The 46,400-nt window shown below is 73.2% G+C and carries 41 protein-coding genes and 1 rRNA gene; 12 read left to right on the forward strand and 30 right to left on the reverse strand.

The features are described from left to right. The first annotated feature begins 380 nt into the window (after window positions 1–380). The gene (locus tag ACZ3ZD_RS35465; RefSeq protein WP_467407040.1) at window positions 381–818 is read left to right on the forward strand and encodes a cell division protein SepF; all 438 of its coding nucleotides are present in this window, start codon (window positions 381–383) and stop codon (window positions 816–818) included. A gap of 37 nt (window positions 819–855) precedes the next feature. On the opposite strand, the gene ACZ3ZD_RS35470 is transcribed toward ACZ3ZD_RS35465, so the two are convergent. Together ACZ3ZD_RS35470 and ACZ3ZD_RS35475 are read right to left on the reverse strand one after the other, a co-directional pair. Further along, a complete protein-coding gene (locus tag ACZ3ZD_RS35470) occupies window positions 856–2,046 on the reverse strand; it encodes an acyl-CoA dehydrogenase family protein (protein ID WP_467407042.1) in 1,191 nt (396 codons plus the stop codon). A 114-nt stretch (window positions 2,047–2,160) separates the two neighbouring features. After that, window positions 2,161–3,783, reverse strand: coding sequence for an MFS transporter (locus tag ACZ3ZD_RS35475; protein ID WP_467407044.1), 1,623 nt, complete (start codon window positions 3,781–3,783; stop codon window positions 2,161–2,163). 260 nt (window positions 3,784–4,043) lie between these two features. Here ACZ3ZD_RS35475 and ACZ3ZD_RS35480 point away from each other — a divergent pair, with 260 nt between their 5' ends. Next, a complete protein-coding gene (locus ACZ3ZD_RS35480; protein ID WP_467407046.1) occupies window positions 4,044–5,228 on the forward strand; it encodes a glycosyltransferase family 39 protein in 1,185 nt (394 codons plus the stop codon). A 237-nt stretch (window positions 5,229–5,465) separates the two neighbouring features. Further along, window positions 5,466–6,509: a phosphatase PAP2 family protein gene (locus ACZ3ZD_RS35485; RefSeq protein ID WP_467407049.1), complete on the forward strand. Its 1,044-nt coding sequence runs from the start codon at window positions 5,466–5,468 to the stop codon at window positions 6,507–6,509. A 128-nt stretch (window positions 6,510–6,637) separates the two neighbouring features. Here ACZ3ZD_RS35485 and ACZ3ZD_RS35490 read toward each other — a convergent pair whose 3' ends face one another. Beyond that, entirely contained in the window at window positions 6,638–6,853 is a 216-nt protein-coding gene (locus ACZ3ZD_RS35490; RefSeq protein ID WP_358642409.1) for an I78 family peptidase inhibitor, read from the reverse strand. Window positions 6,854–7,235: 382 nt separating this feature from the next. After that, the gene (locus tag ACZ3ZD_RS35495) at window positions 7,236–7,913 is read right to left on the reverse strand and encodes a LysM peptidoglycan-binding domain-containing protein (RefSeq protein WP_467407053.1); all 678 of its coding nucleotides are present in this window, start codon (window positions 7,911–7,913) and stop codon (window positions 7,236–7,238) included. 544 nt (window positions 7,914–8,457) lie between these two features. On the opposite strand from ACZ3ZD_RS35495, the gene ACZ3ZD_RS35500 reads away from it, so the two are divergent. Both ACZ3ZD_RS35500 and ACZ3ZD_RS35505 read left to right on the forward strand, forming a co-directional pair. After that, window positions 8,458–9,249: a hypothetical protein gene (locus ACZ3ZD_RS35500; RefSeq protein ID WP_467407056.1), complete on the forward strand. Its 792-nt coding sequence runs from the start codon at window positions 8,458–8,460 to the stop codon at window positions 9,247–9,249. Window positions 9,250–9,339: 90 nt separating this feature from the next. Further along, window positions 9,340–9,735: a hypothetical protein gene (locus ACZ3ZD_RS35505; RefSeq protein ID WP_467407059.1), complete on the forward strand. Its 396-nt coding sequence runs from the start codon at window positions 9,340–9,342 to the stop codon at window positions 9,733–9,735. A gap of 65 nt (window positions 9,736–9,800) precedes the next feature. Here the strand turns inward: ACZ3ZD_RS35505 and der are convergent, their stop codons facing one another. The 5 genes from der to aroH all read right to left on the reverse strand — a co-directional run bounded on the left by der (window position 9,801) and on the right by aroH (window position 14,255). Next, window positions 9,801–11,282 carry a ribosome biogenesis GTPase Der gene (der, locus tag ACZ3ZD_RS35510; protein WP_467407062.1) on the reverse strand — a complete coding sequence of 494 codons (1,482 nt, stop codon included), beginning with the start codon at window positions 11,280–11,282 and terminating at the stop codon, window positions 9,801–9,803. A 63-nt stretch (window positions 11,283–11,345) separates the two neighbouring features. After that, window positions 11,346–11,948, reverse strand: coding sequence for a lysophospholipid acyltransferase family protein (locus ACZ3ZD_RS35515; RefSeq protein WP_467407142.1), 603 nt, complete (start codon window positions 11,946–11,948; stop codon window positions 11,346–11,348). 62 nt (window positions 11,949–12,010) lie between these two features. Further along, window positions 12,011–12,706 carry a (d)CMP kinase gene (gene cmk, locus ACZ3ZD_RS35520; protein ID WP_467407064.1) on the reverse strand — a complete coding sequence of 232 codons (696 nt, stop codon included), beginning with the start codon at window positions 12,704–12,706 and terminating at the stop codon, window positions 12,011–12,013. Window positions 12,707–12,810: 104 nt separating this feature from the next. Further along, a complete protein-coding gene (locus ACZ3ZD_RS35525; RefSeq protein ID WP_467407066.1) occupies window positions 12,811–13,896 on the reverse strand; it encodes a prephenate dehydrogenase in 1,086 nt (361 codons plus the stop codon). Further along, a complete protein-coding gene (gene aroH / locus ACZ3ZD_RS35530) occupies window positions 13,893–14,255 on the reverse strand; it encodes a chorismate mutase (RefSeq protein ID WP_467407069.1) in 363 nt (120 codons plus the stop codon). The genes ACZ3ZD_RS35525 and aroH overlap by 4 nt, the downstream gene beginning before the upstream one ends. Before the next feature lie 147 nt (window positions 14,256–14,402). Here aroH and ACZ3ZD_RS35535 point away from each other — a divergent pair, with 147 nt between their 5' ends. Together ACZ3ZD_RS35535 and ACZ3ZD_RS35540 are read left to right on the forward strand one after the other, a co-directional pair. Continuing rightward, complete coding sequence (locus ACZ3ZD_RS35535) at window positions 14,403–14,933, forward strand: Rieske (2Fe-2S) protein (RefSeq protein WP_467407071.1); 531 nt, start codon at window positions 14,403–14,405, stop codon at window positions 14,931–14,933. Window positions 14,934–14,955: 22 nt separating this feature from the next. Further along, a complete protein-coding gene (locus ACZ3ZD_RS35540) occupies window positions 14,956–15,699 on the forward strand; it encodes a nucleotidyltransferase domain-containing protein (RefSeq protein WP_467407075.1) in 744 nt (247 codons plus the stop codon). Here ACZ3ZD_RS35540 and ACZ3ZD_RS35545 read toward each other — a convergent pair. The 10 genes from ACZ3ZD_RS35545 to ACZ3ZD_RS35590 all read right to left on the reverse strand — a co-directional run bounded on the left by ACZ3ZD_RS35545 (window position 15,625) and on the right by ACZ3ZD_RS35590 (window position 27,247). Next, a complete protein-coding gene (locus ACZ3ZD_RS35545) occupies window positions 15,625–16,374 on the reverse strand; it encodes a nucleotidyltransferase domain-containing protein (protein WP_467407078.1) in 750 nt (249 codons plus the stop codon). The two genes, ACZ3ZD_RS35540 and ACZ3ZD_RS35545, sit on opposite strands and share 75 nt — an antisense overlap. Before the next feature lie 115 nt (window positions 16,375–16,489). After that, window positions 16,490–17,551 carry a pseudouridine synthase gene (locus ACZ3ZD_RS35550; protein ID WP_467407081.1) on the reverse strand — a complete coding sequence of 354 codons (1,062 nt, stop codon included), beginning with the start codon at window positions 17,549–17,551 and terminating at the stop codon, window positions 16,490–16,492. A gap of 13 nt (window positions 17,552–17,564) precedes the next feature. Next, entirely contained in the window at window positions 17,565–18,182 is a 618-nt protein-coding gene (gene scpB / locus ACZ3ZD_RS35555) for an SMC-Scp complex subunit ScpB (protein WP_467407083.1), read from the reverse strand. Further along, entirely contained in the window at window positions 18,179–19,300 is a 1,122-nt protein-coding gene (locus tag ACZ3ZD_RS35560) for a segregation and condensation protein A (RefSeq protein ID WP_467407086.1), read from the reverse strand. The genes scpB and ACZ3ZD_RS35560 overlap by 4 nt, the downstream gene beginning before the upstream one ends. 18 nt (window positions 19,301–19,318) lie before the next feature. Beyond that, a complete protein-coding gene (locus ACZ3ZD_RS35565; protein ID WP_467407090.1) occupies window positions 19,319–19,864 on the reverse strand; it encodes a hypothetical protein in 546 nt (181 codons plus the stop codon). Beyond that, the gene (locus ACZ3ZD_RS35570; protein ID WP_467407092.1) at window positions 19,849–21,024 is read right to left on the reverse strand and encodes a ParA family protein; all 1,176 of its coding nucleotides are present in this window, start codon (window positions 21,022–21,024) and stop codon (window positions 19,849–19,851) included. Before ACZ3ZD_RS35570 ends, ACZ3ZD_RS35565 begins: the two co-directional genes overlap by 16 nt. Before the next feature lie 337 nt (window positions 21,025–21,361). After that, window positions 21,362–22,477 carry an alanine dehydrogenase gene (gene ald / locus ACZ3ZD_RS35575; protein ID WP_467407145.1) on the reverse strand — a complete coding sequence of 372 codons (1,116 nt, stop codon included), beginning with the start codon at window positions 22,475–22,477 and terminating at the stop codon, window positions 21,362–21,364. 146 nt (window positions 22,478–22,623) lie between these two features. Continuing rightward, a complete protein-coding gene (locus tag ACZ3ZD_RS35580; protein ID WP_467407095.1) occupies window positions 22,624–24,690 on the reverse strand; it encodes a tetratricopeptide repeat protein in 2,067 nt (688 codons plus the stop codon). 183 nt (window positions 24,691–24,873) lie between these two features. Next, on the reverse strand, window positions 24,874–25,500 hold the full coding sequence (locus tag ACZ3ZD_RS35585; RefSeq protein WP_467407097.1) for an NUDIX domain-containing protein: 627 nt from the start codon (window positions 25,498–25,500) through the stop codon (window positions 24,874–24,876). Window positions 25,501–25,597: 97 nt separating this feature from the next. Next, entirely contained in the window at window positions 25,598–27,247 is a 1,650-nt protein-coding gene (locus ACZ3ZD_RS35590; RefSeq protein WP_467407100.1) for a CTP synthase, read from the reverse strand. A 541-nt stretch (window positions 27,248–27,788) separates the two neighbouring features. On the opposite strand from ACZ3ZD_RS35590, the gene ACZ3ZD_RS35595 reads away from it, so the two are divergent. From ACZ3ZD_RS35595 to ACZ3ZD_RS35605, 3 genes are all read left to right on the forward strand, one after another. Beyond that, the gene (locus tag ACZ3ZD_RS35595) at window positions 27,789–29,594 is read left to right on the forward strand and encodes a glycoside hydrolase family 15 protein (RefSeq protein WP_467407148.1); all 1,806 of its coding nucleotides are present in this window, start codon (window positions 27,789–27,791) and stop codon (window positions 29,592–29,594) included. Window positions 29,595–29,658: 64 nt separating this feature from the next. Beyond that, window positions 29,659–30,987: an FAD-binding oxidoreductase gene (locus tag ACZ3ZD_RS35600; protein WP_467407103.1), complete on the forward strand. Its 1,329-nt coding sequence runs from the start codon at window positions 29,659–29,661 to the stop codon at window positions 30,985–30,987. 43 nt (window positions 30,988–31,030) lie between these two features. Continuing rightward, on the forward strand, window positions 31,031–32,677 hold the full coding sequence (locus ACZ3ZD_RS35605) for a PucR family transcriptional regulator (RefSeq protein ID WP_467407108.1): 1,647 nt from the start codon (window positions 31,031–31,033) through the stop codon (window positions 32,675–32,677). On the opposite strand, the gene ACZ3ZD_RS35610 is transcribed toward ACZ3ZD_RS35605, so the two are convergent. The 5 genes from ACZ3ZD_RS35610 to ACZ3ZD_RS35630 form a co-directional block, all read right to left on the reverse strand. Continuing rightward, window positions 32,678–33,859 (reverse strand): glycosyltransferase family 4 protein, encoded by a 1,182-nt coding sequence (locus ACZ3ZD_RS35610; protein WP_467407112.1) that lies wholly within the window; start codon window positions 33,857–33,859, stop codon window positions 32,678–32,680. A gap of 466 nt (window positions 33,860–34,325) precedes the next feature. Next, window positions 34,326–36,068 (reverse strand): DNA repair protein RecN, encoded by a 1,743-nt coding sequence (recN, locus tag ACZ3ZD_RS35615; protein ID WP_467407114.1) that lies wholly within the window; start codon window positions 36,066–36,068, stop codon window positions 34,326–34,328. A gap of 39 nt (window positions 36,069–36,107) precedes the next feature. After that, window positions 36,108–37,025 carry an NAD kinase gene (locus tag ACZ3ZD_RS35620; RefSeq protein WP_467407117.1) on the reverse strand — a complete coding sequence of 306 codons (918 nt, stop codon included), beginning with the start codon at window positions 37,023–37,025 and terminating at the stop codon, window positions 36,108–36,110. Further along, on the reverse strand, window positions 37,022–37,837 hold the full coding sequence (locus ACZ3ZD_RS35625; protein WP_467407119.1) for a TlyA family RNA methyltransferase: 816 nt from the start codon (window positions 37,835–37,837) through the stop codon (window positions 37,022–37,024). Before ACZ3ZD_RS35625 ends, ACZ3ZD_RS35620 begins: the two co-directional genes overlap by 4 nt. A 7-nt stretch (window positions 37,838–37,844) precedes the next feature. Next, window positions 37,845–38,141 (reverse strand): hypothetical protein, encoded by a 297-nt coding sequence (locus tag ACZ3ZD_RS35630; protein ID WP_467407121.1) that lies wholly within the window; start codon window positions 38,139–38,141, stop codon window positions 37,845–37,847. A gap of 41 nt (window positions 38,142–38,182) precedes the next feature. On the opposite strand from ACZ3ZD_RS35630, the gene ACZ3ZD_RS35635 reads away from it, so the two are divergent. After that, on the forward strand, window positions 38,183–38,530 hold the full coding sequence (locus ACZ3ZD_RS35635; RefSeq protein WP_467407124.1) for a sterol-binding protein: 348 nt from the start codon (window positions 38,183–38,185) through the stop codon (window positions 38,528–38,530). On the opposite strand, the gene ACZ3ZD_RS35640 is transcribed toward ACZ3ZD_RS35635, so the two are convergent. The 4 genes from ACZ3ZD_RS35640 to ACZ3ZD_RS35655 all read right to left on the reverse strand — a co-directional run bounded on the left by ACZ3ZD_RS35640 (window position 38,514) and on the right by ACZ3ZD_RS35655 (window position 42,567). Continuing rightward, entirely contained in the window at window positions 38,514–39,377 is an 864-nt protein-coding gene (locus tag ACZ3ZD_RS35640) for an ABC transporter ATP-binding protein (protein WP_467407126.1), read from the reverse strand. The two genes, ACZ3ZD_RS35635 and ACZ3ZD_RS35640, sit on opposite strands and share 17 nt — an antisense overlap. Continuing rightward, on the reverse strand, window positions 39,374–40,420 hold the full coding sequence (locus ACZ3ZD_RS35645; RefSeq protein WP_467407130.1) for a FecCD family ABC transporter permease: 1,047 nt from the start codon (window positions 40,418–40,420) through the stop codon (window positions 39,374–39,376). Before ACZ3ZD_RS35645 ends, ACZ3ZD_RS35640 begins: the two co-directional genes overlap by 4 nt. Further along, window positions 40,417–41,460 (reverse strand): FecCD family ABC transporter permease, encoded by a 1,044-nt coding sequence (locus ACZ3ZD_RS35650; protein WP_467407133.1) that lies wholly within the window; start codon window positions 41,458–41,460, stop codon window positions 40,417–40,419. Before ACZ3ZD_RS35650 ends, ACZ3ZD_RS35645 begins: the two co-directional genes overlap by 4 nt. A 78-nt stretch (window positions 41,461–41,538) precedes the next feature. Next, the gene (locus tag ACZ3ZD_RS35655; RefSeq protein ID WP_467407136.1) at window positions 41,539–42,567 is read right to left on the reverse strand and encodes an HAD hydrolase-like protein; all 1,029 of its coding nucleotides are present in this window, start codon (window positions 42,565–42,567) and stop codon (window positions 41,539–41,541) included. 74 nt (window positions 42,568–42,641) lie between these two features. On the opposite strand from ACZ3ZD_RS35655, the gene ACZ3ZD_RS35660 reads away from it, so the two are divergent. Next, window positions 42,642–43,925, forward strand: coding sequence for a DUF1015 domain-containing protein (locus ACZ3ZD_RS35660; protein ID WP_467407140.1), 1,284 nt, complete (start codon window positions 42,642–42,644; stop codon window positions 43,923–43,925). Between the two features lie 83 nt (window positions 43,926–44,008). Here ACZ3ZD_RS35660 and ACZ3ZD_RS35665 read toward each other — a convergent pair whose 3' ends face one another. Further along, window positions 44,009–44,824 carry a tetratricopeptide repeat protein gene (locus tag ACZ3ZD_RS35665; protein WP_467407150.1) on the reverse strand — a complete coding sequence of 272 codons (816 nt, stop codon included), beginning with the start codon at window positions 44,822–44,824 and terminating at the stop codon, window positions 44,009–44,011. A 1,283-nt stretch (window positions 44,825–46,107) separates the two neighbouring features. Beyond that, window positions 46,108–46,223 (reverse strand): 5S ribosomal RNA (gene rrf, locus ACZ3ZD_RS35670). Window positions 46,224–46,400 lie beyond the last annotated feature (177 nt).

The following is a 46,400-nucleotide window of genomic DNA, read 5'->3' on the forward strand; positions in this document are numbered from 1 at the left end:
CCCGCCCCCGCGCTCCCCACCCCCCCCCCCCCCCCCCCGCCCCCCCCCCCCCCCCCGCCCCCCCCCCCCCCCCCCCCCCCCCCGGCCGGCCTTCGTCTGATCCCCCGTCAGGGGCGGTACCGCCGTACTCTGATACGACGTTGGCGTTCACCCGTACGCACCGTGCATCACCCGACTGCCGCATACGATCATATTTCACTCTCAGTCAGCAGCCGTATGGTTCGCGTCCCTTGGGGCACAAGGACTCTCGACGGATCGGCTGTGCACCAGTACCGTCACAAACCCCCCGCGCGGCGTCTATCCACTTGGCGAGGCGTCCGCATCATGGATGACCATAGGGATGCGGAAAGCAAGAAAGACCGCTGTGAGAGGAGGCGTCCATGGGATCGGTACGCAAGGCGAGTGCGTGGCTCGGCCTCGTCGACGACAACGATGACGAGCGCTACTACGACGACGACTACTCCGAGGGCCCCGAGTCCGGGGACGCCTGGGTCACCGACCCGCGGGTCAAGGTGGCCACGGACACCGCCGAGGACAAGGGCCGCCGGATCGGCACGGTCACCCCGGACAGCTTCCGGGACGCCCGCGCCATCGGCGAACTGTTCCGGGACGGCGTCCCGGTCATCATGAACCTCACCAACATGGAGCCCGGCGACGCCAAGCGGGTCGTGGACTTCGCGGCGGGGCTCATCTTCGGCCTGCGCGGCTCCATCGACCGGGTGTCGAACCGGGTGTTCCTGCTCACCCCGGCCGACACGGAGATCATCAGCGGTGAGGCGTCCGCCCACCGCTCGGACGGGTTCTTCAACCAGAGCTGAGGCAGGGCCGCGCACCGGCCCCGCCGCGCGCCGGGCCTCACCGGAAGGCGTCGAGCCCGGTGAGCGCCTTGCCCAGCACGAGCTGGTGCATCTCGACGGTGCCCTCGTAGGTGAGCACCGATTCCAGGTTGGTCGCGTGCCGCATCACCGGGTACTCCAGGGAGATCCCGTTGGCACCGAGGATCGTCCGCGCCGTACGGCAGATCTCGATGGCCTCGCGGACGTTGTTGAGCTTGCCGAAGCTGACCTGCTCGGGGCGCAGGCGGCCGGCGTCCATCCGCCGCCCCAGATGGTGGGCGAGCAGAATCCCCTTGTGCAGTTCCACCGCCATGTCGGCGAGCTTGGCCTGGGTGAGCTGGAAGCCGCCGATGGGCCGCCCGAACTGCTCCCGTGACCGGGCGTAGTCGAGGGCCGCCTCGAAGCTGCTGCGCGCCGCGCCCATCGCGCCCCAGACGATGCCGTAGCGGGCGTGCGAGAGGCAGCTGAGCGGCCCGCGCAGCCCGGTGACCTCCGGGAGCACGGCGTCCGCGGGCAGCCGTACGTCGTCCAGGACGAGTTCGCTGGTGACGGAGGCGCGCAGGGACCACTTGTGCCTGATCTCCGGCGCGGAGAAGCCGGGCGCGTCGGTGGGGACGACGAAGCCGCGGATGCCCTCCTCGGTCCGCGCCCAGACGACGGCCACCCCGGCGACCGAGCCGTTGGTGATCCACATCTTGCGGCCGTTCAGCACCCAGTCGCCGCCGTCGCGCTTGGCGTGGGTGCGCATGGCGGCGGGGTCGGAGCCGTGGTCGGGCTCGGTCAGCCCGAAGCAGCCGATCACCTCGCCGGCGGCCATCCGGGGCAGCCACCGCGCCTTCTGCTCCTCGCTGCCGAACCGGTGGATGGCGTACATGGCGAGGGAGCCCTGTACGGAGACCAGCGAGCGGATGCCGGAGTCGGCCGCCTCCAGTTCCAGGCAGGCCAGGCCGTACTGCACGGCGCTCGCCCCCGCGCAGCCGTACCCGGTGAGCGACATGCCGAGCGCGCCGAGCGCGCCCAGCTCGCGGGCGAGGTCCCGGATGCCGGGAAGCTCGCCCTTCTCGTACCAGTCGGCGATGTGGGGCAGCACCCGGTCGGCGGCCCAGGCGCGGACGGTGTCCCGGACGGCCAGGTCCTCCGGCTCCAGCAGGTCGTCGATCCCGAGCGGGTCGGCGGCATCGAACGGGGGCAGCTTCGCGGACGCGGACATGGAACACCCTCCGGGCACGGGATCGGCAACACCAGCGGCGCTCAAAACTAGCAGCGCTAGTTACGGCTCTCCGGCCCGACGTTACGGTGCGGGGTCCCGCACGTCCAGAGGAGGTCAGGCGGAGACCCGCGGCTTGCCGGCCGCCTCCGCCTCGCGCGGCGCCGGCAGCTCCACCTCGGGCCCGGCCGGCTCCTGTCCGCACTGCATGGTCCGCGGCAGCCGCAGCGCCATCACCGCGCCCAGCAGCAACAGCCCCGCGCTGACCAGCAGCGTCACGTGCAGCCCGTGCACGAAGGAGTCCCGGGCCGCCCGGCGCAGCGCGGCCCCGGCGGTCCCGCCGAGCCGGCCGGCGACCTCGTAGGCCTCGCCGAGCGAGTGGCCCGCCGCCTCGGAGGTGTCCCGCGGCACGCCCGGCACCGCGCGCAGCCCCGGCGTGTAGGCCGCGTTCATCACGCTGCCCAGCAGCGCGATGCCGATACCGGCGCCGAGCTGGTACGACGTCTCCCCGATCGCCGCCGCGCCGCCCGCCCGGCCGGCCGGGGCCTCGCTCAGCATCGACTCGTACGCGCCGAACAGCGTGGTCTCCAGGCCGAAGCCCAGCAGCACGAAGCCGGACAGCAGCAGCGTCGGCTTGTCGGTGCCGCCCATCGCCGTCAGCGTCAGCACCGCGACGGCCGTCAGGCAGAACCCGAAGCACACCATCCGGCGCGGCCCGAAACGGCGCAGCATGCGCGCACCCGCCAGGCCCGCCGCCATCGCCGCCAGGGTCAGGGGCAGCAGCCGCAGGCCGGTCGCCAGCGGGGACAGGCCGAGCACCAGTTGCAGGTACTGGGCGGCGATCAGCTCCAGGCCGACCAGCGCCAGCATGGCCAGCACGATGCAGCCCACCGAGGTGCTGAACGCCGCCCGCCGGAACAGCCGCAGGTCGACCAGGGGATGCGGGTGCCGGCGCTGGCGCCGGACGAAGAGGAGGAGGAGGGCGACGCCGGTCAGCAGCGGCAGCACGGTGAAGGGGCTCGCCACCGCCTCGCCGCCGCCGAGCCGCTTCACCCCGAGGACCGTTCCGAACAGCCCGGCCGCCGCCGTCAGCGCGCCGGTCACGTCCCAGGGGCCGTCGCCGTCGCCCCGGGACTCGGGCAGCAGGGCCCGGCCCACCGGCAGGCTGACCAGCATCAGCGGGATGTTGACCAGGAACACCGCGCCCCACCAGAAGTGCTCCAGCAGGAAGCCGCCGAGCAGCGGTCCGACCGCCGCGCCGACCGCGGCGACCGCGCTCCAGATGCCTATGGCCAGGGCGCGCTCGCGCCGGTCGGGGAAGACCTGGCGGAGGATCGACAGGGTCGCGGGCATGATCATCGCGCCGCCGACGCCGAGCAGCGCGCGGGCCAGGATGAGCGTCTCGGCGGTCTGCGCGAACGCGGCCAGGGCGGAGGCGACGCCGAAGAGGCCGTAGCCGAGCAGCAGGACGCGTCTGCGGCCGACCCGGTCGCCGAGGGTGCCGAAGAGGATCAGCAGCGAGGCGCAGACCAGCGGGTAGACGTCGACGATCCAGAGCAGTTCCACGGCGCCGGGCCTGAGGTCCTCGGTGACGGCGGGGACCGCCACGTGCAGCACGGTCGCGTCGAGGGCGACGAGCAGCAGGCTGGCGCACAGGACGACGAGGACGACCCACCGGTTGGCGCCGGCCCCGGCCGCCCGACGGTGCTGCCGGACGGCAGCCGTGGTCGTCCCGGACATGTACCTACCTCCCAGATGATCCCTCGCGTGGGGCGGACCGACGGGGTGGGGACTCCCTGTCGTACGGCCGGAGCGGCGCGGTGTCTCCGGCCCGCGCGAACCCACGCGGGTGACTCGTCAGCGTACGCGAGTTCACCTCGGCGTCACGTGGCGGACCTCTCACACACGCGACGGAACCCGTGTGGCGTACGCCACGGCATCCCCTCCTGCCCCCGCCCCGGCGTCCGGTCGGCCGTCGCGCGCGGTCGATAATCGAGCCCGTGACCGATCCAGCGACGCGCGTGGCCGCTCCCCGCGCCCCTCTTCCGCGCCGGGCCGCGCCGGCCCTGCTGGGCTACGCGGCGGTCCGCGCCCTCGGGCTGCTCGTGCTGGCGGCGTGGAGCGCGGCGCGGGGAAAGAGCGCGTACACCGTGCTGACCGCCCGCTGGGACTCCCTCTGGTACACGCGGGTCGCCGAGCTGGGCTACGGCTACGAGGTGCGGCTGCCGAACGGGGACGTCCACTCCAATCTGGCGTTCTTTCCGCTGCTGCCGTGGCTGGAGCGGCTGGGGCACGCGCTCACCCCGCTGTCGTACGCGGACGCCGGGTTCGTGGTGAGCCTGCTCGCCTCGCTCGCCGCCGCGGCCGGGATCTTCGCGGTCGCGGAGCGGGTGTACGGCCCCCGGGTCGCCCTGTGCGCGGTGCTGCTGTGGGCGGTGCTGCCGGTCGGGATCGTGCAGTCGATGGCGTACAGCGAGTCGTTGTTCACGGCGCTGGCCGCCTGGTCGCTGTACGCGGTGCTGACCGGGCGGTGGGTGAGCGCGGGCGCGCTGGCGGCACTGGCGGGGCTGACCCGGCCGGTGGGGGTGGCGGTGGTCGCCGCGGTGTGGACGGCCGCCGTGGTCTCGTTCGTGCGAGAGCGCGGCACGCGGCACGCGCCGGGCGCGCACCACCCCGCACGCACCCCCGTCCTGCGCCGTGCGCTCGGCATGCTGCTCGCTCCGCTCGGTGCCGCCGGGTACGTCCTCTGGGTCGGCCACCGCACCGGCCGGGGACCCCTCGGCTATCTGGACGTCCAGGCCGGCTGGCGCAACGGGTTCGACGGCGGCTACGCCTTCGCCCGCTTCGTGGCCGACAAGTTCACGTCATTTCCGTCCGCCCTCGCCGGCCTCGGCCTGATCACCGGGGTGGCCCTGGTGATCTGGCTGTACGTCACGGGCGTCCGTCAGCGCCAGCCGGTCACCCTGCTGGTGTACACGGGGGTCGTGCTCGCCCTCGCCCTGTGCGCGTCGAGCTACTTCGGCTCCAAACCCCGGCTGCTGATGCCCGCCTTCCCGGTGCTGCTGCCGCTCGCCGGTGCCCTGGCCCGGCTGCGGGCCTCCCGATCGGCCATGGTCATCGCCGGGTTGGCGGTCGCGGCGGCGGTCTACGGGGCGTTCTGGCTGAACGGCTCGGGCCCGCCGTGATCGACCCGGCCGGCCGATGACACGCCGGAAAACTCCGCACCAGGGTCCCGTTAACACATTCATAAGCGCCATATAAACAACACCCGGCATGATCAAAGGAATTGACCCGATCGGTCTCCCCGGATTGCGGAAACCCGGGAATTCGGGCCGCCCTTGAGACGTTTCCCACATCACATCGTCATCACAAAGCCCCTGTTTCGACCGGGAACACCACTCACTCGCTGTAACGTCGATTGGGTGCGTACCGAACGAAACCTCACCCGGCGTCTGGACCGGGTGTTCGCCAGGCTGGACCGTGAGCCGGAACGACCGGCCCACATCGATGTGCCGACGATGAGCCGGCACCGGGTCGTCCTGTTCTCGGCGACCCTGGCCTTCTACCTGGCGATCGTGTGGGCCGTGGTGACCACCTCCTGGCTGGTCCGGCTGGACTGGCAGGTCATGTTCTTCCGGCCGTACCAGCAGTGGCCCCAGATCCACGCGTTCCTCGACTACTACGTGGTGCTGGGCCAGCGCGGCCCGACCGCGGTGATGGTCGCGGCCTGGCTCGGCTGGCGCTCCTGGCGGCAGCACACGCTCCGCCCGCTGCTCACCCTGGCCGCCTCGCTGCTGCTGCTGAACGTCACGGTCGGCGCCGCCAAGATCGGCATGGGCCGGCTCGGTCCGCACTACGCCACCGTGATCGGCGCGAACGAGATGGGCCTGGGCGGCGATATATTCCCCAGCGGCCACACCGCCAACGCGGTGGTGACCTGGGGAATCCTGGCGTATCTGGCCTCCACCCCGAGAGCGCGCCGCTGGCTGTCGGCCCTCTCCGCCGTCACCTCGCTCGGCGTCGGCCTCACCACCGTCTACCTCGGTACGCACTGGCTGAGCGACGTGCTGCTGGGCTGGGCCGCGGGCCTGCTGATCCTGCTCGCGCTGCCCTGGTTCGAGCCGCTGATCGCCAAGGCCGAGCTGTGGCTCTTCGACCTGCGCGACCGCTGGCGCGCCCGCCGTGGCCTGCCCGCACCCGAACCGGCCGTCCCGGTCCGGCCGGTGCTGCTCAAGACCCGCGGAACACCGGTCGGGCAGCCGGTGCCGGTCCGCGAGCCGGTCTCCTCGACCCGGGCCTCCCGGGGCGTGGCGCACCTGGCGCCGGGACCGCACACGACGCGTTCGGAGCGCACCCCGGTCACCCCGGCCGGCAGCCGCCGCCCGCCGGGCGCCGACCGGCTGGTACACGCCGAGCGCCTGCCGCGCGGCACGTCCCCGTCGGCCCGCCCCCTGACCGGCGGCTGACAGCGGGAACGGCGGCGGGTCCCGGTACGCACCACCGCCCCACGCCACGGCGAAGGCCCCGCTCCCCATCCGGGGGCGGGGCCTTCGCCGTACGCGCGACCGGGCCGCCGGCCTGCCGCGGGGAGGGGTCAGCCCTTCCAGGCGCGGGCCACCCGGCCGTCCCGCACCTCGAAGTTCAGCCGTCCGGCCCGGTACTCCATGGTGATGATCGCGCCCGGCGGCAGGGACCGTACCGTCGACCAGCCGCGCTGCCGAGCGAGCCGCTGGGCGTGCGCGGCGTCGAGGCCGACGTAGCCGTCCGGACTGTCCTGGGGCTCCGCTGGCGGAGTGGGAATCGGTGCCATGCGGCCACGCTAGTCCGGCAGGTCCGGGTAAGAGAAGGGTCAGACCCCCGTCACGCTTCTGTCACAGCCCGCGGGCCGCGTTTTGCTCGAACTCCGTCACCCGTACGGGGGTTTCCGTTCGGCTCACCGGGGTAATCGAGCAGAATTCACGCGCGCCGGAGAGCGCCGTCGAATTTCCCGGAGTAATGCACCGTGACCGGCCACAGGGGTGGCCCAGGAGGCGATTCCCCGCGCAATCCCCGCTCTCCTCACGCCTGCTGACGGCGCATGGGAATTTCACACATTCGCCACACGATCGCCCGGACGCCCCGGCGGTCGGGGACAGCGGACAGCCGCCGTCCCGGGACGGGACGGCGGCTGTCCGGCGGGCCGGGTCCGGCGCTCAGAGCGCGAGGCGCTGGCCGGGCACGATCAGATCGGGGTCGTCGCCGATGACGGCCTTGTTGGCGGCGTAGAGCCGCTGCCAGGTGGTGCCGTGCCGGGCGGCGATGATGCTCAGGGTGTCGCCCTCGCGGACGGTGTAGCCGCCGTGCGGGGCCGCGCGCCCGGTGCCGGCCGCCCGGCCCGGTGCCTTCGCCGGGGCGGACCTGACGGGGGCGGACCGCGTCGTCGCGCCGCCGCGGGAGGCCGCCGTACCGGAGGAATCGGCGTGGGCGTCCGCCGGGGCGGCGCCGGACGCCCCGGCCCGGGCCGAGCAGACCGGCCAGGCGCCCCAACCCTGGGCGCCCTGGACCTTGGTGGCGACGGCGATCTGCGCGCTTCTGGAGGCCTGGTCGGCCGTCGGGGCGTAGGCGGCGCCGCCGTAGGCGCGCCAGGTCGAGGCGGAGAACTGGAGTCCGCCGTAGTAGCCGTTGCCGGTGTTGATGTGCCAGTCGCCGCCGCTCTCGCACCGGGCGATGCGGTCCCACACCCCGTTGTCCGCCGCGGCGGCGTTGCCGGTCGCGGCCAGCAGTCCCAGCGGGGCCAGCAGCGCGGCTCCGGCGAGGGCGGCCGTCGTACGGCCCTTGCGGGCGCTGTCCGGACGGGCGGTGTTACGGGTGGTATCGGCACACTCGGACATGTAGATCCCTCTCCACGAACCCGGGCTCCCCCAGGGCGGGGCGCGCGGCGCCGCGTATGGCCGCGGTCTCGCGCGTCCGCCCCGCCCGCCGTGACCGGTGTCGGCGATGCTGCTCTGCCTGGTGCCGGCCGGCGGACGTACCCGAGCGGTGCTCGTTGCACACGGCGGAGGAATGTAAGGAGGACGAGCCGCCCGGATCAACCAACTCGTCTTCGCTCCAGGCCAGTTGGGCATTACCACGGGTAGCGGCGATTTCCGGCCACCCACTACATCCGCTGATTTCCCGATTTGTCGATCACCGTCCGGAGCAAACCGTGACTCACATCACCCTTTCAAGTTCCTTGACCGCGCACCGAGTTGACGGTCCGAACGCGTACAGTCACCTACAGTGACGCTGTGCGGTGGATGGTGCGAACCGGTCCCCCTCGGAGCGTGACCCCCACCACAGGACGTCCGTTGTCTTCTTCATGAGCCCTGAGCCCCGGGGCTCATCGGGCGGGAGCCACCCGGCCGACCCCAGCACCGCATCCCGAGGGAGCCACCCGTGCCGCGCATGCTCGACGTCAGCGACGCCGTACGCGCCGAGATCGGCGACGAAGAAGCCGACCGGCTGCTCGCCGGAGAGAACGCCCCGGGCAGTTACGACTGCACGTCCTGTCGCACCCCGGGCGACTCCGAGCAGGAGCGCACCAGCACCGTTCTGTTCGTCGGCGACGAGACCGCCGTCCTCGCCTTCGCCCACGCCGGCTGCCTGCCCTCGCAGGTCGTCCAGGTGACCGAGGAGCAGCTGCAGGGCGCCGTCCGGTCCATCGGCGCCGTCGGCGGCGACCTGGCCGACGGTGCCCCGCACAAGGCCGTGCCCGAGCAGGCCGTGCTCGGCGTGACCAGCGGACTCGTCCTGATCGACGGCGAGTTGCACCCGGCGCTCGTCGTCGAGCCGACCTCGCCCATCGCCCGTCCGGGCACCACCACGGCCGGCGACGACTTCCTTCCGCTCCTCATCGAGCAGGGCTTCATGCCCGTGACCGAGCTGTCGTCCGTCCCCCCGGTGCTGCACGGCTGGTCGGTCCTGCTGGCCATGGGCCAGCTGCACGCGGTGCTGCAGCCCTCGGGGAACGGGGGGCAGCCGGTGGCCTGGTGGCAGGCGCACCAGCCGCTCCAGGTGACCGACAGCTGGCGGGCCGCCGCCAACAAGCACCAGCAGGTGCTGATGTTCGCGGCACCGGTGGGGTCGATCGGCCGCCAGCCCCGCGAGGACCTGCTGCGCGACGCGCTGGACAAGGCCGCCGCCAACGGGAAGCTGGTCGCCGTGGCGCTCCCCCTCGCCGGCACCTGACAGCCGCCTTCCCCGGGCGGCGGCCGCGGTGCGTGACCCTCACGGGTTGCGGGGCCGCATCCCTTTGACGTTCCCGTCGTTGGGACATACGTGCACGCATACGACACTCCTCCCCGCCGGTCCTTTTCGTCCGTGCCGTCCGCCCGGGCGGCGCACGAGCCCGCCAGTGGATCGTCGGCCACGCCGATCTACGACTCGCTCTACGCGGAGTGGGTCAAGGCCTTCCGGACCCTGCCGGGCGACCGCAGCGGCGAGGAGGGGCTGAGGTTCAGCGCCTTCGGGGACCTCCCGGACGGCTCGGGCACGTACGGCGGCCACCGGCCGGGGTCGTTCAGCAGCTCGTACAGCGCCTACAGCGCGGGGGCCTACAGCGCCCGGCAGCAGTCGCAGTGGCAGCGGGTCGGCACGCTCGGCCGGCAGCACGAGACCGGGATGCACTACGTCCCGGCCGCTGCCCTGCCGCCGGGGCAGCGCCGGGGCGCGTGAGCGGCACCCGGACGTGAAGGGCGGCCCCCGGAGAACCGGGGGCCGCCCTTCACGTCGTACCGCCGTTACTTCTTCTTCGTGCCGCGCTTCTCGCGCACCCGCACCGAGATGTGGATCGGGGTGCCCTCGAAGCCGAACTCCTCGCGCAGCCGGCGCTCGATGAACCGCCGGTAGCCCGCCTCGATGAAGCCGGAGGCGAAGAGCACGAACCGCGGGGGCCTGGTGCCGGCCTGGGTGCCGAACAGGATGCGCGGCTGCTTGCCGCCCCGGACGGGGTGCGGGTGGGCCGAGACCAGCTCGCCGAGGAAGGCGTTCAGACGGCCCGTGGGGACGCGGGTCTCCCAGCCGGCCAGCGCGGTCTCGATCGCCGGGACCAGCTTCTCCATGTGCCGGCCGGTGCGCGCCGAGACGTTGACCCGGGGCGCCCAGGCCACCTGGCCCAGCTCGGTCTCGATCTCCCGCTCCAGGTAGTAGCGGCGCTCCTCGTCCAGCGTGTCCCACTTGTTGAAGGCGATGACCATCGCGCGGCCCGCGTCGACCGCCATGCTGATGATCCGCTGGTCCTGCACGGAGATGGACTCGGCGGCGTCGATCAGGACGACGGCGACCTCGGCCTTCTCCACGGCGGCGGCCGTGCGCAGCGAGGCGTAGTAGTCGGCGCCCTGCTGCAGGTGGACCCGCTTGCGGATGCCCGCGGTGTCCACGAACTTCCAGGTCTTGCCGCCGAGTTCGATGATCTCGTCCACCGGGTCGCGGGTGGTGCCCGCCAGCTCGTTGACGACGACCCGCTCCTCGCCGGCCACCTTGTTCAGCAGGGAGGACTTGCCGACGTTCGGGCGGCCGATCAGGGCGATGCGGCGGGGGCCGCCGATCGCGGTGCCGAAGGACTGCTCGGGCGCGTCCGGCAGGACCTCCAGGACGGCGTCGAGCATGTCGCCGGTGCCGCGGCCGTGCAGGGCCGACACCGGGTGGGGCTCGCCGAGGCCCAGGTTCCACAGGTAGGACGCGTCGGCCTCGCCGCTCGGGCCGTCGACCTTGTTGGCGCACAGCACGACCGGCTTGCCGGCCTTGCGCAGCAGCCGGACGACCGCCTCGTCGGTGTCGGTGGCGCCGACCTTGGCGTCCACCACGAAGACGACCGCGTCGGCCGCCTCGATCGCGTACTCGGCCTGCGCCGCCACGGAGGCGTCGATGCCGAGGACGTCCTGCTCCCAGCCGCCGGTGTCGACGACCTTGAAACGGCGGCCGGCCCATTCGGCCTCGTAGGTGACGCGGTCGCGGGTGACGCCCGGCCGGTCCTCCACGACCGCCTCACGGCGGCCGATCATCCGGTTCACCAGGGTCGACTTGCCGACATTGGGGCGGCCGACGATGGCGAGCACGGGCAGCGGACCGTGGCCCGCCGCCTCGATGGCGCCCTCGACGTCCTCGATGTCGAAGCCCTCGACCGCGGCGAGCTCCATGAACTCCGCGTACTCGGCGTCGCCGAGAGCCCCGTGGTCGTACTCGTGCTCAGCCGAGTCGCCGGGCTGGATGTCGTCGTTCATGAAGTCCGTACCTCGTTGTTCATTCGTGGTGATCGGTGGAAAAGCCCCGCATGGGCTGATCCACTACTCAAGTGTCGCCCGGCGCCCGGTCAGGCGCCTGGCGTTTTCCAGATGGCTGGTGAGCTGCTTCCGGATGCGCTCGGTCGCCTCGTCCAGCGCCTGGCGCGTACGCCGCCCCGTACCGTCGCCCGCATCGAACGGGTCGCCGAAGACGACGTCGATCCGGGAGCGCAGCGGGGGCAGCGCCCTGCTCAACCGTCCGGGCCGCTCGGAGCTTCCCAGGACGGCCACGGGCACGATCGGTGCCCCGCCGCGCACCGCGAAGTAGGCGAGCCCGGCGCGCAGCGAGGCGAAGTCGCCCTCGCCCCGGGTGCCCTCCGGGAAGATGCCCAGCACTCCCCCGGCCGCCAGCACGCCGAGGGCCTGGCCGATGGCGGCGCGGTCGGCGGCCGTGCGGTCCACCTTCAGCTGGCCGATGCCGGTCAGGAAGGCGTCCAGCGGGCCGACGAAGGCTTCCTTCTTGATCAGGAAGTGGGTGGGCCGGGGCGCCACGCCCATCACCATCGGCCCGTCGATGTTGTGGGAGTGGTTCACGGCGAGGATCAGCGGGCCGGTGGCCGGCACCCGCCAGGCGCCGAGCACCCGCGGCTTCCACAGGCCGTACATCAGGCCGACGCCGATGCGCCGCCCGACCTCGGCCCCCCGCGGCGAGGGCGGGGACGGCTCGGTCACTTCCCGGCTCGCTTCTCCTCGACCAGGGTGACGACGCACTCGATGACCTGGGCGAGAGTCAGCTCGGTGGTGTCCACCTCGACCGCGTCGTCGGCCTTGGCGAGCGGCGAGGTGCTGCGGCTGGAGTCGGCCGCGTCCCGCTTGATCAGGGCCTCGCGCGTGGCGTGCAGGTCGGCGCCCTTCAGCTCGCCGCTGCGACGGGCCGCGCGGGCCTCCGGGGAGGCGGTGAGGAAGATCTTCAGGTCGGCGTCCGGGAGGACGGTCGTACCGATGTCCCGGCCCTCGACCACGATGCCGCCCTCGGCGCCGGCGGCCAGCGAGCGCTGCAGTTCGGTGATCCGGGCGCGCACCTCGGGCACCGCGCTGACCGCGCTGACCTTCGAGGTGACCTCCTGGGTGCGGATCGGGCCGGAGACGTCGACGCCGTCGACCGTGATGGCCGGGGCGGCCGGGTCGGTGCCGGAGACGATCTCCGGCTTGCCCGCGACGGCGGCGATCGCGGTCGGGTCGTCCAGGTCGATGCCGTTGGCCACCATCCACCACGTGATCGCCCGGTACTGGGCACCGGTGTCCAGGTAGCTGAGGCCGAGCTGCGCGGCGACGGCCTTCGACGTGCTCGACTTGCCCGTGCCGGAGGGACCGTCGATCGCGACGATCACGGGCTTGGCGGTCGGGGCGGCGCCGTTTTCCACGGGGGGACACCTTCCTGGTGCGGTGCGGTCGGGAGGCGGGGAGCGAGAGCGCCCCGCACAAGGTTACTGGGTGCGGGTCACTCGTCCGGACGCGTGCGGCCGCGCTACTGCCGCAGCGCCCAGCCGCGCTCCCGCAGCGCGGCGGTCAGCACCCCCGCCGCCTTCGGCTCCACGCTCAGCTGGACCAGACCGGCCTGCTGCCCGGTGGCGTGCTCGATCCGGACGTCCTCGATGTTGACCCCGGCCCGGCCCGCGTCCGCGAAGATCCGGGCGAGCTGGCCGGGCTGGTCGTCGATGAGGACGGCGACGGTCTCGTACACCCGCGGGGCGCTGCCGTGCTTGCCGGGTACCCGCACCTGGCCCGCGTTCCCGCGGCGCAGCACGTCCTCGACGCCGGCGGCGCCCTCTCCGCGCTTGTCCTCGTCGGAGGACTGCAGGGCGCGCAGCGAGCGGACCGTCTCGTCCAGGTCGGCGGCGACGTCGGAGAGCAGGTCGGCGACCGGCCCCGGGTTCGCCGACAGGATGTCGATCCACATGCGCGGGTCGGAGGCGGCGATCCGGGTCACGTCCCGGATGCCCTGCCCGCACAGCCGTACGGCGGACTCGTCGGCGTGCTCCAGGCGCGCGGCGACCATGCTGGACACCAGGTGGGGCATGTGGGAGACGAGGGCCACGGCGCGGTCGTGGGCGTCGGCGTCCATGACGACCGGGACGGCCCGGCAGTGCGAGACCAGCTCCAGGGCGAGGTTCAGCACCTCGGTGTCGGTGTCCCGGGTGGGGGTGAGCACCCAGGGGCGGCCCTCGAAGAGGTCGGCGGTGGCGGCCAGCGGGCCGGACTTCTCCCGGCCGGACATGGGGTGGCTGCCGATGTAGGCGGTGAGGTCCAGGCCGAGCGCCTCCAGCTCCCGGCGGGGGCCGCCCTTGACGCTGGCGACGTCCAGGTAGCCGCGGGCCACGCCCCGGCGCATGGCGTCGGCGAGCACCTGGGCCACATGGGCGGGCGGGGCGGCCACGATGGCCAGGTCGACCGGGCCCTCGGGGGCCTCGTCGGTGCCGGCGCCCAGCGCGGCGGCGGTGCGGGCCTGCCCGGGGTCGTGGTCGGCGAGGTGGACTGTCACCCCGCGCGCGCCGAGGGCCAGGGCGGCGGAGGTGCCGATCAGGCCGGTTCCGATGACGAGTGCGGTTCTCACTGGGCGATGTCCTTGCGCAGGGCCGCGGCGGCGCCGCAGTAGACGTGGGCGATGTCGGCGCGGGGCCGGTCCGACTCGATGTGCGCGAGGATCCGTACGACCCGGGGCATGGCGCCCTCGATGTCCAGTTCCTGGGCGCAGATGAGGGGGACGTCCACGATGCCGAGCTTGCGGGCGGCGGCGGCCGGGAAGTCGCTGTGCAGGTCGGGGGTGGCCGTGAACCAGATGCTGATCAGGTCGTCGCCGGTCAGCCCGTTCCGCTCCAGGACGGCGGTGAGCAGGGCCCCGACCCGCTCCTCCATGTGTCCGGCCTCGTCCCGCTCCAGTTGGACGGCCCCCCGGACCGCTCGTACCGCCACGGCGCTGCTCCTCGCTGACATGCGTGTTCCGTTCTTGGTCCGTCCAGCGTAGTCAGCCCGCGCGGTACGGGCGTGCGCCGCCCGCTCGCTGAGACGATGCACGGGTTCCGGTATCCACCGATATGCACATCTGTACGGAGGTCTGACATGCCCCAGCCAGCGACACGGCGGACGGTTCTCGCCACGGGCGCCGGTGCGCTCGCCCTGGGATGCGTGGGGTGCGGCGGCAAGGACGCGGGCGGCGCCACGGGATCGGCGTCGTCGGCGCCGGCCTCCGCGCCGGCATCGGTCTCGACGTCGGTGCCGGCCTCGGCACCGGCCTCGGTGTCGACGTCGGCGCCGGCCTCGGCCTCGGCTTCCCCTGCCGGGGAGGAGGCGGCGGGCTCCGACGGGAAGGCGCTGGCCCGCACGAGCGACATCCCGGAGGGCGGCGGCAAGGTGTTCCCGAAGGAGAAGGTGGTGGTCACCCAGCCGAAGAAGGGTCACTTCAAGGCCTTCTCGGCGATCTGCACGCACCAGGGCTGCACGGTGAACGCTGTGTCGGACGGCACCATCGACTGCCCCTGCCACGGCAGCAGGTTCCGGGTCGCCGACGGTTCGGTGGCCCACGGTCCGGCGGCCAGGCCGCTGCCCGAACGCTCGATCACGGTGAAGGGAAATTCGATCCGTCTGACCTGAGGGGGCCGCGTACGCTCCGGGGATGCAGCCGCAGGACCTGGTACGCGACCACACGATCTACGCCTGTGTCATGGGCTCCCGCGCCTTCGGCCTGGCGACGGACGCCAGCGACACCGACCGGCGCGGGGTGTTCCTCGCGCCGACCCCGCTGTTCTGGCGGTTCGACAAGCCGCCGACGCATGTGGAGGGGCCGGGCGAGGAGCGCTTCTCCTGGGAACTGGAACGGTTCTGCGAGCTGGCGCTGCGCGGCAACCCGAACATCCTGGAGTGCCTGCACTCCCCGCTGGTGGAGCACGTGGACGACACCGGCCGCGAGCTGCTGTCCCTGCGCGGCGCCTTCCTGTCCCGGCAGGCGTACGACACCTTCACGCGGTACGCCCTCGGCCAGCGCGGGAAGCTCGACGCCGACGTCCGCACGACGGGCGCCCCGCGCTGGAAGCACGCGATGCACCTGCTGCGGCTGCTGATGAGCGCCCGGGACCTGCTGCGCACCGGCGAGCTGGTGATCGACGTCGGTGAGCAGCGCGAGCCCCTGCTGGCGGTGAAGCGCGGCGAGGTGCCGTGGGCCGGGGTCGAGGCGTGGATGGTCCGGCTGGCGGCCGAGACCGAGGAGGCCCTGCGGGGCAGCCCGCTGCCGCCGGAGCCGGACCACGCGCGCGTGGCCGGCTTCCTGCACCGGGTGCGCCGGGCCTCAGCCCGCCAGGCGGAGCCGGACCACGAGGTCGTGCAGGGCGTCGTGGGCGCCCGCTGCGTCGGGCAGGGCTGAGCCGGCCTGCGCCTCGTCGAGCACGGCGTGCAGCCGCTCCACGTCGGCCTCGACGCGCTCGCGGTCGACGTCGGCCGCGCCGTGCTCCCTCTCCCGCTTGGCGGCTATCAGCTCGGGCAGGTAACCGGGCCCGCCGCCCTCCTCCAGCAGGGTGGGCAGATGGGCCTGCATCTCGCCGCTGCGCATGAGGTGGATGCCGGTGAGCAGCACGCGGAAGGTGTAGAGCAGCGGCTTGAGTTCGCCGGTCTTCTCGAACAGCCGCCACTGGGTCACCGCGAACCCGCGGTAGTGGTGGGCGTGGTGGCCGGTGAGGACGCCGGGGGCCAGGGAGACCAGCTCCCGGTGCGCCTCGGAGGTGTGCACGACCAGGGGCGAGAGCAGCTGCTCCAGCACATAGCCGTTGCGGCGGAGCATCAGCCGGACGAACTTGCGCAGGTCGTGCGTGACGAGGTCCAGCTCGACGCCGTACCGGACCCAGGCCCGCGAGCGGGTCTCCTCCGGCTCGTGCAGTCCGACGAGGTCGGCGGCGGGGAGCAGATGGACGCCCCGCAGGTCCACGTCGGAGTCCTGCGAGGGGAAGCCGTAGAGATGGGCTCCGGAGACGGTGGCGAACAGCAGCGGGTCGGGCTGCTGCGCGACCACCGGGGTCAGGTCGATGCCGAGGTCGTCGATCATGGGCCAAGCGTCCCAGAGCGCTCCGGGGACCGACAGGTCACGTCGGTGATCGACACGGACCACCGCCGCCTTGCGCCGCCGGCACGACGGCGCAAGGGGGCGGTGGTCGGGCGTCCTAGAGGTCGACTTCCTTCATCAGCATGCCCACCTCGGTGTTCGACAGCCGGCGCAGCCAGCCGGACTTCTGGTCGCCCAGGGTGATCGGACCGAAGGAGGTGCGCACCAGCTTCTCCACCGGGAAGCCCGCCTCCGCCAGCATGCGGCGCACGATGTGCTTGCGGCCCTCGTGCAGGGTGACCTCGACCAGGTAGTTCTTGCCGGTCTGCTCGACCACCCGGAAGTGGTCCGCGCGCGCGTAGCCGTCCTCCAGCTGGATGCCGTCCTTCAGGCGCTTGCCGAGGTCGCGCGGGATCGGGCCCACGATGGCCGCGAGGTACGTCTTCTTCACGCCGTACTTGGGGTGGGTCAGCCGGTGCGCCAGCTCGCCGTGGTTGGTGAGCAGGATGACACCCTCGGTCTCGGTGTCCAGCCGGCCGACGTGGAAGAGCCGGGTCTCGCGGTTGGTGACGTAGTCACCGAGGCACTGCCGGCCCTCCGGGTCCTCCATGGTGGACACCACGCCCGCGGGCTTGTTCAGCGAGAAGAACTGGTACGACTGGGTCGCGACCGTCAGACCGTCGACCTTGACCTCGTCCCTCTCCGGGTCGACGCGCTTGCCCTGCTCGGTGACGATCTCGCCGTTCACCTCGACCCGCGCCTGGTCGATCAGCTCCTCGCAGGCCCGCCGGGAGCCGTAGCCCGCGCGCGCGAGCACCTTCTGCAGCCGCTCGCCCTCCTGCTCGGCGCCGGGGAAGGTCTTGGGCAGCCTGACGTCCTTCTTGCCGGCGTACCGCTCGCGGTTGCGCTCCTCGACCCGGGTCTCGTACTCACGGGAGCGCGCCGGGGCCGTACGGCCGTCCTGGCGGCCCTGCTTGGGGCCGCCCTTGGCGCCGCCCCGCGCGGCACCGCCGCGACCGGACTTGGGGCCCTCCTTGGTGGCTCCGGGGCCCACGTCGTAGCGGCGCTCCTCGGGGCGGGGCTTGCGGGGCCGGCCCTGCCCCTGCTTGTTGTCCCTGTCGTTGCCGGCACCGCGGTAGTTACCGCGCCCGCCGCTCTTGCCGCTGCCGCTGCTTCGCATCAAGGTTTCCGTCTTAGTCGTCTGCGTCCTGACCGCCGGGCGCGTCGGGCGCGTCCGGGTCGAACGACGGGACCCCTTCCTGGGTCTCGGCCTCGATCGCCTCCGCCTCGGGGAGGAAGGGCGCGAGCTCCGGAAGCTCGTCCAGGCCGCGCAGGCCCATCCGCTCCAGGAAGTAGTTCGTCGTCCTGTACAGGATCGCACCTGTTTCGGGTTCCGCGCCCGCCTCCTCGACCAGACCGCGCTGCAGCAGGGTGCGCATCACACCGTCGCAGTTCACTCCGCGTACGGCGGAGACGCGGCTGCGGCTGACCGGCTGGCGGTAGGCGACGACCGCGAGGGTCTCCAGTGCCGCCTGGGTGAGCCGGGCGGTCTGCCCGTCCAGGACGAGCCGTTCGACGGCCGGCGCGTAGCCGGCGCGGGTGTAGAAGCGCCAGCCGCCGGCCACGAAGCGCAGCTCGAAGCCCCGGCCCTGCGCGGTGTACTCGTCGGCCAGCTCGCGCAGGGCGTCGCCGACCTGCCGCCGGGGCCGCTCCAGGATCCTCGCCAGGTGCTCCTCGGTCGCGGGCTCGTCCACGACCATGAGCATCGCCTCCAGCGCGGGCTTCAGGTCGAGGTCGGCGGTCTCGCTCATGCCTTCTTCTCCTCCTCGGGCGCCTGGGGCGGCCGGTCGAACTCGTCCGTGACCACCGGCGCCTCGCTCCCGTCCCCGCCGGTCCAGCGCACCAGCAGCTCGCCGAGGGCGCTCTCCTGGTCCAGGGCGACGGCCTTCTCGCGGTACAGCTCCAGCAGCGCCAGGAACCTCGCCACGACCGTGAGGGTGTCCTCGGTGTCCTCGACCAGCACCCGGAAACTGGCCTCGCCCAGCTCCCTCAGCCGCGTGACCACGATGCCGGCCTGCTCCTGGACGCTGACCAGCGGGGCGTGGATGTGGTCCACGTAGACCTGCGGCCTGGGCCTGGGCTGCATGGCCTTGACCGCCAGCCGGGCGAAGCCCTCGGCGCCGATGCTGATGACGACCTCGGGGAGCAGCTCGGCGTGCTGCGGTTCCAGGCCGACGGTACGGGGCCACCGGCGGGCCTCGTCGTCGAGGCGCCCGGCGAAGATGTCGGCGATCTGCTTGTAGGCGCGGTACTGGAGCAGCCGCGCGAACAGCAGGTCCCTGGCCTCCAGCAGGGCCAGGTCGGCCTCGTCCTCCACCTCTGCGGCGGGCAGCAGCCGGGCCGCCTTGAGGTCGAGCAGGGTGGCGGCGACGACGAGGAACTCGGTGGTCTGGTCCAGGTCCCAGTCGGGTCCCATGGCCCGGATGTGCGCCATGAACTCGTCGGTGACCTTCGACAGCGCGACCTCGGTGACGTCCAGCTTGTGCCGGGAGATCAACTGGAGAAGCAGGTCGAAGGGCCCCTCAAAGTTCGCCAGCCGCACCTTGAAGACACCGTCGGGGACCTCGGGGTCGTGGGGGGCTTGGGTGTCCTGGGCAGCCTCGGCCCCGGGCTCCTGGGGCGCCCCGGGGTCCCGGGCCGCATCGGCGTCGGGCTCGTGAGGGGCCTGGACGGCTTCGGCCTCGGGCTCGTGAGGGGACCGGACAGCTTCGGCGTCGGGCACCTCGACGGGCGCCACCGGTACGGAGACCTCGGCGGCCGGCTCGGCGGATGCCGCGGGCGGCTCGGTCGGGGCGGTGCCCGGGCCTCGCCCCAGCGCACGCCGGCGGGCGGCGGGGGCGCCGGGGGGAGGGGGTCCGTTCGAGGTCATGGCCCCCGCAGGCTACCGCTACCGCCCGCGCAGCCGGCGTACGAGGATGCTCGCGTCCCCGCGGGACTCCAGGTCGGCCAGGACCACGGCCACCGCCTCCCGGACGATCCGCCCGCGGTCCACCGCGAGCCCGTGCTCGCCGCGGAGCACGAGCCGCGCGTGCTCCAGGTCCATCAGCTCCTCGGCCGAGACGTACACGGTGATCTTCTCGTCGTGTCGTTCGCGTCCGCTGGGCCGCCGGGCCGCCGACCGCCCGCGCTTGCGCGGCTGCGCGGCGGCAGAACCTTCCTGCGCCCCCTGCCGGCGCGCCGGGCGGGTGCGGGACTCGGCGTCGGCCGGATCGGCCTCCGCCGCCGCGTGCTCCGCTCCCTCTCCGTCGCCGCCCCGGACGGGCACAGACTGCGGTGCGTCCTCGGCGGCGGCCGCCTCGTCGCTCTCCCCCGCGGGAGCCGGCACCCGGGCCTCACCGTTGGTCCCGCGCCGGGGCGTGGACGGCTGGAGCGCCATCCCCCCGGTCGTGCGGAACAGTTCGTCGGCCCCGGGCAGACTCACTCGGCGTGACACCGGGCGAGCACCTCCCTGGCGAGCTGGCGGTAGGCGGCGGCACCGACGGAGTTGGAGGCGTAGGTGGTGATCGGCTCACCGGCGACCGTGGTCTCCGGGAAGCGGACCGTGCGCCCGATGACCGTGTGGTAGACGTGGTCGTCGAAGGCCTCGACCACACGGGCCAGGACCTCGCGGCTGTGCACGGTGCGCGAGTCGTACATCGTGGCGAGGATGCCGTCCAGTTCCAGCTCGGGGTTGAGCCGTTCCTGGACCTTCTCGATGGTCTCGGTCAACAGGGCCACACCGCGCAGGGCGAAGAACTCGCACTCCAGCGGCACGATCACCTTGTGAGCGGCCGTCAGGGCGTTGACGGTGAGCAGGCCGAGCGAGGGCTGACAGTCGATCACGATGTAGTCGTAGTCGGGCAGCAGCGGCTTCAGCGCCCGCTGAAGCGTCGACTCGCGCGCGACCTCGGAGACCAGCTGGACCTCGGCGGCCGACAGGTCGATGTTGGAGGGCAGCAGGTCCATGTTGGGGACCGCCGTCTTCAGCAGGACCTCGTCCGCGGACATGCCCCGCTCCATGAGCAGGTTGTAGACGGTGAGGTCCAGCTCCATGGGGTTGACGCCGAGACCGACCGACAGCGCGCCCTGCGGGTCGAAGTCCACGAGCAGCACACGCCGGCCGTACTCCGCGAGCGCGGCACCCAGGTTGATGGTCGACGTCGTCTTGCCGACGCCGCCCTTCTGGTTGCACATCGCGATGATCTTCGCGGGGCCGTGGTCGGTCAGCGGGCCCGGGATCGGGAAGTACGGCAGCGGGCGTCCGGTCGGGCCGACGCGCTCACGGCGCTGGCGGGCCGCGTCGGGCGCGAGCGTGGCCGCGTACTCGGGATCGGGCTCGTACTCGGCGTCGGGGTCGTAGAAGTGCCCCTCGGGCAGTTCGTCGTAGTCGGCGAAGTGGTTGTGGGGCGCGCCACTTCCGTCGCCGGCCATGGCGTTCACGTGATGGCCATCCATGCTCTGGTGTGCTGTCCGGGCCGCGGGCGGACCGGAACTCTGGTGGGCTGCGAAGGTGCGCACAGCGACGGAGCCGACAGCCTCGGATCCCGCGGGGCCCTGGCCCCGTGCAGGCGTTCCTGGTTGACCACCCCCGGGAGAAAATGTCGACTCATTCACAAGTCGTCTTACCTCCTTGGTGACCAGGAAACTTCTAGACAAGGTCAGCGTGGCACCATGCCGACGGTTGGCGACTCTATGGCGTGTCGGCGGTCCGCAGCAACACAATCCGCCGGACCCGGCAGGATGTGTCGGCAATGAAACATCTCGCTGTCAAGGGCGTACGGCCGTCGCACAGCAGGTTTCACCGGTGTGCGAATCGGTCGAAGGGTTACGTTCGAGGCGAGTTGACCGAGAGCCGCAAAGTGACCATACACACATCCGGCCGGACCTTGTCGGGCAAGGTCCGGCCGGGTGCGTGCTGTTGACGACCCGTGTTGACGAATCGCCTTTTGCGTCAGCCGAGAAGGCTCTCCAGCTCCACGTGCTCCAGGCCGTGGGCCTCGGCGACCTCCTTGTAAACGACCTTGCCGTCATGGGTGTTGAGACCCTTGGCGAGCGCCTCGTCGCGGCGCAGCGCCTCCACCCAGCCGTTGTTGGCGAGCGAGACGATGTACGGCAGCGTGGCGTTGGTGAGGGCGTTGGTGGAGGTGTTCGGCACCGCGCCCGGCATGTTGGCGACGCAGTAGAAGACCGAGTTGTGCACGCGGAAGGTCGGCTCGGCGTGCGTGGTGGGGCGGGAGTCCTCGAAGCAGCCGCCCTGGTCGATCGCGATGTCGACAAGAACACTTCCCGGCTTCATCCGGGAGACCAGCTCGTTGGTGACGAGCTTCGGGGCCTTGGCGCCCGGGATGAGGACCGCGCCGATGACGAGGTCGGCGTCGAGGACGGCCTTCTCCAGCTCGAAGGAGTTGGACATGATCGCCTTGACCTTCGTACCGAAGATCCGGTCGGCCTCGCGCAGCTTGTTGATGTCGCGGTCGAGCAGGGTCACCTCGAAGCCCATGCCGACGGCGATCTGGGTGGCGTTCCAGCCGGAGACGCCGCCGCCGATGACGACGGCCTTGGCCGGGGTCACGCCCGGGACACCGCCCGGCAGCACGCCGCGGCCGCCGGCCGCGCGCATCAGGTGGTAGGCGCCGACCTGCGGGGCCAGCCGGCCCGCGACCTCGGACATCGGGGCGAGCAGCGGCAGGGCGCGGTTCGCCAGCTCGACGGTCTCGTAGGCGATGGCCGTGGTGCCGGACTCCAGCAGCGCGTCCGTGCACTCCTTGGAGGCGGCCAGGTGCAGGTAGGTGAAGAGCGTCTGGTCCTTGCGCAGGCGGTGGTACTCCTCCGCGATCGGCTCCTTGACCTTGAGCAGCAGGTCGGCGTCGGCCCAGACCTCGTCCGCGGTGTCCAGGATGGCGGCACCGGCGGAGACGTACTCCTGGTCCGTGATCGAGGAGCCGAGACCGGCGCCCCGCTCGATGACGACGTGGTGGCCGTTGCGCACCAGCTCGTGCACGCCGGCGGGGGTGATGGCCACCCGGAACTCGTTGTTCTTGACCTCGCGGGGGATGCCGACCTTCACGTCGATCACGGTCCTTGGCTCAGAGGGTATGGGGGTGCACTACAGACGTACCCGAACATGCGGGGGCATACCGGGAGACACCGCAGGAGAACGTGCGGCAGAGCCAGTCTAATGAAGGTGTTCCGGCTGTCTAGCCTTTCATTGCATCAATCTTCACTGGAAGCGGTACGGATTTCGCAGGCGTTAGCAGCGTGTTCCTGCCGTGCGTCGTCCTCCGGGGGCTCCTCACCCAGCATGCGCTCGGCGGCGGCGCGGTGCAGGCGGGCCGCCGCGAAGTCGCCGAGCCGGTCCAGGGTGTCGGCGAGCCGCAGCTGCACCGCGGCCTGCAGCCGCGCGTCCTCGGCGCGCCGCGCCCACTCCACCGCCTCCAGGCAGGTGCGCAGCGAGTCCTCGGGCCGCCCCGCGTACTCCTGCACCCGGGCGATCTCGCTCAACGCCCGCGCGCTGGCGGCGACATCACCGCTCCTGCGGTAGCCGGCGAGGGCGGCCCGCCAGTTCCTGAGCGCCTCGCCGTAGCGCCCGGCGTAGGTGTGGGCGGTGCCGATACGGCCGTACAGCCGGGCGGCCTCCGGGCGCTCGCCCCGGGCCAGCCGGTCGGCCAGCGCCCGGCCGAACCAGTCGGCGGCCCGGTCGTGGTCCCCCAGCTCCTGGTAGGCACCGCCTACGGATTCCATCGCGCGGCTGGTCGCGTACGGGTCGTTCGCCTCGCGTCCGGCGTCCAGCGCGGCCCGGTAGCGGGCCAGCGCTTCCCGGGTGCGGCCGGTCTGCGCGTCCAGATCGCCCAGGTTCAGCAGGGCGGCGGCCTTCTCCCGGGGCAGCCCGCGCCGCTCGGCGACATCCAGGACCAGGCCGTGCACGCCGTACAGGTCGGGTGCGGCGGCCTGCGTGCCGACATGCGCCGCCAGGGCCCTGACCAGCTGGGACATCAGCCGGCGGGCGAGGGTGTCCAGCTCGCCGTCGGCCACCGCGAGGCGTGCGGAGGCCAGCAGGGCGGGCCGCCGGATGCGCAGCCAGTCGGCGGCGGCCCGCGGGTTGGGGAAGCGCAGCGCGGGCGGCATGCCGCTCAGCTTCTCCCGGGCCTGCGGGCTGTCGGTCTCGGTGATCGCCCGGCAGGACTGGAGCAGCCGTACCGTCCGCTCCAGCATCCGGGCCCGGGCCAGCTGCAGCTCGGCCGGCCGCTCCTGGCTCTCGGCGAGGGCGCGCAGCAACGGGTGCAGGCAGCCGGGGACCTCGTACTGGGGCAGCGGGGTGGGCACCGCGCGCAGCAGGCCGAGGGCGACGAGGTCGTCCAGGGTGGTGCGGGCGGCGTCGACCGAGCAGCCGGCCAGCGCCGAGGCGGTGTGCGGGTCGGCCAGGCCGGCCGGGGCGAGGCACAGCAGCCGTAGTATCCGGGCGGCCGGTCCGGGCAGCTGCTCGTACACGAGCCGGAAGACACGGGAGAGCGGGGTGCCGTCGGTGCCGCCCTCGGTCTCCGCGTGCAGGCGTTTGGCCAGGTCGGAGACGGCGGTCCTGGGGTGGGCGGCGAGCCAGCCGCCGGCCAGCACCAGCGCGGCCGGGTGGCCCTGGCAGGCCTCCACCAGGCTCTCCGCGGAGCGCGGGTCGACGGTGATGCGGACCGAGCCGGTGTGCCCGTTGAGCAGTTCCAGCGCGGACTTGGTGTCGAGGCCGCCGAGCGTGCAGGGGCGGACGTCCGCGATGCCGGTGAGCGGGCCCTGGGACACGGCCACCACCAGGCAGTCCGGGGCGTCCGGGAGCAGTGCGTCGACCTGGTCGGCGCCGGCCGCGTCGTCCAGCAGCAGCAGCGTCCGCCGGCCGGCGAGGGCCGCGCGCAGGGCCGCGGCCAGGTCCTCCTCGGAGGCCCCGGCGGGGGCCGGCAGCTCCAGCGCGGCCAGCAGGTCGCGGGCCGCCTGTTCGACCGGGACCGGGGTGCCGCCGGGCTCGCTCAGCCGGGCCCGCAGCACTCCGTCGGGGTAGCGGCCGGCGACCTGCCGGACGAGTTCCTCGGCGAGGCGGGTGCGTCCGGAGCCGGGGCGTCCGGCGATGAGGAGGACGCGCGCGCGAGGGGCCTTGCGGCCGGAGAGGGTGTCCAGGCCCGCGCGTTCGATGTCGGCGCGCAGCTCCTTCAACTCCCGGCTACGGCCCAGGAAGCGGTCCTTCGTGGCCGGCTGTGCGGGCAGTTCCGCACCGTCTGGGTCCACCGCCTGATCCGTCACGGGCCACACTCCCGTCCCACCGCACGCGCAAGCCCGCCGGTGTCTTCCGGACGGGCGCTGAAAAGCCTAGTTCACGCTCTGCGACGTTCCGGGAGGAGCGCGGCGGACGGATCGCCCGATCGGATCAGGCGATCGTCACACCAGTAGCCCGGACGGGTGCGGGGGCCGCCGGCCGTGGCCGGTTCAGGACGTGAAGGGGCGCGCGGGCCATGGCGCGTCGGCGGGCCGCAGCGCGTCCAGGCCGTCCGCGCCGCGCGCCGCCACCAGGGACAGGACGCCGACGACCAGGCAGTTGTTGTGCACGTCGCCGGCCAGGACGCGGCGCACCAGTTCCCCGACCGGCACCCGCGCGTGCTCCATGTCGGTCTCCTCGTGCTCCGCCGCGAAGCGCTCGCCGTCCGCGTCGGACAGGCCGCGGGCCAGGAAGATCCGTACGGCCTCGTCACAGCCGCCGGGGGTGGTGTACACGTCGGTCAGCACCCGCCAGTCCTCGGCCTTGACGTGCGCCTCCTCGTACAGCTCGCGCTGGGCGGCGTGCAGCGGGTTCTCGCCGGGCACGTCCAGCAGGCCGGCCGGGATCTCCCACAGCTTGTGCCGCACCGGGTGCCGGTACTGGTTGATCAGCAGGACCCGGTCCTCGTCGTCCAGGGCGAGGACGGCAACGGATCCGGGGTGGACCTGGTAGTCGCGGCGGGCGACCGAGCCGTCGGGCATGACCACGTCGTCCGTGCGGACGGCGGTCTTGTTGCCCGTGAACGGGGTGTCCGTGGCCCGGATCTCCCACTCCTCGGGGGTGTCCTTGATCGTCATGCCCTGTCCTCCCACACACGTTCCGCGAGACCGGCAGAAAGCAGCCGGGGTGCCCACCTGTGAAGGTATGCACCCCGGCCACCGTACAACCGGTGTGTTACTTCGAGATCTTCCGCTCGACCGAGGCCTTCACCAGGCCCGCGAACAGCGGGTTCGCGCGGGTCGGCCGCGAGCGCAGCTCGGGGTGCGCCTGCGTGGCGACCAGGTAGGGGTGGACCTCCCGGGGGTACTCCACGTACTCCACGAGCTTGCCGTCGGGCGAGGTGCCGGAGAAGACGATGCCGGCCTTCTTCTCCAGTTCCGCGCGGTAGGCGTTGTTGACCTCGTAGCGGTGGCGGTGGCGCTCCTCGACGTACTCCTTGCCGTCGTAGACCTCGCGGACGATGGAGCCCTCGGCGAGCTTGGCCGGGTACATGCCCAGCCGCATCGTGCCGCCCATGTCGCCCTCCCCGGCGACGATGTCGAGCTGCTCGGCCATGGTGGAGATCACCGGGTGGGCGGTGGCGGGGTCGAACTCGGTGGAGTTGGCGTCCGGGATGCCGGCCAGGTTGCGGGCGGCCTCGATCACGATGCACTGCAGGCCCAGGCACAGGCCCAGCAGCGGGATCCGGTTCTCCCGGGCGTAGCGGATCGCGCCGACCTTGCCCTGCACACCGCGGTCGCCGAAGCCGCCGGGGATGCAGATGCCGTCCACGTCCGCGAGCTGGGCCTCGGCGCCGGCCGGGGTCTTGCAGTCGTCGGAGGTCACCCACTTGATCTTCACGCGGGCGCGGTTGGCGAACCCGCCGGCGCGCAGGGCCTCGGTGACCGACAGGTAGGCGTCGGGCAGGTCGATGTACTTGCCGACCAGGGCCAGGGTGATCTCGTGGTCGGGGTTGTGGACGCGGTCGAGCAGGTCGTCCCAGGTCGTCCAGTCCACGTCCCGGAACGGCAGGTCGAGCTTGCGCACCACGTAGGCGTCCAGGCCCTCGGCGTGCACGACCTTCGGGATGTCGTAGATCGAGCGGGCGTCGGGGCAGGCGACGACGGCGGCCTCGTCGACGTCGCACATCAGGGAGATCTTCCGCTTGATCGCGGTCGGGACCTCGCGGTCGCAGCGCAGCACGATCGCGTCCGGCTGGATACCGATGTTGCGCAGCGCGGCCACCGAGTGCTGGGTCGGCTTGGTCTTCAGCTCACCCGACGGGCCGATGTAGGGCAGCAGGGAGATGTGCACCACGAACACGTTGTCCCGGCCGACCTCGTGGCGGACCTGGCGGACGGTCTCCAGGAACGGCAGCGACTCGATGTCGCCCACCGTGCCGCCGACCTCGGTGATGACCACGTCGACCTCGTCGGTGGCCATGCGGCGGATACGGTGCTTGATCTCGTTGGTGATGTGCGGGATGACCTGCACCGTGTCGCCCAGGTACTCGCCGCGCCGCTCCTTGGCGATCACGGTGTTGTACACCTGGCCGGTGGTGACGTTCGCCGAACCGTCCAGGTCGCGGTCGAGGAAGCGCTCGTAGTGGCCGATGTCCAGGTCGGTCTCGGCGCCGTCATTGGTGACGAACACCTCACCGTGCTGGAAGGGGTTCATCGTGCCCGGGTCGACGTTCAGATACGGGTCGAGCTTCTGCATCACGACCCGCAGGCCCCGCGCCTTGAGCAGCATGCCCAGGCTGGAGGCGGTCAGACCCTTGCCGAGCGAGGAGGCGACACCCCCGGTGACGAAGATGTGCTTGGTCGTCGTGGTTTTGGGCGGCATGGCCAAGAGGGGGCTCCCGTGGTCGCGGTCTGGGGGGTGCGGTCCGGCCTCCGGCCCGGCGCTGCCGGGGGTGCCGTCGCTGCGGTTCGGGGGTTTTCGCCCACCGGTCCACGGGCTACCAGCGTAACAGCGCCTGGCAGGGATGGCGTCCGGCCACGCTCCGCAGCCGGCCGCCCACGCGTTGCCGCCACGGCGGTCACTCGTGTCACTCTGGATGCGGTGTGGACACACCGTCCTCACCCGGTGCTCACCCGTTCGGCCCACACCGGTTGCCCAGAGCGGCACGCAGATCATCTACGTGCGTCGTATCCTGCTCGGACATTCTCTGCCGAGCCCGGCCGGAACGACGGCACACCCCCGCCAACATCACCCGGAACAACGAGAGCGCGGCAGTTCGTTGAGCAAAGACTGTCGTGTTGCCTCAGGGCTCGGCGGGCTGCTTTGCTTCACCGCTCAACGACGCACAACAACGACCCCTTGACCGCATCAGCGACAGCCCCCTGCGCGGGGGTGTGACGTGGCCGTTCGACTGGAGTTGCACGTGGCCGGGCGCATCGAAGACTACGCACTCATCGGAGACATGCAGACAGCGGCGCTGGTCTGCCGGGATGGCACGGTGGACTGGCTGTGCCTGCCCCGCTTCGACTCGCATGCCATCTTCGCCGGCCTGCTGGGCACCGAGGAGCACGGCTTCTGGCGGCTCGGCCCGGCGCACGCCGCCGACGCCGAGCCGCCCACGGCCGCCCGGCGCGGCTACCGCGGCGACTCGCTGATCCTGGAATCCGAGTGGGACACCCCGCGCGGCACCGTCCGTGTGACCGATTTCATGCCCCCGCGTGACGGCGCCCCGCAGCTGATCCGGATCGTGGAGGGCGTCACCGGCCGGGTGCCGATGCGCTCGGCCCTGCGGATGCGGTTCTCCTACGGCCGGGTGGTGCCCTGGGTGCACCGGAACGACGAGGGCCGCACGGTGGCCGTCGCCGGCCCGGACTCGGTGTGGTTCGACACCGAGGCGGAGACCTACGGCAAGGCGCTCACCACGTACGCCGACTTCACGGTCGCCCCGGGTGACCGGATCGCGTTCACGATCTCGTGGCAGCCCTCGCACAAGGAGCCGCCGCCGCTGCCGGAGCCCGAGGCCTCGCTGGAGGCGACGGAGGACTTCTGGCGCGAGTGGGTCGAGCACTGTACGTACCACGGGCCGTACCGCGAGGCCGTGGTCCGCTCGCTGATCACCCTGAAGGCGCTGACGTACGCCCCGACCGGCGGCATCGTCGCCGCCCCCACCACCTCCCTGCCGGAGGACATCGGGGGCGTGCGCAACTGGGACTACCGCTACACCTGGCTGCGGGACGCGGCGATCACGCTGTCCTCGCTGCTGCGCACCGGCTACCGCGAGGAGGCCCGCGCCTGGCGCGAGTGGCTGCTGCGCGCGGTCGCCGGCGACCCGGAGAACCTGCAGATCATGTACGGCATCGCCGGCGAGCGCGAGCTGGGCGAGGCGGAGCTGGACTGGTTGCCGGGCTACGAGAACTCGGCCCCGGTCCGGGTCGGCAACGGCGCCGCGCACCAGCTCCAGCTGGACGTCTACGGCGAGGTCACCGAGGCCCTGCACCTGGGCCACATGACGGGCCTGGCCCGCAACGACTACGCCTCGCTGCTCCAGCTGAAGCTGATCCGCTACCTGGAGGACCACTGGCAGGAGCCGGACGAGGGCATCTGGGAGGTGCGCGGCCCGCGCCGGCACTTCGTGCACTCCAAGGTGATGGCCTGGGTCGCGGTGGACCGCACGATCAAGCTGATCGAGTCCGGGGACGCGGACGGCCCGCTGGAGCGCTGGCGCGAGCTGCGCGACGACATCCACCGGGACGTCTGCGAGAAGGGCTACGACAAGGAGCGCAACACCTTCACGCAGTCGTACGGCTCGCAGGAGCTGGACGCCTCGCTGCTGCTCATCCCGCAGATGGGCTTCCTGCCGCCGGACGACAAGCGGGTGATCGGCACGATCGAGGCGATCCAGCGCGAGCTGTCCACGCCGGACGGGTTCATCCTGCGCTACCCGACGGAGGGCTCCGACGCGGGCGTCGACGGCCTGCCGGGCGACGAGGGCGCCTTCCTGGCCTGCTCGTTCTGGATGGCGGACGACCTGGCGATGATCGGCCGGGTGGACGAGGCCCGCAAGCTGTTCGAGAAGCTCCTCGCGCTGCGCAACGACCTCGGTCTGCTCGCCGAGGAGTGGGACCCGCGGCTGAAGCGGCAGGTGGGCAACTTCCCGCAGGCCTTCAGCCACGTCCCGCTGATCGACACGGCCCTGCGCCTGACGGCCTCGGGCGCCTACGGCGGCTAGCACGGCCGCCCCGGCCTAGGCTGGAAGCCGGACCTCCGCTCCACGGCCCGGCAAGGGGGCGGCCATGGCTTCCAAGGCGCACACCGCCCTCGCGGCGCTCCGCGCGGAGCTGGCCGGCGAGGTCTTCGCGCCGGGGGATCCCGGGTACGACGACGCGCGGGCCGTCCCCAACGCCAGGACCGACCGGCGTCCGGCCGTGATCGCCCGGTGCGCGCACGTGACGGACGTGGTGCGGGCCGTGCGCTTCGCGCGGGAGCTTGACCTGCGCGTCGCGGTGCGCGGCGGCGGCCTCGGCCTCGCGGGCACCCGGGTGGACGGCGCGCTGGAGGTGGACCTGCGCCGGATGCACCAGGTGACCGTCGACCCGGCGGCCGAGGCGGCCCGGGTGGGCGGTGGGGCGACGGTGGCCCACCTCGACCGGGCCACGCTGCCCCACGGCCTCGCGGCGACCGTCGGCCGGGCCCCGGGCGTCGGCGTCGCCGGCTGCGTCCTGGGCGGCGGCACCGGCCCGCTGGACCGCGCCGTCGGACCCGTCGCGGACCATCTCATCGGGGTGGAGCTGGTCACCGCCGACGCCGAGCGGGTGCGCGCCGACCCCGACGAGAACCCGGAGCTGTTCCGGGCGCTGCACGGCGCGGGCGGCAATTTCGGCGTCGCGACCGCGCTGACCCTGGCGCTGCACGAGCTGCCCCGGCTCGCCGCCGTCGCGGTGCTGTACCCGCCGGAGTCCGGCCCGGCCGCGGTACGCGCGTTCCGCGAGGTCGTCGACGCGGGCCCGGACCAGGTGGGCGGGACGGCACTGTGCCTGTCCGGGCGGACGGGACCGGGCTGCGCCGTCCTGGTGACGTACGCGGGCGGCGAGGAGGAGCTGCGCCCGCTGGTCCGGCCGCTGACGGCGCTGCCGCACGAGGCGGAGGTGTACGGCGCTTGGGCGCTGGGGCTGCCGTACCCGCCCGGGCGGATGCGGGCCAACTGGTCGGCCCGGTGTCTGACCGGTCTGCCCGACGCGGCCGTGGACGCCGTCTGCGCCCTCGCGGCGGACCTGCCGGTGCCGGGTTCCCGGCTCATGCTGCTGCCGCTCGGCGGATCGGTCGCCGCCGCGGCCACGGATCATTCGCTGCCCTACCAGCGGGCGGCCTGGATCGTGCACCCCTACGCCCGCTGGACGGACCCGGCCGACGACGAGCGGGCCCTCGCCTGGGTCCGGGAGGTGTGCGCCGGCGTACGCCCCTGGAGCGCGGATGCCGTCCCCCTCACCCTCGTCGGCGACGAGGGCCCCGAGCGGGTCCGGGCGGGACTCGGCGAGGGGAACCTGCTGCGTCTGGAGAAGGTGAAGCGGCGGTACGACCCCGACAACGTCTTCCGTTTCAACCACACCGTCCGGCCGCTGTAGCCGGGAGCTGTCCTGAGGAGGTCGTCGCAGGTAGCGTCGCCGCATGGACAGCCGTACGGACCACCGACTCGACACCCAGGGCGCCGGCATCACCGTGCGGCGGGCACTGGAGCTGCCCGGGCTGCGCAGCGGACTCCCGGAGGTCCTGGCGGGCGCCGACCGGCTCGGCCGTACCGTGCGCTGGGTGCACGCGGGCGAGGTCCCGAACATCGCCTCGCTGCTCAAGGGCGGTGAGCTGCTGCTCACCACCGGCTACGGCCTGGGCACCCGGCCGGCCGAGCAGCGGGCGTTCGTGCGGACCCTGGCCGAGCGGGGGATCGCCGCCCTGGTGGTGGAGCTGGGCCCGCGGTTCGCCCGGCTGCCGGCCGCCCTGGTGGACACGGCCCGGGCGGCCGGTCTGCCGCTGGTCCAGCTGCACCGCGAGGTGCCGTTCGTGACGGTGACCGAGGAGATCCACACCGAGATCGTCAACGGCCACTACGCGCTGCTCCAGCGCGCGGAGGAGGTGCACCGGCGCTGCACCGAGGCGCTGCTGGGCGGCGGCGGGGTGCCGCAGGTGCTGGGCATCCTCGCCGACTTCGGCGACAACCCGGTGTTCCTGGAGACGGCCGACGGCCGGCTGCTGTACGCCGCCGGTGCCGGGCCCGAGGGCGCGGACCCGCTCCAGGTGTGGGAGGGGCTGCGCGGCCCGCACAAGGAGGCCCCGCCGCCCGCGGGTTCGGTGCTGGTGGACGTGCCGGGCGGCGGCCCGGGTACGGCGGGTTCGGTGCGGGCCCGCCTGGTGCTGCTGCCGGTGCGCTCCCCGCTGTCCCCGGTGCACCGGATCGCCGCCGAGCGGGCCGCGGGCATCCTGGCCGTGGTGCTGATGCAGGCCCGGCAGGAGGAGGAGCTGGCGGCGCGCGGGCGCGGCGACTTCCTCACCGATCTCGCCGAGGGCCGGATCACGGCGGAGGACGCCCCGGCGCAGGCCCGGGTCCTCGGCTTCAAACCCGGCGGCAGCCCGCTGCTTCCGGTGGTGATGCGGATCGGGGACACCCTCACTCCCGGCGGGGGCTGGGCGGTGCTGGCCCGGGCGGTCTCCGAGGAGCTGGCCGCGGTGGGCGTGCCGGTGCTGCTCGGGGTGCGGCCCGTGGAGGGCCGGGTGCTGGTGCTGCTGGGGCTGCGCTCGGAGTCGGAGCGGGCGGCGGTCGCGGACCGGGTGGCGGCGGCGCTGCGGGCGGGCGTGGAGCGGGCCGGGATGCGCCGGCCGGGCTCGCCGCCGCCGGTGGTGGTCGTCGGGGTGGCGGGCGGCTGGGCGGCGGCCTCGGCGGGGCTGCGGCACGCGGCGGAGACGGCGACGGCGGCCCAGGGCCTGACCGACCGGCCCTGGTACGACGCCCGGCGCCTCGACATCGACCTGCTGCTGTGGCGGCTGCGCGAGCACCCGGACCTGGCGGCGTTCGTGGACCGCGCGATCGGCCCGCTGCGCGATCACGACCACCGCTCCAAGCCGCCGCTGCTGCCGACCCTGGAGACCTATCTCGCGCACGCCGGCCGCAAGGCGGAGACGGCCCGCGAGCTGCACCTGAACCGGCAGACGCTGTACAACCGGCTGGCCCGGATCGGGGAGTTGCTGGGCACCGACCTCGACGACCCGCAGACGGTACTGGCGTTGAGCCTGGCCCTGCGCGCCCGCCGGCACGTGCCCTAGCTAGGCCAGCGGTCTCGGCTGGGTCAACTCGTCGTACACGCTGAGCACTTGGGCGACCGTCTCGTCCTCGGTGGGCCAGGTGGCGGCCTGTCGCGCGCCGCGCTCCCGCAGCAGCGCGCACCGCTCCGGCTCGGCGAGCAGGCGGACGACGGTGTGGGCGAGGGCGTCCGGGTCGCCGTAGGGGACGAGTTCGGCGGCGTCGCCGACGAGGTCCGGGATGCCGCCGACGCGGGTGGCGACGAGCGGCACGCGCGCGTGCAGGGCCTCCTGGGCGAGCACGGACCGCGACTCCCATCTGCTGGTCAACAGGGCCAGGTCGGCGGCGGCGAGCAGCTCGGAGGCGTCGTCCCGGTGGCCGATGAGCCGCACCGGCAGTTCCTCGTCCTCGATCCGCCGTTGCAGCACCGGCCGCAGTGGGCCCTCGCCGGCGACGACGACGAGCGGTGCCGGGTCCAGGTCCCGCCAGGTGCGGGCCGCGTCGAGCAGCACGTCGTAGCCGCGGTGGCGGTCCAGGGAGCCGACGGCGATGAGCAACGGGCGTCCGGTGGCGCCGAGTTCGGCGCGGATCTTGGGCCGCAGCCGGTCGGGGTCGTCCAGGCCGTCGTCGGGGGCGTCGGGACCGGGGGCGGCCGCGCCGAGGAGGCCGCCGGGCCGGCGCCGGGCCGGCAGGGCGACGGCAGCGAGCCGGGCGTCCCGGGCGCCGGTCCGCCGGGCCCGGTCGACCAGGTCGGAGCTGGTGCCGAGGACCACGGCCGCGGTCTTCACCACCCGTCGCTCCAGCATCCGCAGCAGATGGGCCCGCGGGCCCTCGGCGTGGGCCCGGTTGTGCCAGGTGACCACCAGCGGGGTGGTGCGGCCGCCGAGCGCGAGCACGGCCCGGAAGGAGGCGTGCAGGCCGTGCGCGTGCACCAGGTCGGCGTGGGCGCAGGCCGTGCGGAGCGCGGCCACCGAGACCGGGTCGCTGCTGCGCGGCACGTGCACGTGGTCGGCGCCGGCCCCGGTGAAGTCGTAGGCGCGGTCCGCCTCGGCGGGGGCGCACACCGTGACGCGCACGCCCCTCGCCACGAGCCCCTCGGCCAGGGAGCGCACGTGCGCGCTGCTGCCGGCGTTGCCTCCGCCGAGCACCTGCACGGTGCGCAGCGGCGACTGGCCGTGCGGTGCCTTGCTGCTCACGGGGGTCACGGGGGCCGGGGCTCCTGGTTCACGGCGGGGGCGGTCACGAGGGAACGTACAGAAGGTAGCGGGCTGCGGGGGGCGGAGGGACGCACCTCGCGCGCCTCCCGCGCGGACCGTCCGGACCCCCTGCCCGCCCCGTCTTCCCCGTCAAGCATGCCAGCCCGTACGGCCGTTCAGGGCCATTCGGGAGGGCGTACCGCGCGGCGGCCCGGGGCAATGCGCCGGAGCACATCACCCACACGGGTGAAGGAACCCGTGCCCCGGCCGAACGCCGTGCGCGGGCGTCCGACGAGGTCAGCCGCCCGCGCCGGCCGTGCCCGCGCACTCCCCCGGTCGTCTCACCGGGCAACGCCGGCCGGTCCGACGGCGCACGGGAGCAGCCCCCGCGCGCCGGTTTCCCACCCCGACCGCCACCCCGGCGCGAAACCGGGAACGCACGCCCCCAGCGCGGGGAGGAGCGCCCGGCCCGGGCTCAGGCGTCGGCCCTGGCCGTCGCCAGGAGTTCCTCGGCGTGGGCGCGGGCCGTCTCGGAGTCCTCCTGGCCCGCCAGCATCCGGGACAGCTCGCGGATGCGTTCCTCGCCCTCCAGGACCTTCACGCCGGAGCGGGTGACGGAGCCGTCGTCGGTCTTCTCCACCAGCAGCTGGCGGTCGGCGAACGCGGCGACCTGGGGCAGGTGGGTGACCACGACGACCTGCGCGGTCCTGGCGAGCTTGGCCAGCCGCCGTCCGATCTCGACGGCCGCCTTGCCGCCGACACCGGCGTCGACCTCGTCGAACAGGTACGTCGGCACCGGGTCGGTGCCCGCGAACACGACCTCCACGGCCAGCATGACGCGGGACAGCTCACCGCCGGAGGCGCCCTTGGCGATGGGCCGTGGCGGGGCGCCCGGGTGCGGGGCGAGCAGCAGCTCGACCTCGTCTGCGCCCGAGGAGCCGTAGGCGACCGGCCGGCCGCCGACCTCGACGCCCTCCGGGTCCTCGGTCTGCCGGATGTCGAAGGACACGCGCGCGTGGGGCATCGCCAGCGAGGCCAGCTCGGCGGTCACCGCGGCGGCGAACCGCTCGGCGGCCTCCGTCCGCGCGTCCGTCAGCGCCTGGGCGAGCCCGCCCAGTTCGGTGCGCAGGGCGTCGCGCTCGGCGGTCAGCTCCCCGATCCGCTCGTCGTCGCCGTCCAGCTCGGTCAGCCGCGCCGCGCTCCGCTCGGCCCAGGACAGGACCGCGCTCACGTCCTCGCCGTACTTGCGCGTCAACGCGGTCAGCGCGGCCCGGCGCTCCTCCACCGCGGCCAGCCGCAGCGGGTCGGCGTCGAGGTCGTCGGCGTACCCCGCCAGTTCACCGGCCACGTCACCGAGCAGGATGCCGATCTCGCCGATGCGGTCGGCGAGCTGGGCCAGCGACGGATCGTGCGCCCGCACCGCCTCCAGGGCCCGGTGGGCGCCCGCGACGAGCGTCGAGGCGTCGATGCCCTCGGGGTCCTCCGGGTTGCCCGCCAGGGCGGCGTGCGCGGCCGTCGCGGCGGACGCCAGCGCCTCGGCGTGCCCGAGCCGCTCGGCCTCCTCGGCCAGCTCCACGTCCTCCCCGGCCCGCGGCTCCACGGCGGCGATCTCGTCGAGCCCGTAGCGCAGCATGTCGGCTTCCTGCGCCCGCTCACGCGCGCGCGTGGTGATCTCCTCCAGCTCGGCGGAGACGGCCCGCAGCCGCTTGTACGCCTCGGTGTACTTGGCGAGCGGCACGGCGACGGTGTCGCCCGCGTACCGGTCCAGCGCCTGCCGCTGCCGGGACAGCTTCAGCAGCCCCTGCTGGTCGGTCTGCCCGTGCACGGCCACCAGGTCGTCGGCCAGCTCGGCGAGCAGCCCGACGGGCACACTGCGGCCGCCCAGGTGCGCCCGGGAGCGGCCCTCGGCGGAAACGGTACGGCTGATCAGCAGGGCCCCGTCGTCCAGCTCGGCCCCGGCCTCCTCGGCGCGCACGACGGCGGCGGTGCCGGCGGGTACGGCGACCCGGCCCTCCACGACCGCCTTCTCCGCCCCGATCCGCACGAGCGCCGGGTCCGCCCTGCCACCGAGCAGCAGCCCCAGGCTGGTGACCACCATGGTCTTGCCCGCACCCGTCTCACCGGTGACGGCGGTGAACCCCGGCGACAGCTCGACGACAGCGTCGTCGATGACCCCGAGCGACCGTATCCGCATCTCCTCCAACACGGAACAGACCATACGAGGTCCGGGGCGGGGAGTGCACATGGCCCGCCCTTGTCACTCCGAGGAGTGGTGCGGCGCCCCCCGCCATCCCGTGGTGGGCAACGCGAACTTCGCCACCAACCGGTCCGTGAAGGACGAATGGTGCAACCGGGCGAGCCGCACCGGCACGGCCCCGCGCCGCACCTCCACCCGCGCCCCCGGCGGCAGCTCCACGGTCCGCCGCCCGTCGCACCACAGCACGCCCGGCGGGATGTGCGGCAGCACCTCCACCGCCAGCACCGAGTTCGGCGAGGTCACCAGCGGCTTCGCGAACAGCGCGTGCGCACTGATCGGCACCATCAGCAGCGCCTCCACCTCCGGCCACACCACCGGTCCCCCGGCGGAGAAGGCGTAGGCGGTGGATCCGGTGGGCGTCGACAGGACCACCCCGTCGCACCCGAAGCCCGTCACCGGCCGCCCGTCGATCTCCAGCACGACTTCCAGCAGCTTCTCGGCGCCGGCCTTCTGCACGGCCGCCTCGTTCAGCGCCCAGTCGGTGTGCACGATGTCCCCGTTGCGGTGCACGACGACGTCGACGGTCATCCGCTCCTCGACCTCGTAGGACCGGGCCACCACCCGGTCCACGACCCGGTCGAGGTCGTCCCGCTCGGCCTCCGCGAGGAACCCGACGCGCCCGAGGTTGACGCCGAGCATCGGCACCCCGGACGCCCGGGCGAACTCCGCGCCGCGCAGCAGGGTGCCGTCGCCGCCGAGCACGATCAGCAGCTCGCACCCGTCGAGGCACTGGGGGGTGGCCTCCTTGACCAGCTGCACCTCGTCCGGCAGCGGCAGGTCGCGCGCCTCCTCCTCCAGCACCCGCACCCCGATGCCATGCCGCAGCAGGCCCTTGACGACGAGTTCCGCGCTGCGGATCGCCGCGGGCCGCCCGGTGTGGGCGAGCAGGAAAACCGTACGCGCCAGGTTCTGTGTCAACGCGGCCCCTCCGCCACTGCACGGTCGACGTCGGCCGGGTCCACCCGGGGTGCACCCGCCCGCAGCCAGAGAAAGTACTCGACGTTCCCCGAGGGGCCGGGCAGCGGACTCGCGGTGACACCCTGCACCCCGAGCCCCAGCTCCCAGGCCTTCTCGGCCACTGCCCGCACGGCCTCCGCCCGCAGCTGCGGACTCCGTACGACACCCCCGCTGCCCAGCCGCTCCCTCCCCACCTCGAACTGCGGCTTGACCATCATCACCAGGTCGGCGTCCGCCCTCACGCACCGCTTCAGGGCCGGCAGCACCAGCCCGAGCGGGATGAAGGACAGATCGCCCACGACAAGATCCACCGGTTCCCCATCGATCGCCTCAAGCGTCAACTCGCGTACGTTCGTACGGTCCTTGACGGTGACGCGTTCATCGCTCTGGAGAGACCAGGCGAGCTGTCCGTACCCGACGTCGACGGCGACGACGTGCGCGGCGCCCGCGCGCAGCAGGACGTCGGTGAAGCCGCCGGTGGAGGCGCCCGCGTCCAGCGCGCGCCGGCCCTCGACCACGAGCCCCTGCGGGACGAAGGCCGCCAGCGCGCCGGCGAGCTTGTGCCCGCCCCGGGAGACGTACTCCGGATCGCTGTCGTCGGCCTGGACGACGATCGCCGCCGCGGTCTCCACCTGCGTGGCCGGCTTGGTCGCCACGGTCTTGCCGACGGTGACCCGGCCGGCGGCGATCAGCTGGCTGGCGTGCTCGCGCGAGCGGGCGAGCTTCCGGCGGACCAGCTCCGCGTCGAGACGGCGGCGTGCGACTCCTGCCACGTTCGGTTCAGCTCCTGCTCTGGTACGGCGCCGGTGACGCCGGGTACGACGGTGAGGGCGCCGGAGGTCCCGGGCGGGCGTCGAGCGCGGTGAGCGCGTCGCGCAGCCCCCGGTGTACATCCTCGTACACCTCCAGGTGGCCGTCGGTGGGGAGGTGGTCGGCGTCGGCCAGCCGGTCCAGCCGGGCGTCGACCTCGGCGTCGCCGGTGGGGGTGCGGGGGACGTTCAGGGGGGCGGGCGCCGCGGGGTCGGACGCGGGCGCCGCCTCGGTGCCGATCTCGGCATCGGACACGGACTCGCTCATGCCCAGACGCTACCCCGAACCACTGGGGTACCGTCGGGGCGATGGCCACGATCGAGGAGTGCCGTCGGGCACTGGGCAAGCTTTCGGACAACATGCAGGGCGCCGGGGGCGAGGTCCGCGCGGCCGCCGCGCTGGACCGCTCGGTGACCTGCCACATCACCGACCTGGACGTCACCTTCGCCGGCCGGCTGACCGGCGGCCGCATCGAGGTGGACGACACCGTCCCCGGCCCGCCCCGCGACCGCGCGCAGATCAGGCTCGCCATGGCCGGCGACGACCTGCTGGCCCTGGTCGGCGGCGAACTGAACTTCGCGACCGCCTGGGGCTCGGGCCGGGTCAGGCTGGAGGCGACCCTGCTGGACCTGTTCCGGCTCAGGAAGCTGCTGTGACCCGTGCCTTCCGCGCGGCCGGCACCACCAGCGGGGTGCCCGTCTCCGGGTCGGCGATGACCTGGCAGCGCAGGCCGAAGACCTGCTCGACCAGGTCGGCCGTGACGATGTCGTGGGGGGCGCCCTCCGCGATCACCGCGCCGCCGCGCAGGGCGATGAGGTGGGTGGCGTAGCGGGCGGCGTGGTTGAGGTCGTGCAGCACCGCCACCAGCGTCCGGCCCTGCTCCTCGTGCAGCTCGGCGCACAGGTCGAGGACGTCGATCTGGTGCTGGATGTCCAGGTAGGTGGTCGGCTCGTCCAGGAGCAGCAGCGGGGTCTGCTGGGCGAGCGCCATGGCGATCCACACCCGCTGCCGCTGTCCGCCGGACAGCTCGTCGACGTACCGTTCGGCCAGCTCCGCGACCCCGGTCCGCCGCATCGACTCGTTCACGACCCGCTCGTCCTCCGCCGACCACTGCCGCAGCAGGCCCTGGTGCGGGTAGCGGCCCCGCCCGACGAGGTCGGCGACCGTGATGCCGTCGGGCGCGATGGACGACTGCGGCAGCAGGCCGAGGGTCCGCGCGACCTTCTTCGCGGGCATCGACTGGATGGCCTGTCCGTCCAGCAGCACCCGCCCCTGGCTGGGCCTGAGCATCCGCGACAGCGCCCGCAGCAGCGTCGACTTGCCGCACGCGTTCGGACCGACGATCACCGTGAAGGAGTTGTCCGGGATCTCCACCGACAGCTGCTCGGCGATGACCCGCTGGTCGTAGGCGAGGGTGACGTTCTCGGCGGACAGGCGGTTCACGGTGCTCCTAGTCGTGTTCGGGTGTGCGTCGCTCGGGTCCGGGCCCTGCGCCCGCTTCATATCCGGCCCGCCCGGCGTTCGGTGACCAGCAGCCACAGCAGGTAGGCGCCGCCGAGGACACCGGTGACCACGCCGACGGGCAGCTGGTCGGCGCCGAAGGCGCGCTGGGAGGCCCAGTCGGCGGCGACCAGCAGGGTCGCCCCCATGCACAGCGAGGCCACCAGGTTCGGCCCGGGCGAGCGGGTGAGGCGGCGGGCGAGCTGCGGCGCGGTCAGCGCGACGAAGCTGACGGGGCCGGCGGCGGCCGTGGCGGCGGCGGTGAGCAGCACCGCGGAGACCATCAGCAGCAGCCTGACGCGCTGCACCCGCACGCCGAGCGCGTGGGAGACGTCGTCACCCATCTCCATCATCCGCAGCGCGCGCCCGTTGACGAGGACCAGCGGGACCAGGACGGCGCACAGCCCGAGCAGCGGCCACACCTGGTCCCAGTCGCGCCCGCCCAGGGAGCCGGTCATCCACACCACGGCGCGGGTCGCGTCGACCAGGTCGGCCTTGGTGAGCAGATAGCCGTTGACCGCCGTCATGACCGCGTTGACGCCGATACCGACCAGCACCAGCCGGTACCCGTGCACGCCCTGCTTCCAGGCGAGCGCGTACAGGCCGAGACCGGTCGCCAGGCCCCCCGCCAGCGCGCCCACGGTGACCTGGGAGGCGCTGCCGGACAGCAGCACGATCACGACCAGCGCGCCGGCCGTGGAGCCCTGGGACAGGCCGAGCAGATCCGGGCTGCCCAGCGGGTTGCGGGAGACGGACTGGAACAGCGCGCCGCCGAGGCCGAGTGAGGCACCGACCAGCAGGCCGACGAGGACCCGGGGCAGCCGCAGTTCGTTGACGATGAAGTCCTGGTAGGCGTTGCCGTTCCCGGCGAGCGTGCGCAGCACGTCGGCCGCCGGGATCTTCGCGTCGCCGGTGCCGATCAGGGCGACACCCGCGGCGCAGGCGGCGGCCAGCAGCAGCACGACGACGATCAGGACACGCGGCTCCAGACGCAGGGAGAGCCCGCCGGGGGTGCGTACGGCACGACTCCTGGAGTGTGTCTTCACAGCTGGGCCGTCCTCCGCCGTCGTACGAGAAAGATGAAGACCGGGCCGCCGATGATCGCGGTGACGATGCCCACCTGAAGCTCGGCGGGCCGAGCCACGACCCGCCCGGCGACATCGGCGCCGAGCAGCAGCACGGGCGCCAGGACCGTGGCGTACGGCAGGATCCAGCGCAGGTCGGGCCCGGTGAAGGAGCGCACGACGTGCGGGACCATCAGGCCGACGAAGACGATCGGACCGCAGGCGGCGGTCGCGGCACCGCACAGCAGTACGGCGGCCAGCATGGCCAGCGCGCGGGTGCGGTCGAGGTGGGCGCCGAGGGCGCGCGCGGTGTCGTCGCCCATCTCCACGGCGTTGAGCGGCCGGGCCAGCGCGAACGCGAGCACCATGCCGACCGCGAGGAACGGCAGCACCTGCGTGATGGTCGAGTAGCCGGCCGAGGCCAGGGAACCCACCGTCCAGAAACGCATCCTGGACAGTGCCGCACCGTCCATGATCATCACGGCCTGGAGGTAGCCGTACAGGGCCGCGCTGATCGCCGTGCCCGCGAGCGCGAGCCGTACCGGGGTGGCGCCCCGGCCGCCGCCGAGGAACCACACCAGCGCGCCGACCGCCGAGGCCCCCAGGAACGCGAACCACACATAGCCGGTGAAGCTGGTGACTCCGGCGTAGGTGACGGCCGTGACGACCGCCGCCGAGGCACCCGCGTTGATGCCGAGCAGCCCGGGGTCGGCCAGCGGATTGCGGGTCAGCGCCTGGAGGACCGCGCCGGACAGGCCGAGCGCGGCGCCGACCAGCAGGCCGAGGACCGTACGCGAGAGCCGCTCGTCGACGACCACGTCGCCGTACGTGCCCGTGTCGTGGAACAGGCCGTGCCAGACCTGGTCCAAGGGCAGCGCTTTGGCCCCGATCGCGATGCTCGCCACGGCGACGAGCACCAGCAGCAGGACCGAGAGCAGGAGCCCAAGGGCCCGCGCCGCCCGGCGGGTTGGGGGCGCGGGGGCGGTCTCCGCGCGCGGTTCCGTAGGACTGTCGACCAACACCAGGTTAGGTTAGCCTACCCTCGCATGGCCGCACGATCCCGGTGCGGCGACTTCCGCCCGCCCCTGGCTGGTGCACCGTCAAAGACCCAGTCTCGCCAGCGCCTTCTCCCCCTCCAACGCGCAGGAACCGTCCCCCGCCGCCGTCCAGGCCGCCGCGCACAGCGCCCGCAGCCCGTCCAGCGCCTCGCCGTCACCGGCCAGCTCCAGCCGCTCGGCCCCGGCGGTCGCCGTCCAGCCGCCGCAGCGGAAACCCTCACCCTCCCGGGTGATCTCCGGCTGGCCGGTCAGCAGGCCGCGCAGATCGGCGTCCACATACGTCGGCCGGTGCCGCGGCGGCGCCGCGAGCAGCTGCGCCCCGTCGGTGACACCGGTCAGCACCAGCAGCGAGTCCACCCCGCCGTTGAACGCGCCCTCGATGTCCGTGTCCAGCCGGTCCCCGACCACCAGCGGCCGCTCGGCACCGGTCCGCAGGATCGTCTCCCGGTGCATCGGCGGCAGCGGCTTGCCCGCGACCTGCGGCTGCGCGCCCGTCGCGATCCTCACCACCTCCACGGCCGCCCCGTTGCCCGGCGCGATGCCCCGCCCGCTCGGAATCGTCAGGTCGGTGTTGGACGCGAACCACGGCACCCCGCCCCGCACCGCGTACGACGCCTCCGCGAACCGCCCCCAGGGCAGATCCGGCCCGCCATAGCCCTGCACGACCGCCGCCGGATCGTCGTCCGCCGACTCCACCGGCACCAGGCCGCGCTCGCGCAGCGCCACCCGCAGCCCCTCACCCCCGACCACCAGCACCCGCGCACCGGCCGGCACCTGCTCGCTGATCAGCCGCGCCACGGCCTGCGCGGAGGTGATCACGTCGTCCGCGCCCGTCGGTATGCCCAGCTCCGTCAGATGCCCGGCCACCGCGTCCGGGGTCCGCAGCGCGTTGTTGGTGACGTACGCGAGACGCATCCCGCCCGACCGGGCCACCGCCAGCGAGTCGACCGCGTGCGCGATCGCGCTCCCGCCCGCGTACACCACCCCGTCCAGATCGAGCAGCGCCGTGTCGTACGCCTCGCTCAGGGGCCGCCCACTGCCCTCGGGCCTCGTCCTGACGCCCTGGCTCATGTCCACATCGCTCCTCGTTCACTCGCCTTTCCCCCGATCATCCCGCACGCCACTGACACACGTACGATGCCGGGATGAACACAGCAGGTCACTGGGAGGCAACACCGCGTCGAGGCCTGGAACTGACCCCGTTCCGAGGCCTTCGTTACGACCCCGACCGGGTCGGCAGCCTCGCCTCCGTCACCTCTCCGCCCTACGACGTCGTCGTACGCCCCGACGGCCTGCACCACCTCCAGTCGGCCGACCCGTACAACATCGTCCGGCTGATCCTGCCCCAGGCCGGCACCCCCAGCGCCCGCACCGAGCAGGCCGCCGACACCCTGCGCCGCTGGCTGGACGAGGGCGTCCTCACCGCCGACCCCACACCGGGCCTCTACGTCTACGAGCAGCGCGACGGCGACGGCATGCTCCAGCGCGGGGTCATCGGGACCCTGAAGGTCACGGAGCCCGCCGAGGGTGCCGTACTGCCGCACGAGGACGTCATGCCGCCCGTGGTCGCGGACCGCGCGGCCCTGATGCGCGCCACGCGCGCGAACCTCGAACCGCTGCTGCTCACCTACCGGGGCGACGGCACGGCGGCCGAGGTCGTCGAGCGTACGGCGGCCCGCCCGCCCCTGCTGGCCACGACCACCGAGGACGGCTTCCAGCACCGCCTGTGGTCCGTGACCGACCCCGACGACCTCACCCGTATCCAGACCGACCTGGCCACCCGCCAGGCCCTGATCGCCGACGGCCACCACCGCTGGGCCACCTACCGGCGGCTGCGCACCGAGCACCCCTCGCCCAGCCCCTGGGACTACGGCCTGGTGCTCCTGGTCGACACCGGGCGCTACCCGCTGCGCGTCCGCGCCATCCACCGGCTGCTGCACGGCCTTCCGGTCGCGGACGCGCTGACGGCGGTGGAGGGCCTGTTCCGGGTACGACACCTCGACGTGCCCCTCGCGCAGGCCCTGGAGGCCCTCGCGGACGCCTCCTGCGCGGGCAACTCCTTCCTGCTGGCCGGCGACGGCGCCTTCCACCTGCTCGACCGCCCGGACCCGGACCTGCTGGCCCGCACGATCCCCGCGGACCGCCCGGCCGCCTGGCGCTCCCTCGACGCGACCGTCCTGCACGCCACGCTCCTCGAACACGTCTGGCACATCCCCGAGGACTCCCCTGCCCACATCGCCTACATCCACGACACGGCCGCGACGGTCGAGAAGGCGGAACACGACGGCAGCACGGCCGTCCTGATGCACCCGGTCCGCGAGGAGGTCGTGCTCGACCTGGCCCGGCAGGGCGTGCGGATGCCCCGCAAGTCGACCTCGTTCGGCCCGAAGCCGGCCTCGGGGCTGGTGCTGCGCGCGCTGGAGATCTGAGCGGCCGGCCACCGGCACCACGCAGAAGAGGGCAGACCCCGTTCCCTGGGGGCCTGCCCTCTTCTCACTGCTCAGGACCGACGTCAGTCCTCGTCGCGGTCTTCGTCGCGGTCCTCTTCGCGGTCCTCGTCGCGGTCCACCGCGGAGGCGCCGCCGGGCTCACCGGACCGGTCCGCCGCACCGGACTCCGCCACCTCGTCGGGCCCTTCGGCCGCGTCCTCGGCCAGGGCGTCGACGAACTCCACCCCGTCCAGCTCGGCGAGCCGGTCGGAGGCATCCGTGCTGCCGTCCCGGTCGGCCTCGACGGCCTTCGCGAACCACTCCCGCGCCTCAGGCTCCCGGCCGGCGGCCAGCAGGGCGTCGGCGTAGGCGTAGCGCAGGCGCGCGGTCCACGGCTGCACCGAGTTGGAGGCCAGCTCCGGGCTCTGCAGGGTCACGATGGCCGCGTCCAGCTGGTCCATGTCACGCCGGGCACCGGCCGCGACGAGCCGCATCTCGACCTGACCGGCCTTGTCCAGCTTGTGCACCTCGGGAGCGCCGGCCATGTCCAGCGCCTTCTCCGGCCGGCCGAGCCCGCGCTCGCAGTCGGCCATCACCGGCCACAGCTCCACGGTGCCCGTCATCCGCCGGGCGGCCCGGAACTCGCCGAGTGCCTCGCCGTACTTCTGGTTGGCGTACGCGGCGAACCCGGCGGCCTCCCGTACGGCGGCCACGCGGGACGCCAGGCGCAGGGCCACCTTGGAGTAGCCGTAGGCGCCCTCGGGGTCCTCGTCGATCAGCCGGGCGACCATCACCAGGTTCCTGGCGACGTCCTCGGCGAGCGTCTTGGGCAGGCTCTGCAGCTCCTGCCGGACGTCCTTGTCGATCTCGTCGCCGGTGACGTCCTCCGGGATCGGCAGCCGCTTGATCGGCTCCCGGTCCCGGTCCCGCTCGTCACGGAACCGGCCGCCACCACGGCGGTCGTCCCGGCCGTCCCGGCCGTCCCGGCCCCGGAAACCGCCGGGCCGTCCCCCACGGTCCCCGCGGTCGTCCCTGCGGGGACCACGGCCACCACGGTCGTCACGGCGGTCGTCACGCCGGAACCCGCCGCGGTCGCCACGGTCGCGGTCGTCCCGCCGGAAGCCGCCACGGTCGTCACGCCGGTCGTCACGCCGGTCGTCACGCCGGTCGTCACGCCGATCATCGCGACGGTCGTCACGGCGGTAGCCGCCGCGGTCGTCGTCACGACGGTAGGAGGGACGGGCGCCACCGCGGTCGTCGTCGCGGCGGTAGGAGGGACGGTCACCGCCACGGTCGTCGCGGCGGTCGTCGTCGCGACGGTACGAGGGGCGGGCGCCACCGCGGTCGTCGTCGCGGCGGCCATAGCCGGCACGGTCGTCGTCGCGGCGGTAGGAGGGGCGGTCACCGCCACGGTCGTCCCGGCGGTCACCGCCACGGTCGTCCCGCCGGAACCCGCCACGGTCGTCCCGGCGGTCATCGCGACGGTCGTCACGGCGGAACGGCGGGCGGCCGCCGCGGTCGCCCTCGCGGCGGAAACCGCCACCACGGCGGTCGTCGCGGGTGTCGTCCCTACGGTCGTCGCGCCGGTCCTGGTCGCGGCGGAAGCCGCCGCGGTCGCCACGGTCGCGATCGTCCCGACGGTCGTCACGGCGGTCGTCGCGACGGAAGCCGCCACCACGGTTGTCATCGCGCCGGCCGTAGCCACCGCGGTCGTCGTCACGACGGTACGAGGGACGGTCACCGCCGCGGTCGTCCCGCCGGAACCCACCGCGGTCCCCGCGGTCGTCACGGCGGTCGTCACGGCGGTCGTCACGGCGGAAGCCGCCACGGTCGCCGCGGTCGCGGTCGTCCCGCTGGAAACCGGGACGCGCACCGCGGTCGCCCTCGCGGCGGAAGCCGCCACCACGGCGGTCGTCGCTCCGGTCGTCACGGCGGTCATCGCGGCGCCCGTAGCTGCCACGGTCACCACCACGCCGGTCGTTGTCGCGCCGGTCGTTGTCGCGCCGGAAGCCGCCGCGGTCACCCCGGTCACCACTGTCCCGTCGCCGCTGGTCGCGCTCCGGTCGGTCGTCGGGAGAGTTGGTGGACATGGTGACTCCTGTCTTCGGTACCGCAAGCATTGTAAAAACAAAAGGACCCCTGGTCCCAGCTGAACGCTGGGACCAGGGGTCCTCCAAAGATTGTTCGGCGGCGTCCTACTCTCCCACAGGGTCCCCCTGCAGTACCATCGGCGCTGTGAGGCTTAGCTTCCGGGTTCGGAATGTAACCGGGCGTTTCCCTCACGCTATGGCCACCGAAACCCTAATGGTTTCGAGCGAACAAGCACACTTTTTTATTATGCGTTCTGCTCTGAACCGGCAACGGTCGTTGCCTCAGAACTAACACAGTGGACGCGAGCAACTGAGGACAAGCCCTCGGCCTATTAGTACCGGTCACCTCCACACGTTACCGTGCTTCCAGATCCGGCCTATCAAC

It is taken from the genome of Streptomyces sp. NPDC023481, assembly GCF_055560195.1.

Bases quoted from the DNA above. Each gene is read 5' to 3' on its own strand.
- ACZ3ZD_RS35465 (WP_467407040.1), top strand. From the start codon at position 381: ATGGGATCGGTACGCAAGGCGAGTGCGTGGCTCGGCCTCGTCGACGAC.
- ACZ3ZD_RS35470 (WP_467407042.1), bottom strand. From the start codon at position 2,046: ATGTCCGCGTCCGCGAAGCTGCCCCCGTTCGATGCCGCCGACCCGCTC.
- ACZ3ZD_RS35475 (WP_467407044.1), bottom strand. From the start codon at position 3,783: ATGTCCGGGACGACCACGGCTGCCGTCCGGCAGCACCGTCGGGCGGCC.
- ACZ3ZD_RS35490 (WP_358642409.1), bottom strand. From the start codon at position 6,853: ATGGCACCGATTCCCACTCCGCCAGCGGAGCCCCAGGACAGTCCGGAC.
- ACZ3ZD_RS35495 (WP_467407053.1), bottom strand. From the start codon at position 7,913: ATGTCCGAGTGTGCCGATACCACCCGTAACACCGCCCGTCCGGACAGC.
- der (WP_467407062.1), bottom strand. From the start codon at position 11,282: ATGAACGACGACATCCAGCCCGGCGACTCGGCTGAGCACGAGTACGAC.
- ACZ3ZD_RS35515 (WP_467407142.1), bottom strand. From the start codon at position 11,948: ATGTACGGCCTGTGGAAGCCGCGGGTGCTCGGCGCCTGGCGGGTGCCG.
- ACZ3ZD_RS35535 (WP_467407071.1), top strand. From the start codon at position 14,403: ATGCCCCAGCCAGCGACACGGCGGACGGTTCTCGCCACGGGCGCCGGT.
- ACZ3ZD_RS35540 (WP_467407075.1), top strand. From the start codon at position 14,956: ATGCAGCCGCAGGACCTGGTACGCGACCACACGATCTACGCCTGTGTC.
- ACZ3ZD_RS35545 (WP_467407078.1), bottom strand. From the start codon at position 16,374: ATGATCGACGACCTCGGCATCGACCTGACCCCGGTGGTCGCGCAGCAG.
- ACZ3ZD_RS35550 (WP_467407081.1), bottom strand. From the start codon at position 17,551: ATGCGAAGCAGCGGCAGCGGCAAGAGCGGCGGGCGCGGTAACTACCGC.
- scpB (WP_467407083.1), bottom strand. From the start codon at position 18,182: ATGAGCGAGACCGCCGACCTCGACCTGAAGCCCGCGCTGGAGGCGATG.
- ACZ3ZD_RS35560 (WP_467407086.1), bottom strand. From the start codon at position 19,300: ATGACCTCGAACGGACCCCCTCCCCCCGGCGCCCCCGCCGCCCGCCGG.
- ACZ3ZD_RS35585 (WP_467407097.1), bottom strand. From the start codon at position 25,500: ATGACGATCAAGGACACCCCCGAGGAGTGGGAGATCCGGGCCACGGAC.
- ACZ3ZD_RS35590 (WP_467407100.1), bottom strand. From the start codon at position 27,247: ATGCCGCCCAAAACCACGACGACCAAGCACATCTTCGTCACCGGGGGT.
- ACZ3ZD_RS35600 (WP_467407103.1), top strand. From the start codon at position 29,659: ATGGCTTCCAAGGCGCACACCGCCCTCGCGGCGCTCCGCGCGGAGCTG.
- ACZ3ZD_RS35605 (WP_467407108.1), top strand. From the start codon at position 31,031: ATGGACAGCCGTACGGACCACCGACTCGACACCCAGGGCGCCGGCATC.
- recN (WP_467407114.1), bottom strand. From the start codon at position 36,068: ATGGTCTGTTCCGTGTTGGAGGAGATGCGGATACGGTCGCTCGGGGTC.
- ACZ3ZD_RS35630 (WP_467407121.1), bottom strand. From the start codon at position 38,141: ATGAGCGAGTCCGTGTCCGATGCCGAGATCGGCACCGAGGCGGCGCCC.
- ACZ3ZD_RS35635 (WP_467407124.1), top strand. From the start codon at position 38,183: ATGGCCACGATCGAGGAGTGCCGTCGGGCACTGGGCAAGCTTTCGGAC.
- ACZ3ZD_RS35640 (WP_467407126.1), bottom strand. From the start codon at position 39,377: ATGAAGCGGGCGCAGGGCCCGGACCCGAGCGACGCACACCCGAACACG.
- ACZ3ZD_RS35655 (WP_467407136.1), bottom strand. From the start codon at position 42,567: ATGAGCCAGGGCGTCAGGACGAGGCCCGAGGGCAGTGGGCGGCCCCTG.
- ACZ3ZD_RS35660 (WP_467407140.1), top strand. From the start codon at position 42,642: ATGAACACAGCAGGTCACTGGGAGGCAACACCGCGTCGAGGCCTGGAA.